The following is a 57,671-nucleotide window of genomic DNA, read 5'->3' as shown; positions in this document are numbered from 1 at the left end:
CGGTGCCCTCAAGGGCGTGATCGAGCTGGTCCCGGTGGCCAATCCGATCGGTCTCGGCCAGTTGCTGCAAGGTAATCATCAAGGCCGTTTCGAGTACGGCAGCGGCAAGAACTTCAATCGCGATTTTGTCCAGTTGACCGAGCCGGTCAGCGCCCTGGTGAAAGACCGTCTGGGCGATGATCCGCATGCCAACATCCGACTGATTCGCCAGGCCATGCTTGAGGTGCTGGCTTCGTTGCCGGCGGCGACCAGTCAGTTGCAAGGCATGCAGCGGGTGCTGCTGAGCCACGCCTGCGATGCCGACCTGGTGCTCGACCTGCATTGCGATTGTGAAGCCGCGTTGCACATGTACACCTTTCCCCAGCACTGGCCGCAGTGGCGTTCCCTGGCGGCGCACCTCAAGGTTCGTGTCGGGCTGCTGGCGGAAGAGTCGGGCGGCACCTCGTTCGACGAGGCCTGTTCGTTGCCGTGGTTGCGCCTGTCCCGGGAGTTTCCGGACGCGCAGATTCCGCTGGCGTGCATGGCCACCACCATTGAACTGGGTGGCCAGGCCGATACCGGTCGCGAGCAGGCCGAGGCCCAGGCCGAAGGGATTCTGGCGTTTCTCGCGGAGCAGGGCCTGATCGATGGCGAATGGCCCGCCGCGCAACAGGAACCTTGCGAAGGCATGCCGTTCGAAGGCACCGAGCTGCTCTATGCACCGCACCCCGGCGTGTTGAGTTTCCTGGTGCCGGTGGGCAGTTGGGTGGAAACCGGCGACCCGCTGTTCGAAGTGATCGATCCGTTATCCGACCGGGTCAGCACCGTGTGTGCCGGCACGAGCGGTGTGTTGTACGCCGTGGAGCGGCTGCGTTACGCCCAACCCTCGATCTGGCTGGCCAAGGTGGCGGGGCGCGTACCGCTTCGCCACGGACGCCTGCTCAGCGACTGACCTGACTGTTTTTGTGAGAACCGACCGCATGTACAAGCTTGAAGTCCAAGACCTGCATAAACGCTATGGCAGTCACGAAGTGCTCAAGGGCGTGTCCCTGGAAGCCGCCGCCGGCGATGTGATCAGCATCATCGGCTCCAGTGGCTCCGGCAAAAGTACTTTCCTGCGCTGCATCAACCTGCTGGAACAGCCCTATGCCGGGCGCATCCTGCTGAACAATGAAGAGTTGAAGCTGGTGGCCGGCAAGGACGGCGCGCTGAAGGCCGCCGACCCGAAACAGTTGCAGCGCATGCGTTCGCGGCTGTCGATGGTGTTCCAGCATTTCAACCTGTGGTCGCATATGACCGCGTTGGAAAACATTATCGAGGCACCGATTCACGTCCTCGGCATGTCGAAGAAAGAGGCGCTGGAAAAGGCCGAGTACTACCTGGCGAAAGTCGGCGTGGCGCATCGCAAGGACGCCTACCCGGGCCATATGTCCGGCGGCGAGCAGCAGCGCGTGGCGATTGCCCGGGCGCTGGCGGTGGAGCCGGAAGTGATGCTGTTCGACGAGCCGACCTCGGCCCTCGACCCCGAGCTGGTGGGCGACGTGCTGAAGGTGATGCAGGCCCTGGCCCAGGAAGGCCGGACCATGGTGGTGGTGACCCACGAGATGGGCTTTGCCCGTGAAGTCTCCAACCAGCTGGTGTTCCTGCACCAAGGCGTGGTCGAAGAACGCGGTAATCCGCGCGAGGTGTTGTCCAACCCGCAGTCCGAGCGTCTGCAGCAATTCCTCTCCGGCAGTCTGAAATAGTCGTCGCTTTTTATGCTGCCGTTGCGCACCCAAATAGGTCATGCTGCGCGCCGAGCGCGGCGTGGTCTACTTTGAGTTGGTTGCCCTCGGCTTTTCACTCTGTTCTGTTTTCGGATTGCCTGCCATGACTGCCCATCGAATTGGTTTCCTGATTTGGCCCAGCACCCAAGCCTTGACGCTGGCGCTGGCCGAGGAGGCCTTGCGTGTCGCACAGCGGGTGCATCCGGAAGTCGTCTACGAATTGTCTTTCCTGCAGGCCGAAGTGCCTGGCGAGGCCTTGGCCGGTGGTGGCTGGCAACTGCCGGGCGAGCCCTGGGCCGGCAAGCTGGAAGGCTTCCAGAAACTCTTCCTGCTGGCCGACGAGCCGCCCACCAGCCTGGCGCCGGCCTTGAGCAGTGCCCTCAAGCAACTGGTTCGTGCCGGTTGCGTGGTGGCCGGTTTGTCCGCCGGGGTCTACCCGCTGGCCCAACTCGGTTTGCTCGACGGGTATCGTGCAGCGGTGCACTGGCGCTGGCAGGATGATTTCGCCGAACGTTTTCCCAAGGTGATCGCCACCAGTCATCTGTTCGACTGGGACCGTGATCGCCTGACCGCCTGTGGCGGCTTGTCGGTGCTGGACCTGTTGCTGGCGGTACTCGCCCGTGACCACGGTGCCGAGTTGGCCGGCGCGGTTTCCGAGGAGCTGGTGGTCGAGCGCATCCGCGAAGGCGGCGAGCGCCAGCGTATTCCATTGCAGAACCGCCTGGGCTCCAGCCATCCGAAGCTGACCCAGGCCGTGCTGCTGATGGAGGCCAATATCGAGGAACCGCTGACCACCGACGAGATTGCCCAGCATGTCTGTGTGTCGCGGCGCCAGTTGGAGCGGATCTTCAAGCAGTACCTCAACCGCGTGCCGAGCCAGTATTACCTGGAACTGCGCCTGAACAAGGCCCGGCAGATGCTGATGCAGACCAGCAAGTCGATCATCCAGATCGGCCTGTCCTGCGGTTTCTCCTCGGGGCCGCACTTCTCCAGCGCCTATCGCAACTTCTTTGGCGCCACACCCCGTGAAGATCGCAACCAGCGGCGCAGCAGCAGTCCGTTCGAGTTGTCGTCTGTGCCTTCGGAACGCGGCTAAGGCTTATTCTTCGCGGGGCGTGGGCGGCGTTATGGGGGATGCCGCCGGCGGAACACTGCCGCCATTGTCGCTGTCGCTTTCACTCTCTTCGCCGCTGCTCACATCGTCGCCGATCAGGATTCTGACCTGCTGCACACCGCCGTTCAGCTCCCTGTAGCTGCGGACTCTTTGCAGGCTGGCCTCGCTCAGGGGATTGTTCCTGAAGTCATAGGTCACCGCTTGCGAGGTCGGGACTTCGAACAGGCTTTCCGGTATGTCTCGGATCTGGTTGTCGCGCAAGTCGGCAATCCCCAGCACACGGAGTCCGAACAGTCCCTCGGGTATCTGTTCGAGGCCGCTGTCGCTCAGGTCGAGCACTCTCAGGTCGGTCATCCGTGCGATGTTCGGTGTCAGCAGCATGCCCTCGGTGCGCGGCGGGTCCGGTTGCAGCGGGTTGCCGGACAGATCAAGCATCTGCAGGCCGGTCATGTCCGCGAGCTGCTGGTGCGTGGTGTCGCTCAGTTGGATCTGGCCATAGGGCAGATCCAGGTTTCTCAAGTGCGGCATATCGAAAATCGCGGCGGGAAAATCCCGGTCGATAAAACTGGAGGCATACAGCGCGCGTAGATGGGGGAAACTGTGGAGGAAGCCATCGAGCCCGTCGCTGGCGCCGTAACCATGGAGCTCCAGGCGGGCGATATGACTGAAGTCGGCTGAAAGCGCGGGCAGTCTGCCGGTGATCCTCTGGGTGAAAGAGAAGCTATACAAGCGTGTGCCGTCGGGCAGTATTTCTTCGCTCTGGCGTTGCCAGCTCCGTTGCAGTTGTTGGGCAAAGTCGTCTCGGTTCAGACTTTCCAGTGCCAACTCGACCGGACTCAATGGCTCCTGCGTTTGCGGGTGATGCGTGGGGACATCGCCGCTCCAGGCCTGCAGATCGGCGCGCAGTTGGCGGTATTGGGCTTCCAGTCGGCTCAACTGGTTCAAGGAGTCCTCGAGGACTCGCGGTTGAGCCCGGATGAAACTCTCCAGCTGTTCGCCATTCAGGCCCGGATAGAGCGCCTGGATACGTGTTCGCTCGGCCAGGGACTGAACGCCGAGCGAGTGGCCGGTTCTGCGGTAATAGTCCCGGGCGCGTTGCAGGCTGGTCTCGGACAGCGGGTTGCCGTTCAGCTCCAGGCCGGAACCGAGCTCGCCGGAGATCTCGTTGAGCGTCTGCGGCAGGTCGCTGATGGCGTTGTCGTTGAGCAGGGCGGCTTCCAATCGCGGCAGTTCGAACAGTCCATCGGGAATCGCGTTGATCCCGGTGTGACTCAGGTCGACGACCGCCAGTGCAAGCAGTTGACGCAGGTCTGGGACCAGGCCGAGGGGGTTGCGGCTGAGGTCGAGAATCTCCAGGGCTCGCATGCCGGTGAGTGCTTGTCTCGTCTGGACGTTCAGGCGCAGATTGCAGTTGATCAGGCTCAACTCGGTCAGCGGCCCGCGTGTGATCGATTCGGGCAGGCTGTTGAGTTGGAAGCCGCGTATGGAGAGCCGGCGCAGATTGGGAAAGTGTTCCATGAACTGGCCCAGCTCCCGGGCCGGGGAGTCGGCCACCAGGTTCAGGTAGCGGACGTGGTTGAAGTCGACGGACAGTTCGGGCAGTTCCCCCAGCAGGCCATTGGCGCTGAGGGTGTAGCCGTGCTCATCGGGATTGTTGGAGTAGAACAGGTCGGGTTCACGGCGCCAGCAACGCCGGATGGCTTCGGCGAACTGGGCGCGGGTGCGTTGCTGGTTGAGGCGCTGCATCAGGCTCAGGCGTTCCCCGCTGACCGGGTGAGAGGAGGAGGTGATGAACGACCATAGCTCCAGTTCTTCCGTCAGTTGTTCGTAGGCCTGCTCCAGCTGCCGTATTTCATCAAAGACCCGCATGCTGTTCAGGCTGCCGATAAATTGCCGGATCTGCTCATCGGAAAAGCTCGGGAACAGCCGGGCTACCCGATCTTCGAGGGCCCAGCGACTGCCCGCCTGGGGCGCTCCGCGACCGCTGAGTTGATAACCGGGGCGCCTCTTGGCCAAGGCCATGGGCGATGGTTCACTGGGGATGGCGGGTGGCATATCCAGCAACTGGCGGATTTCATCAGGCCCCGGCAGGCGGCTGTTCTGCACGGCTTGCTGGAGTTGGGCACTCTGCTTGGGATTGGGGTAGCCCAGTTCACTGCGCTGGGTGTCTGGCAGGGCATGCAGCAGCGATGCGTAGAGATCGTCGGAATCGTGCAGTTCCTGGTCCAGGGCATCGCGGGCCTGGTACAGGTCGTTTTCCTTGATCAGCACTTTGCGGATCGGCGCGTTGCTGGCACCGATACTGTCGAGCAACGGCCCGGTCGAGGATTGCGCGCGTATCTCGATGCGCACTTGCGTGGACCAGCCCGGGAGGCGTTGCACGCTGTGCAGGATCAGTTTTTCGCTGTCGGCATTGCCGCTCGACGCCAGGTACAGCCCCTCGCGGGCGCGGGCCAGGCGCACTTGCTGCTGATACAAGGCGGCTTCGTCGGCGATGCCCGGGGCGATTTGGGCGGACTCGCGCAAGGCTTGCAGTTGTGCGCCGCTGGCCTGTTCGGCGAGCTCTTCGAGCACGGCCACGGGCAGCTCGGGAAACGCCTTTTGCAGAACACCCACCGAGGGATCCTGTGATTGAGTGCGAAACCGGTATTGCGATTCGAACAGGGCTTTTCGGCGCAGGTGGGCATGGCGGGCGATTTGCTTGCGAAAGTTCAGCAGCCGCGTTTCCGGCTTTTCGGCGGGGGTGGCGAAATTCTGGCTTTCCCCCAGCAGTCCGCGGATATCGCTTTCATCGAGGTCGGGCGAGTTCAGCACGGTCTTGAGCAGATCACCGTTGTGCAATGGGTCGAGCGAGATGACCACCCGTTGTCCCTGGGCCGTGCCGCTGCGCACGGTCTCCATGACCACTTGTCCCTGATCGTCCACAAACCGTAGTGCCTTGGGTTGCGATTGCCAGAAGTCGAGCAGGATCTGCTCCTGCATGCTCTCGTCAGGCGTGGCCTCGCCGCGGGCCATCTGCTCGATAAAACGCTGGATATCGCGGTCGAGGCGAAAGCGCAGCAGGCTGTCCTTGAGCAGTGCCGGGGGCCGCTGGCTATCGAAATGCACCCGGCGCAGCAGGGCTTCGTCGGTGTCGCTGACGGCCATGATCCGCGCTGCGTCGAGGTCGGAAAAGGCTTCGCCGGCCAGGCTCAGGCGGTGCATCAACTGCGGGCCTTGCCACTGCAAGGGGTTCTCCAGTTCGTGAAACCAGGCACCGGCACCGTTATGCCTGAAGGTTGGTGAGTATTGGTTGGGGCGGCGGGGGTGTTTGATCCGGCCACGATTGCCCAGCGGGTTCAGTTCGACTTTATAGGCCTTGTCACCTTGTTTGAGGTATTGGTGGTCGTTGACTTCATATAGGCCGCTGGCGTTCGGTTGTGCGTTTTCGGGCAGTATCGATGATTGCTCGTAGGGTGTCAGGTCGGGTTTCCACAGGGTGCTTTCGCCAGTGGGCAGGGTTACCTGTTTCAGATCCTTGACCAGTCCGGCCCCGGCGAAGCGGTGGGCGACCACGGTGATGCCGCCAATCAGCGCCAGGTTCAGGGTGACGCCGATAAGCCCCTGGAGGCCTTGCTCGCGCTCGTCGTGACGCCAGTCCTCAATGCCGTTGTAGATCTGGCTGAACATTTGTGCACCGGCCACCGCCAGCATCGCTTCGCCCAGGCCGGGGACGAACAGGGCGGCGACGTTCAGCAGGTTCAGGCCGATATTGCCCAGCGATTGCAGGTAGTCCCGGTGGTCATGGCGGTCGATATCGGCCACTGGCACGGCGCTGAAATTGCCATCGTCCAGCAGCTTGACCAGGTGCTGGGTATGGAGCTCGCGTAGCGGGTGGCCGATTAGCGGAAAACGTTTGAGTTGCAGGTCGGTCGTCGTGCCTGAGGTGTCAAGGTGGCGTTCGAGGGCGCTGAGAAAAGCCGATTGGGTACGCTGGTTGATGTAGCGGTTGAAGAAGCTCCGGTAGTCGATGCGGCCCAGGCGGTGGCCCAGTTCCTGTTCGAACGCCTCGAAGCTGACGTATTGCTTGAGCGCCTGCTCCGGATCGCCGCTCAAATAGACGATGCAGGGACGGTTGCGCGCGACCAGGGCGTCCTGGTGTTCAATCAGCAGGGCGCCTTTGAGCGTGACGCCGGTCGAACTGCTGAGAGGCGTTTTGAAGTTGAACATTTGCAGTTCGCAGCAGCTCACGGGCTTGCCGTCCCAGTAGGGCAAGCGATCCTGTTGGCTGGCGGCCAGCAGAAACTGGTGGGTCGAGCGGCTGATATTGCCTTTCATCAGGGCAATATGGGTCTGGGTGATCAGTTCGTAGCGTTCGCTGAGTTCAAATTGATCGCGAAAGCGGTTGTCAGCTTCGCCGGAGGGCTTTTTCGGCAGCAGTACCGCGCTCATGTGGCGGTCGTACTGGCCACCGATATCCAGTTCCCGGCACAGCTCGACGAATGCTCGGAGCGTGAAGGTCTGGATGGGCCGGTTCTGTCTGGCGTTGACCCGGCGGTACAGACTGGATTCATTATAAAAAACCAGGTTCTCATGCCGGGGCGCGATGAAGTTCTTCAGGGCCGCCTCCAGCAGGCTCATATCGACGACGGAGACCTTGCGCGGCGTCGAGAGTGTCGCGGCGGTGATCAGTCGCACGCCGTTGATCCGGTCGCGTTGCGGGTCCAGTACGTGTCCGAAGCGTGTTTTCATGGCGTTGGACAGGATCGGCACGGCAAAGGCCTCAAGGCCCTGCAAGGCTTGCAGGTACTCGGCCAGCCTGGCCTTGTGGGTGTGGGTCAGCATCAGGCTGTCGCCATGGGCTTGAAGCAGGGTGCGGGGGGCGTTTTTCAGCCAATCCGGCAGTTTGTTTTTGATCAGTTCGAAATTATCGGGGGAGTGCGGCAGGTCTGTTTCGGCGGGCGTCGGCATGGCGCGGTTTCTCGTGCGGCGGATAAAGCTGCGAGGCTATCCAGCGCCCGGGGACAGCCGTGCCTAAATAGATACCAAAACCCGGGCCAGCGTTTAAACTGCGCCTTTGCGACGCAATTTGTCGCATTGCCGACAACCTCGGCAAAACCCGGTTTGGCGCTATAAGAAGTTGTCGCTTGGCGGCAAGGCCTGACCTAAAACTGTCCTTACAATCCCCCCATCGCTCGCCAGTTCCAGGCAGGCGTTCCTCTTCAGGAGACTCCGATGTCCGTTGAGCAAGCTCCGGTGCACCGCGCCGATTTCGACCAGGTCATGGTTCCCAACTACGCACCTGCGGCTTTTATTCCTGTGCGCGGCGCGGGTTCCCGAGTATGGGACCAGGCGGGCCGGGAGCTGATCGATTTCGCCGGCGGTATCGCGGTTAACGTCTTGGGCCACGCGCACCCGGCGCTGGTCGGTGCGCTGACCGAGCAGGCGAACAACCTGTGGCACGTATCCAACGTCTTCACCAACGAGCCGGCCCTGCGCCTGGCCAAGAAGCTGGTGGACGCGACCTTCGCCGAGCGCGTGTTCTTCTGCAACTCCGGCGCCGAAGCCAACGAGGCCGCCTTCAAGCTGGCCCGTCGTGTCGCGTTCGACCGCTTCGGTTCGGAAAAATACGAGATCATCGCCGCACTGAACAGCTTCCACGGTCGCACCCTGTTCACCGTGAACGTGGGTGGCCAGTCGAAGTATTCCGACGGCTTCGGTCCGAAGATCACCGGCATCACCCATGTGCCGTTCAATGACCTCGACGCGCTGAAAGCCGCTATCTCGGACAAGACCTGTGCCGTGGTGCTGGAACCGATCCAGGGCGAGGGTGGCGTGCTGCCGGCCGAGCTGGCCTACCTGCAAGGCGCCCGCGAGCTGTGCAACCAGCACGACGCGCTGCTGGTGTTCGACGAAGTACAGACCGGCATGGGCCGTAGCGGCTCGCTGTTCGCCTATATGGAATACGGCGTGACCCCGGACATCCTCACCAGCGCCAAGAGCCTGGGCGGCGGTTTCCCGATTGCCGCGATGCTCACCACCGAAGCGCTGGCCAAGCATCTGGTGGTCGGCACCCACGGCACCACCTACGGTGGTAACCCGCTGGCGTGTGCGGTCGGCAACGCGGTGATCGACGTGATCAACACCCCGCAGGTGTTGAGCGGCGTGAAAGCCAAGCACGACCTGTTCAAGACCCGCCTGGAGCAGATCGGCGCCAAATACGGCCTGTTTACCCAGGTCCGTGGCATGGGCCTGTTGCTCGGCTGCGTGTTGGCCGATGCCTGGAAGGGCAAGGCCAAGGACGTGTTCAACGCCGCGGAAAAAGAAAACCTGATGATCCTGCAAGCCGGCCCGGACGTGATTCGTTTCGCCCCGAGCCTGGTGGTTGAAGACGCGGACATCAATGAAGGCCTGGATCGCTTCGAGCGCGCCGTGGCCAAGCTGACGCAAGCCTGATGGACCTCCCGCTGGTGGCCCGGGATGGCTGCCAGCGGGCCAAATTTCCTGTACCTGTAGGAGCGAGCTTGCTCGCGATGATCGTCAACGATAACGCGGGGCATCCGATACCCCGTGGTGCCTGGGCCACCATCGCGAGCAAGCTCGCTCCTACCCCGGTATTTTTTTCTGTCGGTACACACCGACCTGTTCTGGATTGAAGGAGTGACACCATGCTGGTGATGCGCCCCGCGCAAATGGCTGACCTGGACGAGGTACGGCGCCTGGCCGCGGACAGCCCGATCGGTGTCACTTCCCTGCCGGACGACGAAGGTCGCCTGCGCGACAAGATCGCGGCAAGCGAAGCCTCGTTTGCCGCCGAAGTCAGCTTCAATGGCGAAGAAAGCTATTTCTTCGTGCTCGAAGACACGGCCACCGGCAAGTTGGCGGGCTGCTCGGCGATTGTTGCCTCGGCCGGTTACTCGGAGCCGTTCTACAGCTTCCGTAACGAGACCTTCGTGCATGCGTCCCGCGAGCTGAAGATCCACAACAAGATCCATGTGCTTTCGCAGTGCCATGACCTGACCGGCAACAGCCTGCTGACCAGCTTCTACGTGGTCCCGGAGTTGGTCGGTTCGACCTGGTCGGAACTCAATTCCCGTGGGCGCCTGCTGTTCGTCGCCAGCCATCCGGAGCGCTTCGCCGATTCGGTGGTGACCGAGATCGTCGGTTACAGCGACGAACACGGTGACTCGCCGTTCTGGGACGCCATCGGTCGCAACTTCTTCGACCTGAACTACGCGGCGGCCGAGCGCCTGTGTGGCCTGAAAAGCCGGACCTTCCTCGCCGAACTGATGCCGCATTACCCGATCTACGTGCCGTTGCTGCCGGACGCCGCCCAGGAGGCGATGGGCCAGGTGCACCCGCGTGCGCAGATCACCTTCGACATCCTGATGCGCGAAGGCTTCGAAACCGATCATTACATCGACATCTTCGACGGCGGCCCGACCCTGCATGCGCGGGTCAGCGGGATTCGCTCCATCGCCCAGAGCCGGGTGGTGCCGGTGAAGATCGGTGACGCCTACAAGGGCGGCGGACGCCAGTACCTGGTGTCCAACGCGCTGCTGCAGGATTACCGCGCGGTGTTGCTGGAGCTCGATTATGCGCCGGGCAAACCGGTCACCCTGGACCTGCAAGCCGCCGAAGCCTTGGGCGTCGGCGAAGGTGCCAGCGTGCGCCTGGTAGCGGTTTAAGGCCGGTATCGAAAGCAGCCTTACAGCGAGTTTCGCGGGCACCCGTCAGCCGGTGCCCGTTTGAGGAGATAGCATGATCGTTCGTCCCGTACGCAGCAGCGATTTACCCGCTCTGATCGACCTGGCCCGTAGCACGGGCACCGGCCTGACCACCTTGCCGGCCAACGAAGAGCGCCTGGCCCATCGGGTCGGTTGGGCGGAGAAAACCTTCACTGGCGAGGCCGGTCGCGGCGACGCGGACTATCTGTTCGTGCTCGAAAACGATGAGGGCCGCGTGGTCGGTATCAGCGCCATTGCCGGTGCCGTCGGCCTGCGTGAGCCCTGGTACAACTTCCGGGTCGGCCTGACGGTCAGCGCCTCCCAGGAACTGAAGATCTACCGCGAGATTCCGACGCTGTTCCTGGCCAACGACCTGACCGGCAACTCCGAGCTGTGCTCGCTGTTCCTGCACGCCGATTATCGCAGTGGCCTCAATGGCCGCATGCTGGCCAAGGCGCGGATGCTGTTTATCGCCGAGTTCCCGGAACTGTTTGGCAACAAGATCATTGCCGAAATGCGCGGCATGTCCGACGAAGCCGGGCGCTCGCCGTTCTGGGAAAGCCTGGGTCGGCACTTCTTCAAGATGGAGTTCAGCCAGGCCGATTACCTGACCGGCGTCGGCAACAAGGCTTTTATCGCCGAACTGATGCCCAAGTTCCCGCTGTACACCTGCTTCCTCTCCGAAGAGGCGCGCGCGGTGATCGGCAAGGTCCATACCGACACCGAGCCGGCACTGGCGATGCTTAAAAGCGAAGGTTTCAGCTACCAGGGTTATGTCGACATCTTCGACGCGGGCCCGGCGGTGGAATGCGAAACCAGCAAGATCCGCGCGGTGCGTGACAGCCAGGCGCTGGTGCTGGCGGTCGGCACCCCGGGTGATGATGCCACGCCGTACCTGATCCACAACCGCAAGCGCGAGGACTGCCGCATCACCGCGGCTCCGGCGCGCCTGGCGGCGGGCACCCTGGTGGTCGATCCGCTGACCGCCAAACGTCTTCAACTCAGTGCCGGCGATCAGGTTCGCGCGGTACCGCTGTCTGCTTCCAGGGAGTCGAAATAATGAGCACGCTTTACATCGCCGGTGCCTGGCAGGAAGGCCAGGGCGAAGCCTTCGAATCGTTGAACCCGGTGACCCAGCAAGTGCTGTGGTCCGGCAAGGGCGCCAGTGCCGCGCAGGTCGAAGCCGCCGTGCAAGCCGCGCGCCAGGCGTTTCCGGCCTGGGCCAAGCGTTCCCTCGACGAGCGTATTGTCGTACTCGAAAGTTTTGCCGCGCATCTGAAAAGCCGTGCCGACGAGTTGGTCCGCTGCATCGGTGAAGAGACCGGCAAGCCCTTGTGGGAGGCGGCGACCGAAGTGACCAGCATGGTCAACAAGATCGCCATCTCGGTGCAGAGCTACCGTGAACGTACCGGCGAGAAGAGCGGCCCGCTGGGCGACGCCACCGCCGTGTTGCGCCACAAGCCCCACGGTGTGGTGGCGGTGTTCGGGCCTTACAACTTCCCGGGCCACCTGCCCAATGGACATATCGTGCCGGCTTTGCTGGCCGGTAACAGCGTGCTGTTCAAGCCGAGCGAGCTGACTCCGAAGGTTGCCGAGCTGACCGTGCAGTGCTGGATCGAAGCCGGTCTGCCGGCTGGTGTGTTGAATCTGTTGCAAGGCGCGCGGGAAACCGGGATCGCCCTGGCGGCCAATGCGGGAATCGACGGTCTGTTCTTCACCGGTTCGAGCCGCACCGGCAACCATCTGCACCAGCAATTCGCCGGGCGTCCGGACAAGATCCTGGCCCTGGAAATGGGTGGCAATAATCCGCTGGTGGTCGATCAGGTCCAGGACCTGGACGCGGCGGTGTACACCATTATCCAGTCGGCCTTTATCTCGGCAGGTCAGCGTTGCACCTGTGCCCGTCGCCTGCTGGTGCCTGAAGGGGCCTGGGGCGACAAGCTGCTGGAACGTCTGGTTGAGGTCAGCGCGACCATTGAGGTCGGTGCGTTCGACCAGCAGCCAGCGCCGTTCATGGGTTCGGTGGTATCTCTCGGTGCCGCGCGTGCCTTGATGGATGCCCAGGCGCATCTGCTGGGGCATGGCGCGCTGGCGTTGCTGGAAATGACTCAACCGCAAGCCAATGCGGCGTTGCTGACCCCGGGGATTCTCGATGTGACGGCCGTGGCCGATCGCCCTGACGAGGAATTGTTCGGGCCCTTGCTGCAAGTGATTCGCTACGCTGATTTCGACGCGGCGATTGCCGAGGCCAACAACACGCAGTACGGCTTGGCGGCAGGCCTGTTGTCGGATTCCGAGTCGCGTTACCAGCAGTTCTGGCTGGAAAGCCGGGCCGGGATCGTCAACTGGAACAAACAACTGACGGGTGCTGCCAGCAGTGCACCGTTCGGCGGGGTCGGGGCCTCGGGCAACCATCGCGCCAGTGCCTATTACGCGGCGGATTATTGCGCGTACCCGGTGGCGTCCCTGGAAACGCCTAGTCTGACAGTGCCGGCGACTTTGACGCCGGGTGTTCGGCTCTCCTGAGCCGTCATACGCAGATGATTTGTGCTTATAAAAACAGATTCGTGGAGCCTCGCCGATGAAATCCTTTGAAGTCAATTTTGACGGTCTTGTAGGCCCGACCCATAACTACGGCGGCCTGTCCTACGGCAACGTCGCTTCCCAGAGCAACAGCCAGCAGGCTTCCAACCCCAAGGAAGCGGCGCTGCAAGGCCTGGCGAAAATGAAAGCGCTGATGGACATGGGGTTTGTCCAGGGCGTGCTGGCCCCGCAGGAGCGCCCGGATGTGGCCGCCCTGCGCAGCCTCGGTTTCGCCGGCAGCGATGCGCAGGTGATCGAACAGGCCGCCAAACAGGCGATGCCGCTGCTGGTCGCCAGCTGCTCGGCGTCGAGCATGTGGGTGGCCAACGCCGGCACTGTCAGCCCGAGTGCCGATACCGCCGACGGTCGCGTGCATTTCACCGCCGCCAACCTCAACTGCAAATATCACCGCAGCATCGAACACCCGACCACCAGCCGTGTGCTGGGGGCGATGTTCGCCGATGCCAAGCACTTCGCCCATCACGCGGCACTGCCCGCCGTCGCCCAGTTCGGCGACGAAGGCGCGGCCAACCACACGCGTTTCTGCCGTGAGTACGGCGAAGCCGGTGTCGAGTTCTTCGTCTTCGGCCGCAGCGCCTTCGACACCCGCTACCCGGCCCCGCAGAAATACCCGGCGCGCCAGACCCTCGAAGCCTCCCAGGCGGTCGCCCGGCTGCACGGCCTGAGCGATGACGGCGTGGTCTATGCTCAACAGAACCCGGCGGTGATCGACCAGGGTGTGTTCCACAACGACGTGATCGCGGTGGGTAACGGCGAGGTGTTGTTCTATCACGAGGACGCCTTCCAGGGCACCGAGCAGATGCTCGCCGAGTTGCACGGCAAGCTGGCCAAGCGTGGCGGTAACTTCCAGTCGATCTGCGTGCCGCGCTCGAAAGTGGCGGTGGAAGACGCGGTGCGTTCCTACCTGTTCAACAGCCAGCTGCTGAACCGTGCCGACGGCGGCATGCTGCTGATCGTACCGGAAGAGTGCCGCGCCAATCCGCGGGTCTGGGCTTACTTGCAGGAACTGACCAGCTCTGGCAGTGCGGTTCGCGAGGTCAAGGTCTTCGACCTCAAGCAGAGCATGCAGAACGGCGGTGGCCCGGCGTGCCTGCGCTTGCGCGTGGCGCTGAAGGAAAACGAACTGGCGGCGGTCAATCCTGGGGTTATCATGACGGCGCCGTTGTATGGCACGCTGACCCAGTGGGTCGACAAGCACTACCGCGACAGCCTGCGTGAAAGCGACCTGGCTGACCCGCAATTGTTGCTTGAGTGCCGAGCGGCATTGGATGAACTGACGCAAATCCTTAAACTGGGCTCGGTTTACCCATTCCAGATCAATTGAAGGCCGCCGCTTGGTCTTTGCGCGCGGCGTTTTACTTCCAGACGAGAGCCTAAAACATGAGCGATACCCTGCAGCTGATCCTTGAAGACACCGATGGCACTCAACTGGAAACCTCCTGCACCCGCGTCGCGGTGATCTGGCAGGGCAAGGAATTGTGGATTCAGCACGACGGCCGCGGCCAACTGCTGATCGGTGTCGATGTCGAGGAAGGCGACGCCGAATACGCCAACCTGCTGTTGCGCCCGCTGGCGACCAACCTGGTCAGCCTGCAACTGGAGATGGAGCCGGCCGAAATCGGCGAGGACGACCATGTCCACGGCCCCGACTGCGATCACCATCACTGATTAAGGAATAGCGCATGCTCGCCCTCGGCAAACTGCTTGAACTGACCCTTGCCGGTCATGAACCGGCGGAGAAGACGCAACTGACGGTCGAAGGTGTGCGCATGCGCTGGCTGAGTGAGGGCGCACTCGAAGTGCGACCTCCCGAGGCCCGGGACAATGGGCTGGACCTGCTGTTGTCCGCTGGTATCCACGGTAATGAAACAGCGCCGATCGAGTTGCTCGATCGGCTGTTGCACGACATTGCCCGGGGCGACCTCAAGCCCCGGGCCCGTATTCTGTTCCTGTTCGGCAACCCGGAAGCGATGCGTCGCGGCGAGCGCTTTGTCGAGCAGGACGTCAACCGGCTGTTCAATGGCCGGCATGAGCTGAGCAGTGGCAGTGAAGCCTTGCGCGCTTGCGAGCTGGAACGCCTGGCGGCGAGTTTCTTCAGCCTGCCGGATCGCCAGCGCCTGCACTATGACTTGCACACCGCCATTCGCGGCTCGAAAATCGAACAGTTCGCGCTCTATCCCTACAAGGAAGGGCGCGCCCATTCCCGCCGCGAGCTGGCCCGCCTGCGCGCGGCCGGGATGACGGCGGTGTTGTTGCAGAACAAGCCCTCCATCGTCTTCAGCAGCTACACCTACGACAAGCTGGGCGCCGAGTCCTTTACCCTTGAGCTGGGCAAGGCCCGGCCATTCGGGCAGAACGAGGGCGTGGATGTCTCTCGCCTGGAGTTGCGTCTCAAGCAGATCATCGAAGGCCGCGAGCCGGTCACCGATGAAACGCTGGAAGGTTTGCAACTGTTCAGCGTGGCGCGGGAAATCATCAAGCACAGCGACAGCTTCCTGATGCACTTGCCGGTGGATATCGAGAACTTCTCGGAACTGCCCAAGGGTTACCTGCTGGCCGAGGACCTGGCGAACAGCCGCTGGGTCGTGGAAGAGCAGGGCGCCCGGATCATTTTCCCCAACCCGAAGGTGAAAAATGGCCTGCGGGCGGGGATCCTGGTGGTGCCGTCCAGCAATGAGACGCTGGTTTAGCGCGGTTTTACCCAGGCTCGCGGTGCCAATCCCAACTCTTCACGCAAGCCGTTTTCGGTGAAGGGGGGCGGGTTGGTATCCAAGGGTGGAGTGCTTGGGTCTGCATCGAAATCGAAGGGCCTGACTTCAGCCGGCAGGCCTATGGCTTGGAGCTCTTCATTCGGCACTCTGCGTGTGGACTTGTCGTCACGCGGACCGTCGAAGCCATCCCCGGGGAAAGAGGTTCCGGTCACTCTGTTATAGACATGGCAGAGTTCGTGGTAAAGCAATACGACCCCGGGGGTTGCGTCGATTTCAATGGCGGGGTTGTAGTGAATGCTTCCCCCTGGGAGTCCATCTCCCGCGCGGGTATCCCGGATGTAGGGATCGCCTGTGGTCCGGGCATCGACCAGAAACAGCGCATTCCTCTCATACTCCAACGGGTTGATCGCGACGGTGATGCCATGCTTCTTGGCCGTTTTATTCAACACCGATAGCAGCTGGCTGCCCCGGGGAGAGCCGCCGATAAGCCTCAGGTCGTCATTGACCCGGTCCTGGAACGCGGGGGAGCCGTTGACCACGATACCGGTCTGCTCCAGGCTCAGGTTGTTGAGCAGGATGATCCGAAAACCTTCGGCAGACGAGGCGTGAACACGTAATTCCTCGGAATCGGCGGGTGGCTGGGGGGCGGCCTGGAACAACTGGTCGTGGCTATCGTTGCTGAAGACCTGATCCGTCGGCTTGATCAACATGACCGTGTCCCGGCCTGCTCCGGTGTAGATCGTGTTGCTCCCGACGCCTGCCAGGATCGAGTCGTCGCCGTCGTTGCCACTGAGGATGCTGTGTCCCCGACCGCCGATCAGCAGATCGTTGCCTTGACCGCCGTTGAGCAGATGACGGCTGTCGTCAAGGCTTGCGGTGGCACTGATATGATCGTTGCCGGCGCCGCCGTAGACGGTCGCGTCACCTTCGACAAAAATCATGTCGTTGCCTTCTCCGGCCTCTATATAGGCCTTGCCCCCGCCGGTGGTGATGAAGTCATCGCCCGGGCCGGCATGGACCTGGGTGTCGCTGCCTTCGCTGTGGATCACATCGTCGCCGTCGGCTGTTTCGACGACCACCTGGATTTTTACCTGTTCGTCGACCGTCACCCGATCCGGACCAGCGCCGGTGCGAATGATCAGCCTCTGCTCGGAAGAGGCCGGGTTGATCAGGTAACGCTCATGGTTGATGTCGACTATCAATTGCTCCTGCGGGCAGTGGACCCTGATGGTGTCAGCACTGTCGCCGGTGGTGAAGATCAGGTAATCCAGCGGCGGGTATCCTGGCCTGTAGGGGGTCGAAACGATCTTTCGCTCTATCAGGACCGGGTCATTCTCTGCCGAGAGTCGGTAGATTGAGGTCGGTTTGTAGTCGTCCTGGTATTCCTGGACGATCTGGTAGTGTTCATCAATGGAACGAGCACTACCGTCTATCAGGCGCTCGGACCTGGCCGGCGGGATGTCGGGAAAATGGTTCATGAAGGCTCCGTTAAAGTCGGGTGCGGATGGAAGGCGAATCCGTTTACTCTTCCCGGTATTGCTTGCGCGGCGGAATACCGAACTCCAGGCGCAGCCCGTTTTCGGTAAAGGCCTCGGGGTTGGTGGTCAGGGGCGGTGTCGCGGGATTGGCGTCGAAGTCGAAGGGCGGGGCGTGAGCCGCCAACCCGACGGCCTGGAGCTCCGCGTTGGGGACCGAGTCGCGAGGCTTGCCCGCGTCCACACCGTCTGCCCCCCAGCCGGGAAAAATCGTCCCTGTCACGTGGTTATAGGCATGGCACAGCTCGTGGTAGAGATGAACGATGCTGGTGACTTCTCCCTTGAGAAACGAGGGGTCGTAATACACCGTACAACCGAGGGCCGGAGCTCCGGCCTTGCCATCGTGGATAAACGGGTCGCCCTGCTGCGCGCGTCCCGGGAAGCACATACCGTTTTCTTCCTCGGTCAACTCCTTGATCAGCACGGGCACGCCGCTCTTGCGCGCGATCTGACCCAGGGCACCCAGTAGTTGCTGGCCGTTATCGGAGCCCAGCAGCAGTCTGAGGTCGTCATTGACCCGTTCCCGGAACCGGGGCGTGCCATCGACGATCACGCCGCAACTGTCCAGTCCCTTGGCGGCGATGATGACGCCAAGATCATCGGGAATCGTCGAAGGCGTTGGTTCGGAGGCGGAGTAGGCATTGAACAATTGGACGTCGGGTCTCAGGTGGGCGACGAAGTCCGTGCCTGTTCCGGTGTAAATGGTCGTGCGGCCGGGACCGGGGGTGATCTGATCGTCGCCGTCGCCTCCGCTGAGCACGTTGTGGCCTTTGCCGCCTGATAGCACATCGTCGCCCTGGCCACCGTCGATGAAACAACTGCCTTCGCCTGCGCTCAAGGTGTCATGGCCCCGGCCTCCATAGACGGTCATGGGGCCTTTGCCATGGGCGCTGACAATATCGTCGCCGTCTCCGGCTTCGATATAGCTGGCGCCGGAGCGCGTGAAAATCCGATCGTCGCCAGGTCCCGCATCGACCTTGGTGAAGCCTCCCCCGCAAAACAATCGGTCGTTTCCCGCTCCTGAATGGATGAACACCGCGATCCGTACCTTGTCGTCCACCCTGATATCGTCATCGCCACCTTGTGTGTCCAGCACGATGACCTGCCCGGAGGAGACGGTTGTCAGGTGATAACGCCAGCCATTGATATCCAGCACCAGATGATCGGACTGGTACAGATGCACGCGGTTGTCGCGGCCACCGATGGTGAAGCGCAGATGATCGGCCGGTCCCCGGTAGTCGGGCGGGGCCTTGAGTTGCTGGCGTTCCACCCGGACGTTTTTATCCAGGTGGAGCCGGTGGGTGTGCAGGATCCTCTGGTCGTCCGGGTACTGGTTCAAGGGCTCGACAAGGGGATGCGCGGTTTCGATGGTGCCGTCGATCCAGTGTTCCTGGTGAGGCATGATCGGCTGGCTTGGGCCAAGTCTGGAGAAGTCGTTCACGTTGAGGTGTCTCCGCAGGCGGTGGTTCTCGAAAGCCCTGGTAGGGCGAAATGTCGAGTTCACTTAACTGCAAAGACGAAGCGGGGAGAGCGTAGATAGTTATGCGTTGGCAATGACCTGCCGGCCCGGGCCGGCAGGTGCGGGGCAGTCAGACCGCCAGTTTCTGCGCTGCCGGGCGCGGCAGCGCACGCAGTTTGTTCAGGGTGTCGGCGCAGGTTTTCGCCGCTTCCTGGCCCTTGTGCACGAAGTGATCGAAGAAGAACTTCTGGTGCTCTTCACCTGCGTGGAAGTGGTGCGGGGTCAAGACCACCGAAAACACCGGCACTTCGGTGTCCAGCTGGACCTGCATCAGGCCGTCGATCACCGCGGTGGCGACGAAGTCGTGGCGATAGATCCCGCCGTCGACCACCAGGCCCGCGGCGACCACGCCGGCATAACGCCCGGATTTGGCCAGCAGCTTGGCATGCAGGGGGATTTCGAAGGCGCCGCCGACTTCAAAGAAATCGATATCGCTTTCCTGATAACCCAGCTTGGCGATTTCCGAGACAAAGCCGTGGCGTGCCTGGTCGACAATGTCTTTGTGCCAGCAGGCCTGGATAAAGGCGATACGTTGGTTGTGATGAATGGTGGTGGGTTGCATCTGTTCTGACTCCTGTTTGTGTGAAAAACAGGGCGATATGAATCGAATGGGATTCAAGGGTACGTTCAGCGTCGCCGTGGGATGCTCGCAGGCCTCTACGGATTCAGCGGACGGCCCCTGGGTGTCAATCCCGTTCTCTCTTCATCCGGACTATGACCGTCGGCCCCGGGATCACACCGGGTCTGCTGACCTTGTCGACCGACGGCCAAGGCCGTGGAAATCGTCAAGCGCTCGCGGGCTAGACGCATTGCGCGCCATTACCGCCGGTGGGGAGTTGCACCCCGCCCTGAGAACGTTGCCGCCAGACTTTCTGGCGGCGCTGAGTTTTTAACATATATTTTCAGGGGGTGCATGTCGTCGTTTCGATAATGACTATCGAAATTCTTCAGTAAACGCCGGCCCGGCCTGTCGTCGAACAGGCTGAAACGACCCGGGGTACAGGGACGCCGAATGTACGCAAGTTGAACAAGTTGTTGCGGTATTGGCCGAATTTGGCCGTGAATGAGGCAGCAGGCCGTCCAATTGACGGTTTCTATCGTATAAACACGCTGTACCCAAGGCGCAGGGCCGATATAATGCGGCCCTTTGCAAGTCGCAAACCCTTTTGGATGTGATGCACTTGCGTTTGGCCGCAGACTCCGTGGAAGAACCTATGAAAAGCGCAGAAATCCGTGAAGCCTTCCTTCGCTTCTTCGAACAGCAAGGCCACACCCGTGTAGCCTCCAGCTCTTTGATTCCGGGCAACGACCCGACCCTGCTGTTCACCAACGCGGGGATGAACCAGTTCAAGGACTGCTTCCTGGGTCAGGAAAAGCGCGCCTATACCCGCGCGGTCAGCAGTCAGAAATGCGTGCGCGCCGGCGGCAAGCACAACGACCTGGAAAACGTCGGTTACACCGCCCGTCACCACACCTTTTTTGAAATGCTCGGCAACTTCAGCTTTGGCGACTATTTCAAGCGTGATGCGATCACCTTCGCCTGGACCTTCCTGACTTCCGACAAGTGGCTGAACCTGCCGAAGGAAAAGCTCTGGGTCACGGTCTACGCGACCGACGACGAAGCCTACGATATCTGGACCAAGGAAGTCGGCGTGCCGGCCGAGCGTATGGTCCGTATCGGTGACAACAAGGGCGCCCCTTACGCCTCCGACAACTTCTGGACCATGGGCGATACCGGCCCGTGCGGCCCTTGCACCGAGATTTTCTACGATCACGGCGCCGATATCTGGGGCGGCCCACCCGGCTCGCCGGAAGAAGACGGCGACCGCTACATCGAAATCTGGAACAACGTGTTCATGCAGTTCAACCGCACCGCCGATGGCGTGTTGCATCCGCTACCAGCGCCGTCGGTGGATACCGGCATGGGCCTGGAGCGGATCAGTGCGGTGTTGCAGCACGTTCATTCCAACTATGAAATCGACCTGTTCCAGAGCCTGCTGAGCGCTTCGGCCCAGGCCATCGGTTGCACCAACGACAACCAGGCATCCCTGAAAGTCGTCGCCGACCATATTCGCTCCTGCGGCTTCCTGATTGCCGATGGCGTGCTGCCATCCAACGAAGGTCGTGGCTACGTGCTGCGTCGGATCATTCGCCGCGCTTGCCGTCACGGCAACAAGCTGGGTGCCAAGGGCAGCTTCTTCTACCAGATCGTTGCGGCCCTGGTCGCCGAGATGGGCGAAGCCTTCCCTGAGCTGAAATCCCAGCAGGCGCATATCGAGCGCGTGCTCAAGGCTGAAGAAGAGCAGTTCGCCAAGACCCTGGAGCAAGGCCTGAAGATCCTCGAGCAGGACCTGGCCGAACTCAAGGGAGCGGTCGTCCCGGGTGACGTGGTGTTCAAGCTCTACGACACCTACGGTTTCCCGATGGACCTGACCGGTGACATCGCCCGCGAACGCAACCTGACCCTCGACGAGGTCGGTTTCGAGCGTGAGATGGAAGCCCAGCGCGTGCGTGCCCGTTCGGCCAGTTCCTTCGGCATGGACTACAACAGCCTGGTCAAGGTCGACGTCGCCACCGAGTTCACCGGCTACAGCGCTACCAGCGGTTCGGCGAAAGTCGTGGCGCTCTATAAAGAAGGGCAGTCGGTCGACGTCTTGAATGAAGGCGAAGAGGGTGTTGTCGTCCTGGACCAGACGCCGTTCTATGCCGAGTCGGGCGGCCAGATAGGTGATTGCGGTTATCTCAAGGCGGCTGCCGGTCGCTTTGATGTACGCGACACCACCAAGACCGGCGGCGCGTTCCTGCACCACGGTGTCCTGGCGCAAGGCAGTTTGCTGGTCGGTGCCCAGGTTGAAACCCAGGTGGCCGCTGATGTGCGTCACGCCACTTCCCTGAACCACTCGGCCACGCACCTGCTGCACGCCGCGTTGCGCCAGGTGTTGGGCGAGCACGTCCAGCAGAAGGGTTCGTTGGTCGACAGTCAGCGCCTGCGCTTCGACTTCAGCCACTTCGAAGCCATCAAGCCTGAGCAGCTCAAGGCCCTGGAAGACATTGTCAACGCCGAGATCCGCAAGAACTCGGCGGTGGAAACCGAAGAAACCGATATCGACACCGCCAAGAAAAAAGGCGCCATGGCGCTGTTCGGCGAGAAGTACGGTGACAGCGTTCGGGTACTGAGCATGGGCGGCGATTTCTCCGTTGAGCTGTGCGGCGGTATCCACGCCAACCGCACCGGCGATATCGGCCTGCTGAAAATTACCAGCGAAGGCGGCGTCGCCTCGGGCGTACGGCGTATCGAAGCGGTCACGGGGGCTGCGGCACTGGCCTACCTGAACGCCGCGGAAGAGCAACTCAAGGAAGCCGCGAACCTGATCAAGGGCAGTCGCGACAACCTGATCGACAAGCTGTCGGCGGTGCTGGAACGCAACCGCCTGCTGGAAAAGCAGCTGGAGCAATTGCAGGCCAAGGCCGCCAGTGCGGCGGGCGACGACCTGTCGGCTGCGGCCCTGGACGTCAAGGGCGTCAAGGTCCTGGCCGTGCGTCTGGACGGGCAGGATGGCAAGGCGCTGCTGGCGCTGGTCGATCAACTGAAAAACAAACTCGGTCGCGCAGTGATCCTGCTCGGCAGTGTCCATGAGGAAAAGGTCGTTCTGGTCGCAGGCGTGACCAAGGACCTGACTGGCCAACTCAAAGCCGGTGATCTGATGAAACAAGCCGCTGCGGCAGTGGGCGGGAAGGGCGGCGGTCGTCCGGACATGGCGCAAGGCGGCGGTATCGACGCTGCGCAACTGGATGCCGCACTGGCCCTGACCGTGCCGTTTGTCGAACAGGGCGTTTAAAGGCCGCGACGGGTGCCTGTTGTCTAGTGGCAGGCACCGCAGCTGTGAAGTTGAATGATTAATGGGCGCCCCTTTACGGGCTGAGGCGGCTTAGAAATGGCTTTGATCGTACAGAAATTCGGAGGTACCTCGGTCGGCTCCGTCGAGAGAATCGAGCAGGTAGCCGACAAGGTTAAGAAGTTCCGTGAAGCCGGCGATGACCTGGTGGTTGTACTGTCCGCGATGAGCGGCGAGACCAACCGCCTGATCGAACTGGCCAAGCAGATCAGTGGCGATCAGCAACCGGTTCCCCGTGAACTGGATGTGATCGTTTCCACCGGCGAGCAGGTGACCATCGCCTTGCTGGCCATGGCACTGATCAAGCGTGGTGTGCCGGCGGTCTCGTACACCGGTAACCAGGTGCGAATCCTGACCGACAGCGCGCACAATAAGGCGCGCATCCTGCAGATCGACGATCAGAAGATTCGTGGCGATCTGAAGGCCGGTCGCGTGGTAGTGGTCGCCGGTTTCCAGGGCGTCGACGAGCACGGCAATATCACCACCCTCGGGCGTGGCGGTTCCGACACCACCGGCGTGGCCCTGGCGGCGGCCTTGAAGGCTGACGAATGCCAGATCTACACCGACGTCGATGGCGTCTACACCACCGATCCGCGCGTCGTCGCCCAGGCCCAGCGCCTGGACAAGATCACCTTCGAAGAGATGCTGGAAATGGCCAGCCTCGGTTCCAAGGTGTTGCAGATCCGTGCGGTCGAGTTCGCCGGCAAGTACAACGTTCCGCTGCGCGTCCTGCACAGCTTCAAAGAGGGTCCGGGTACCCTCATTACTATTGATGAAGAGGAATCCATGGAACAGCCGATCATTTCCGGCATCGCCTTCAACCGCGATGAAGCCAAGCTGACCATCCGTGGCGTGCCAGACACCCCCGGCGTGGCCTTCAAGATTCTCGGCCCGATCAGTGCCGCGAACATCGAAGTCGACATGATCGTGCAGAACGTTGCGCACGATAACACCACCGACTTCACCTTCACCGTGCACCGCAATGACTACCAGGCCGCGCAAACCGTCCTGGAAAACACCGCGCGTGAGATCGGTGCCCGTGAAGTGATCGGCGACACCAAGATCGCCAAGGTGTCGATCGTCGGTGTCGGCATGCGTTCCCACGCTGGCGTGGCCAGCCGGATGTTCGAGGCCCTGGCCAAGGAAAGCATCAATATCCAGATGATCTCGACCTCGGAGATCAAGGTCTCCGTGGTGATCGGAGAGAAGTACCTGGAGTTGGCGGTACGGGCGCTGCACACGGCTTTTGAGCTCGATGCCCCGGCCCGACAGGGCGAGTAACGCCTAGTCCCCAAGGGCGCGGTTGAACCGCGCCCTTTGTTTTTCTTGATAGGCGTGGGTGGGTGCTGTTCTTTTGCCTGCGCTGGTCAATACTCAGGGGTGTAGGGCGATGGCTATATAGCCTGTAAGCCGAAGCCCTTTTTGCAGACTGTTGTCCCTGAACTGAAGTGCGTGTAGGAGAAAGGTATGCTGATTCTGACTCGTCGGTGCGCAGAGAGCCTGATCATCGGTGACGGTGAAATCACTGTGACCGTGCTTGGCGTCAAAGGAAATCAAGTACGAATTGGGGTCAATGCCCCCAAGGAAGTGGCCGTACACCGTGAGGAAATCTACCTGCGGATCAAGAAAGAGAAGGACGAAGAACCAAGCCATTAATTTTATTTGATTTTTTGCTTTGCAAACGGGGAAAAGGTTGGTTATTATACGCCCCGTGTTGCGGAGAGGTGGCCGAGTGGCCGAAGGCGCTCCCCTGCTAAGGGAGTACACCTCAAAAGGGTGTCGGGGGTTCGAATCCCCCCTTCTCCGCCATTATTTGTGTAGTACGTGTAGATCTGGCTTCTTCGGTAAGTTGTTGAAATTACTAGAAAAAAGCGCTTTACAAAAAGATTTCACGGCCTATAATGCGCGGCATCAAATGCACTCGTAGCTCAGCTGGATAGAGTACTCGGCTACGAACCGAGCGGTCACAGGTTCGAATCCTGTCGAGTGCACCATTTAAGCGTTGTTGGTAGTGATACGAATAACGTGGCTTCAACCAGTTGTGATCTGGTCTAAAAACACACCTGCACTCGTAGCTCAGCTGGATAGAGTACTCGGCTACGAACCGAGCGGTCACAGGTTCGAATCCTGTCGAGTGCACCATACACCAAGAAGCCCGCACTGGTTGCGGGCTTTTTGCTGTCTGGCGTTTGAGTATGTGACGTCGGCTAGCCTTTGACACATCCTTTCTCATCCAGCACCACCAGACTGCTGCGGCCCCGTTTCAGGTTGTAGTGATAACGCGTTGCGGTGTTGCTCGTGCTGATCCGATCCGGCCTGCCCAGGGCGCTTTCCACTTCCAGTCGACTCATGCCGGGGCGAACCTGCTGGTTGATGATTGCCCGGCGTTTTTCCTGTGGGCTTAATCGATTGGCGCAGCCGTCATCGTGCTCGCCAACGATGACCAGGGGCTGCGGGCTGGGTGGGGCGGCCGAGGTTGGCGTTTTCGCGCGAGGGGGCGATGTCGCCCGGCTTCCGAGCGAGGGGTTGTGTGCTCGCTGGGGTTGCAGCGTTTCGTTTGATGCACATCCCAGCGTAGTAAAGGTGATATGGCCGCTGTCGCTTTCACAGCGATGGACGATGGCGGCGTCGGCCGGGAAGGGCAGGCAGAGTGCGAGCAATAGCGATAGATGGCTTCTGGGCAGCATCGGACGTCCTCCTTGACGATCATTCACTCAGCCTAGCCGTGGGCTTTCGCCTGGGGCGTGTGTTTTCTTTTCAGGATGAGTCGTCGTAAGGGAAAGGCTGGCGCCAAAGCGCTCGGCTGCGTATTGCAAGCGCTTGTTCTTGCCAAGATTTTTGGTCTTGAGGGCGTGGCGACGGTGTATGATTGCGCCCGTCAGCCCCGCCGGGGTTTTTGGAATACTTCCATGGACTTACCCAGTAGTTACTTAATCTCTCGTTGTGCCAATCACGAATTGACTGATTGATCCTTCCGGCGTGCCCCGCTGCTGGGAGTGGAGTTCGCCTATGACCGAAGTTGAAGTAAAGAAAAGCCAGGATAGCCTGCAGGATCGTCTTGCCCAGGTTGTCGACCTGCTGCAGCGCCAGCGGGTGGTCGAAGACCTGACGCATCGTCAGGAAGGCCCTCATCACGACCGGGTGGAAAATCTGGTTCACCGGCAGAACCTCGTCGAGCTGCAGCGCAAGCTCGATGACCTGCACTCCGCCGACGTCGCCTATATTCTCGAAGCCTTGCCCCTGGATGATCGCCTGACCGTCTGGCAGTTGGTCAAGGCCGAGCGCGACGGCGATATCCTGCTTGAAGTGTCCGACTCCGTCCGTGAAACCCTGATCGCCGACATGGACGATCAGGAGCTCCTGGCCGCCGCCAAGGAAATGGACGCCGACGAACTCGCTGACCTGGCTCCCGAGCTGCCGCGAGACGTTGTCCACGAACTGATGGAAACCCTCGATGGCCAGCAGCGTGAGCGCGTTCGCTCCGCGTTGTCCTATGACGAGGAGCAGGTCGGTGCGCTGATGGACTTCGAGATGGTCACCATCCGCGAAGACGTCAGCCTGGAGGTGGTACTGCGCTACCTGCGTCGGCTCAAGGAGCTGCCGGGCCATACCGACAAACTGTTCGTGGTCGATTACGACGGCGTGCTCAAGGGCGTGCTGCCGATCAAGCGGCTGCTGGTCAACGATCCCGAGAAACAGGTCGCCGATGTCATGGCCGGCGACCCGGTGACCTTTCACCCGGACGAAGACGCCTATGATGCGGCCCAGGCCTTCGAACGTTATGACCTGATTTCCGCGCCCGTGGTGGACAAGAACGGCAAGTTGATCGGCCGTCTGACCATCGACGAAATGGTCGACCTGATCCGTGAGGAAAGCGAAAGTGAAGTCCTCAACATGGCCGGTCTGCGCGAAGAAGAGGATATCTTTGCCTCGGTCTGGAAATCCCTGCGCAACCGTTGGGCGTGGCTGGCAATCAACCTGATCACGGCCTTTGTCGCTTCGCGGGTGATCGGGCTGTTCGAGGGCTCCATCGAGAAGCTGGTGGCCCTGGCTGCGCTGATGCCGATCGTTGCGGGCATCGGCGGCAACTCGGGCAACCAGACCATCACCATGATCGTACGGGCCATGGCGCTCGACCAGGTCAGCACCGGCAATACCTCGCGGCTGATGCGCAAGGAGCTGGCGGTGGGGTTGATCAACGGCCTAGTGTGGGGTGGGGTGATCGGCGTAGTCGCCTACCTGCTGTACGGCAGTTGGTCGCTGGGTGTGGTGATGACTGCGGCCATGACCCTCAACCTCCTGCTGGCAGCCTTGATGGGGGTGCTGATCCCCATGACCCTGGCGCGCCTGGGGCGCGACCCGGCGATGGGGGCGAGCGTGATGATCACCGCCATGACCGACAGTGGCGGTTTCTTCATCTTCCTGGGGCTGGCGACCATCTTCCTGCTCTAGGCGGTTCCCCGCCAAATCCCGGGCAAAAAAAAGCCAGCACACCGCTGGCTTGAGCTTTCAGGGATGAATCAGCTGGCGTCCGCCATTTCGGCGTCATGGGCGATCAGCGACACGAGTGCATTCTGCTGGCGATGGGAAAGCTGGCGGAAACGCTGGAGCAATTCTCGCTCATGCAGAGAGAGCTCAGGGCTGTCCAGCCGCATGCTCAACTCGTCGCCCAGTGCACCTTCCTGAATAAGGCTTTGCTCCAGGCGTGCAATGATCTCGGAATTCATGCTGCGGTGATGGTTACGAGCCACCTCGGCGATGCGTTCACGCATTCCATCGGGCAGACGCACGACGAACTTGTCAGCCGTACGGCTGGAATAAATTGCCTGTTTCAATGGGCGCATAGTTTTAAACCGGTTAGTTCAGGGGAGCGGTTCTCGGAATTGGCCGCAGGATGTCAGTAGGACAGCATGCTTGGCCAAATGTTCAACCTGAATTGAAATGAGGCCCGCATCATGCCTCATATTTGCCAGATCCTTGGCGTCAATTCTGTGACAAATATTGAACTGGACAAAGGCAATATGCCAGCACCAATTATCAGAAATGCGTACTGGTTTGAAAGTTTCACCCAGTCGCGGCCCTCTGATCGGCCATCCCGGGCCTGTCAGGAAGCGTCTGGCCAGCACGGCGCGGATTTTAACCGCTGGCCTGACCTTTTGCTTCTAATGTTAAAGCGTAGTGGCAATTTGCTGGTTTTCTAGTCTTCGGAGGTGCGCAAGACCGGATCGAAGCGGATTTTCCGACCAGCGAACAAGGCCAGGACGAAAAAGCCGCCAAACAGACAGCTGGCGACGACCAACGGTAGGGTGAAGGCGTCGGCGGGTGCCATCCACAGGGCGGTGCTGGCGAGCAGGGTCAGGATCAGGAAGATGATGGCGTATCTGGACATGGGAATTCCTTGGTGGAGTGGGCTCAGAACGTCAGCCGGACCGTTTCTCCGGTGGCGACGGTTGCCTGGCGTTGTTCGCCCAGGGCGCTGCTGTAGGTCAGGTGATCGCTCATGACTGCCCGTTGTGCGGCTTGTCGCGGGTCTGCATGGGTGTAGGGCAGGGACTCTGGCGCCGGTTGAAAGTGGAAAGCGGTCAGTGCGATCAATGCCAAGGCATTCAATGTCAAAAGAACGGGCGTATTCATCGAAAGGCTCTCCATGGCTGATGCTGAATCAGGCGGTTTTCCGTGGAGAGAGTCAGAGCAGGCTGCATGCCAAGCTTTTTATCAGAAAAAATTCTTTTAAAACAATAGTTTGGCTTTTGTTTTGGGCGTGTGGAGCGTGCACTTTGCAATGATGGCGTTTTGTAATAATGCAAAATGCCCGATGAGGTGCCTGACAGTCGTTACCCCAGGGCGCTAGAGGTTTCTCAACACGGGTCGGGCTGCGCCCGCAGAAGGTGGCCTACGGTTAAAAAGCCCAGGGACGACATGACAAACGACGGCATGCCCGTTAACATGCACGCCGTCCTTCGCGCCGCCTGTCCTGGTGGCCGAGCGTTGTCCCAGTAGCTCAATTGGATAGAGCATCCCCCTCCTAAGGGGAAGGTTGGCAGTTCGAACCTGCCCTGGGACACCAATAAAATCAGAAGCTTACGCAGTTTTCAGGCGTAGGCTTTTTTTGTTTCTGGGCTAGGTAAACATTTGCGTGCCGTTTTGCGTGCCGTATCTCGTCATCGTGACTGATCGAAAGGTATCCCTCATTCCTTTCTGGAAAATAAGCATTAAGAAACAATTTGTTACATTTTATAGAATGGTCAATATAACCAATGGGTTACGAAAATTATGCTATTCCGTAGCAATTGCGATGGTATAGCAAGCCATTGATTTTAAAGGGTTTTATATTTGACGTAACGAACTGTCACGAGAAGAATCGGGGGCAACTGGTTGGCCATATGAAAAAGCCTCGACCGTGGGGGTCGAGGCTTTTGTTCGGGGAAGGAGGCTTGTAAGGCGTCCTTCTGAGCTGGCGAACCAGGACAATCCCGAGATGAAGCGTTGAAAGGGCTTCAGGGGGGACAGTACCGCTCGTTAGCGTATGCGTCAACGCTACACGGTAGGTCTCCTGGCTCGGTTTCCAGCTTGATAGTAAGGAAACCTGTATGAGTGGCAAAAGCGATAAGTTCGACCTCCCAGTTCCAGGCACACTGGCCACGACGGCTCAGCTCTGCAACTTGTATCAAATCAGCCGAATGACGCTTTGGCGTTGGCGGCAGGAGCCTGGATTTCCTAAACCAGTGCGTTTTTCGCGTGGTGTCCGATTCGACCCTCAAGCTGTAGCCATCTACTGGGCTAGGCGAGCTAATTAGATGAAGTCGACCAGCACCCACCCTAACCAAGTGGGTAGAGTCGAGAATTATCCAACTCATATGCTTGGAACCGAGGTAACTTCATCTGAACGACGCGCTGCAAAACATAACGTTACCAAATCCAACGATCTGGTGAGAGCGGCATATAGGCTGACTTTGAACGAGCAACGTCTGTTATTGGCTGCTATCTCGCAGATCGATCCGCGGAAGCTTATGCCACGTCCAATCACGATCACTGCCTATGATTTCTCTGAACACTTTGGAATACCGATCAAGCAGGCCTATGAAGCGCTCAAGGAGGCAGCTGGTTCTCTTTACGAGCGGGATATCAAAACTTTCGATGGGCGCTATAAGAGTCGATTTCGGTGGGTGGATCGAGTGGACTACCAAAGCGGTTGGGCAGAGGCAAAAATTTGGTTCACTATTCATGTTGAGCCTTACCTAGCCATGCTAAACACGGAGTTTACCAAGTACGATCTGAAGCGAGTTGCAGGCCTCTCATCCATACACTCAATCCGACTTTTCGAGTTGCTACAGGGGTTTAAAAAAACAGGTATGTATACAGTACGAGTCGATGAGTTTCGTGCGCTTCTTGAATTAGGGCCATCCTACACCCGCTATAGCAATCTCAAGTCCAAGGTGATTGATCCTGCAATTGAAGAGCTTCGGAGAAAAAGCGGCCTTCTCATCGAGCTGAAAGCAACCAAAAGCCGGAGGTCGATAGACCGGTTGACTTTTAAATTTCATGACGATCAGCAGACGCAGCTAGCTCTAGCCGATGACCTGTGAATAACACCCGGAATCTTTAGTCTGTTCGCCCGGAATTTTTAGCTGGTTACCCGGAACTTTTAGTCGTTATCCCGGAGTTTTTAGCTACTCAACCCGGAATCTTTAGCTTGCAAGTCGCTGAAAGCCTTATCGTCTGGGGCTTTCAGAGCCTTTAAAAACAAGTTTAAAAACAAGGATAAAGCTTTAAAAGGCAAAGTCCAAAAAACATCAAAATCCCCAAAAGGGGAAGAGGATGGGAGGAATGCACAAAATCATCGGTGAAGCACCGAAGGCCAGGTAAAGGATGCGGGCGGTCTCGTTTTTTGCCGCAGTCATTGGGATTTTTTTCATTAGTTTGAAATCGCTTGAGCTTAAAAATTACATTTAAATGAATTTTAAGTGCTTGGAAATGGAGGTGGAATGAAATTTAAATTGCATAACAACACAGGTTTTTTGGTTTTTGAGGTTGATGTTATTTCTTCATTGCCTGAAGTTATGTTGCTTTTATCCATTGCGAGAAAAGAGGAGAGTGTTGTCATGTCCAAGGGAGTAAATGATAAAACAGGTGCGCGTTCAGTAAGTATTAGCTTGCCTCCTGCTCTTATAGAAAAGTTGGAGGATCAGGCATTATCTAATAAACGAAGTGGGGGTGGCCCGGCCACAGTGAGTGGGATTGTCAGGGCAGCGTTGGAGGCTGCTGAGAACCAGGCCAGTCCAAGAGCCACAAAGAATGCATGATACGTGTGCTGCTACCGATATTGAGAGCTTACGTGCAATCCGAGATCCAGCAGTAGACCTAGTGAAGTGGTTCGCCATATTCACTATGTGTATTGACCATTTGCGTATTGTCTGGCCTGCGCTCGGCGGCTTGGGAGCGCCAGGGAGGCTATCATTTCCCTTATTTTGTCTGGTTATTGCAGCGAACGTCTATAGGACTAGGAAGGGGGAGCTTCTGACGCGGAGCAACCTCCGTTATGCCTTGATGATTGTAGTTTTCTCATCTCTGAGTCAGGCTCCTTATCTACGATTTTTCGGGGCGTCTGCATTTGGGTTGAATGTTTTACCTACTCTTGGATTAGGCCTGGTTGTAGCTTGGGGGCTTCATCATCGAACATATCTCGCCTGGGGGCTTGCGCTTATTGCAGTGGCTGTAGCGTTGAAATATAAAACCATGCTTATGTATGGGCTTTTTGGTGTGTCCTTGCCTGCCGTACTGCTGGCAGCTTTGCGATCGGATAACTTCTTTGTTTGGTACCTTTCAGGTGTAACGGCTTTAATGGCGAACGGGAGTGTCTCTATATTTATAATGGAGTTAGATGCATATGATAACTTGAGGCTGGGGGTTTCCTTTGTTGCGCCAATATTTGGTTTGTGGTTGTTGCGTCAGCGGATCGAATTTAATGTTCCGGCTATAGGTATTTGGGGGTATGGTTTTTATCCTGTGCATATGATGTTGTTTGCGCTAATAAACCAGTCGGCTATTTGATTTGCCTGTTTTGGTTTTATTCGGTTGTTATGTGTTTTTTTAATGGTTTGTACTTTATTAATAATTATTTATTTGTTGATGGTGTGTGGTCTCTGGTTCATGATGGTACTTAGTATGAGGTAATTCCTAGGAGTGGGAGAATGAAGGTCATAAAAGCGCAGAAGTTGGAGCGATCTAAAGCATTAAATCGTCTTGTGGTCGGTGGTTGGCTTTCTAATATTGATGTGTTAGGTGTTTGCGCTGTTTTGCATTTTGGCCGTCGTGCGAAAAATGGCAGGCTGGTTGGTTAGGTGGTGGTGAAATCTGAAGTTTTAATGAAAGATTAATTTGGCGAGGTTTTATATATGGCCCCAGCAAAGCAGACGCCTTCTCTAATTAAAATTCCACTCTGGCGTCGAGTGATGTTTCCAGCAGCTACTGCTATTTGTCGTAGGGGAAAGGCACTTTTGCCGGGGCTTGGAGATCAGACCCTAGGCGGTTATCTACAATTGATCATCGGCTTAAATGCCCCGGGTGTTATCTGGTATAAACGTAGTTTCTTCCTTGCGCTGGTGGCACTGTGGTGGAGTGTTTTGTCGGATGTAGTTCATGACGTCGTGTTAGAGGCACGGTGTTGTATCGGCGATTTTTGGGCTTTCATCCTTACACCTGCAATATTTTTTTGCATGCTGGTCGCAGTAACAGGGCTAGTGCTTTCGCCGTTTTTAGCGTTGTCCTGGTTGTTCATTCCAGTGTATTTTTGGTGGCTGGTGGTGAGTATCCAACCACTGGACTTTCAAATGGTTGCCCTTGCTGGGAGCATTGGTAGCCTGGCTCTAATCGGGATCACTCAGATTGGGATTTTAGCTGCGGGTCTCTTGTTTAGAGTAATGCCGATTGAGGTTGAGTCTAGGGCACTGACTAGGCAATTCTTGCGCGTCGGTTAGGTTCTGTATAAAAAGTACTACAGTAGGCGGTTTGGCGCACAGGGCAGTGTAGCCAGCTAGGCCCAGCGCTGGACGTGGATATCAACGGGCTCGCCGCCGCTGTATTGGTAGCCCTTCGGCGGGTTTGGTACATATCCGCTCACGTTGAGCTTTCTTGTTCGTCCTTGGGAAATCCCGGCCTGAGGCTGGGTCAGCATGACGCTACCGGGAAGCTCAAGCGCTGGCGGTAGGACATGTCCTAATTGCCATGCTTCAATTTCCTGTGTCCATGTCGTTGCTGAATGCAAAGGATAACTGATGTGTAAGCAGAGGCGGACGCTCGCGAAAGACATCTGCCGAACCGAAGCGAGAATTCACCAGCGATCTGGGTAGACAGCCCCCGTACTACGCCCACTTTGCGATCCGACGTTCGACGGCTGTTTACGGCGTCCGGCTACTCTCGGCGTTACCCAATTCGCCCAAGCAGTCGCATCCATATTGAAGTCTCTTCGTCCTGGCCATGTCCCTGCGCGACGGCGCGATGACACAGTTCCAAGGTCGAACAGATGATCACCTTGTAGCCGACTCAACCATCGTGTTTACTGTGCCAGTATCAGCGCCATCATGGTGCTAGCGCCGCTTTGACCAACATAAAGAGCCCAGGGAATCATGGCCGAGACGATAAACATCGCGAAGATGGCGGAAAAGCTGTCGAAGGGAATTTTCAACGAGTTTCTCTGGGGGCGCATGGAGCACACCAACATCAATTGGCCGTGCGAGAACCAGGAGGTACACGAGGTCAAGACCCATCCCTCCGATGTCGTCTTTTGGTACAACGAGCCGTACTCCCAGTCCCGCACCTATGTAAACTGCGACCTCAAGAGCTACGCTAAGGGCACCATAAAAACACAGGCCATCCGGGAGGCGATCGAGAGTCTAGCCAAGAGCCTCCGATGCGCCGAGATCAGCCAGGAATTCAGCGACACATACATCCATCCAGATGTGTCGGCGAATATCCAGGGGCTGCTTTTCGTCTATAACCACGATAACGAGTACGACAAGGACTTCGCCAAGATCCTTGAAAAGGTGAAATGCGACGATCTGGACATCCCGAAGGGCTCCAAGATCGTTGTGATGGGCCCTGAGGATATCTACTGGCTGAACAACGTTCACCACGAGGTCATCCACCTGCGCGGAGGTACAGGTCTACTGCCGGAGCGGGATTACTGCAAGTTCTACTACCCTCATCTCGTGCGTAAGAAGAACGTCCAGCTCGAACACGCCAAGGCTGCGACGCTGGATATGCTGACCGCGCCTTGGATCATCTTGTCCTACGTGAACCCAAAGAAAGGGAGCAAGCAGGGCTTCGTGATCTTCATGCGCAAGCGAGGAATCACGACCGACGAGTTTCTGTACCTCATCGAGTACTTGATGCACTACCAGGTAATCAAGGCCGAAACGGAGGTCACGATCCGCTTGGTCGACCCGCACCACAACGCTTCGGCCAATTTCGCCAAAGCCAAAGACCAGTATATCGCTGACTACCAGGGCGGGGACGATCTTCGGCAGATCCTGGACGCCATTGACTTCGGCAAGCTTGAACACGTACGCACCACCTTCTGTGAACTGGAGCTGTCCCGGCAATGAGCAAAAACGCGCTTCAGTACTGTGCGACGGACAAGGAAATCCACGACGCCTTGATGTCGGCCAAGCAGAAAATCAACGAAAAGGTTCTGCTTGAGCTCGCAAAGGACAGGGGGATCTTCTACTCCGCGAAGGACAGCCGGGATGACCTGGTCAGTGCCATCTCGATCCTCCCGCACGACTATCATGATCTGAACACGCTACTGGAACAGCGGGAGCACTCCGGCCGGCAGGAAAAGCTCACCTCGGTGACGCTGCCGACCGCGCTGACCGTGGAAGGGATCCGGGAGGTGCTCCGGGAATACATTGAGGAGTCTCCTGAAGACGAGAGGGTGACTCAGCAGATCAAGGACGGCAACCAAGTTGTCGCCAACATCAAGTACTCGGACGTCGACTACGGCAAGACGCGTTTAGTCCAGCGTACGCCCAAAGAAGCCTCGATTGAGTTCCACGTTTCGGCAGACAAGACGGTCATTCGGATGCCTGCCAACGACCGTGTTAAGTCCATCTACTCCAAGCTCAAGGATAAGCTGGACACCAAGGCCAAAGCTGAAATCCCCGCCATCCGCATCGAGCTCGGCGAGTTCCAATCCCCCGCCCTGCGCACAGGGTTCTTTACGTCCCTGATTAGCAATCTCCCGGGCTTCACGTTGAAGAACGTCACCAGCGTGAAGGTTGAGCGCTTGCCCCAGGAACCTGAGGAAGACGAGCTCGACCTGGACGATGATCAGGAAGCTGAAGTGGCCAAAGAAGAGGCATTGGCGCTGGTCAAGAACGTCGCGCTGAAAGGCGAGACGCTGCTGGCGTCCGAGGAGTACCAGAGTCTGACCCGGAAGGGCTTCTTCATCACGTCGATCATCTGGCGTTCGGGGCTGAACAAGGCGCCACAACCGATGGTGGAATTTGAGGCCGCCTTTGAGGATCCAGTACAAGGGAAAGGCTTCAAATACTTCGTCCGTGGCGCCTACCGGTTCGTCGACCTTGAGTATACCAAGACGATCCGACCAGTCAGCGCCGAAGACAAAGAAACCTATCTGGGCCTTATCGAAGAAACCGCTGCGAAGGTAATCAGGGAACTCAGAGCGCAAGCTAAAGCGAGTGCTGAGTTGCAAGGAGAACCTGCATGAACAGGGTGAGATGGCTGAATGCCCAATGGCCCTCATCGATTCGAACGGTAGGGAAAAGACTCATCGACATGCCATTCACGGAGGAGAGAATGGATGGCTTCGCTATCGAGCGAATCCGGGATGGCTTCATCGAGGGACGTTATATCGAGAAGTACAATTACCAAGAGGTGATCTCGACTCCTTTTGGTAGTGAAGAAGTTCTTGATCGGATTGGGTACCGGACGACGGAGTTCACCCTTTTCGATTCGCCGCCCCACATCGAGCTCAGAAATTACCAGCGCAGTATCAAGGAGCTGATCAGCCGCCTGCTTGAAGCCTGCAGTTTCAACTTGGTGGTAACGCCTCCTACGGTCAACCTGATCGAGTGGGTATCGGCTCTGCAAAATGCAGTAGATCAGGAAATCACCGTCGATTCGCTCCAGGTCTCGGCCGTCGAAATAGACGAAGGAGTAACGGGGAAAATCTTGCTCAAAGGGGTAAAAGATGTGCGCGACGCCACTGATATCCTGCTGGCCGGCCGGAAGCATGTTCTGGAAAAAGTCCAAGTGAAATTCACCGACCTTAACAAGACCGTCGCCATCCAGCTGTCCAATAAAGGCACAGCGAAGCTCCCTGCGGTGCTACCGAGCGATCTTCTGCGTCATTTACGCGTGTCTTTTCCGCGCGATATCAGCTGACAACCGTTCTGCCAGGTGGTGCTATCGCTTGAAGCGGCTGCTTGGTAGCGGTTGGTAACTACTCCTGAGAGTAGGGATGCGGGCCCGATGGTGGATCGGTGCGCACTGTCCAGGCAAACGGCGGATGTGGTCGAGCGGCTGCTTTGGGCTGTGGATTCAACCGGTCGATCCGTCCAAACTGCCCGAATATTGACCGGTGAAATTGCTTTTTTTTGCACGCTGCTACGTGAAATCTGAGCCCGGGAAACCGCTGCCAATAGTAAGGATTTCAATCTCAGACGCGTACTTTTTTGCCGTGGAAACTATCGTAACCACGACATTGTTGATCAAGGAAATATTCTTGCGCCATGGTGTCAATCACCTTGGGCCCTTCCATTTTCCTTCGGAGAGCGATTCAGCAGGCTTCCCAAGGTATGCCTTACAGCGTGGTTAGCTGGCGTCAGAACCATCCCTCGCGCAGCTCCAGTAATTCCACCCATCACCCCCGAGCTTACATTTTCGTAAGGGCTGAGTCCGGGTTCGGAGAATGAAACCATGTTCAGTACCGACCTAGGGAAGCTGGTAATGAGCTGAGCGGCGGTCATGCAAAGTGACCAGGCCATGAAGCCAAATATCCCTACCATTAGGACGCCACCGACCAACATGCCGGCAGCGGCCTCACCCCAGCCTCCCGACGCACTGCTGTCAAACATGCCCCAGATTCCGGACATGAAAAGGTTGAGTAGGGGAAGCCCAATACCGGTAATCACGACGGAGGCTGCCAGCCCCCCAACAGCAAGAAGTGGATAGAGGGTGATAAATATCAAAACGTTCCAACCCTTGGCTGCCATGTGCGATGAATGCTCTTCCCCTTTTGGGGCTGCTTGAGCGGCTGACCAAAGATTGATGCCGAAGAAGCTACTGACCAGGAATGTCAGCCAGGAGATGACGCCCATAAAACCGAATACTGCGTAGACCACCGGTAAAATATATCCGGTGAAGGCACCGACGATTAGTAAAACAAGTCCCATCAGAAAGAGAGCAGCTCCCAGCTTACCGAAGAGTAGCTCTGTAGCTTTGCCCATCAACCCTGATGGTGTCGGAGATTTCCCGAGTTTGTCAGCGATCATTCCGCCGGCTTTTGCGACGGATCCTGCAGCGAGGAAACCCATACCTGTTCCCGAGACGCCGCGCCCCCAAGATGTAACTGTTCCCAGGTTAGTTTTGCTTGGGTCGGCGGCGAGCAGCATGTCTAAGTGAAGAACGTCGTTAATAATTGTGGATTTTGCATTGGCCCAGAATCCGTCTTCCTCGGCCTGGGTAGCATTGCTGATTGCTTGGTTCTGTACTATTAGCGCGAGGTCATCACCAGGTGTGAGCGCTGCCAGTGACCCCGTCGGAACTAGCTGCGCAGTTGCACCTTCAGCGTAGGATTGAGCCCGACCAAAATCATTCGCTGCACGTAGTACGAAGGTTCCGCCGGCCATCCAGCCCCATTCGCCGAGTTTTTCGTAATATTTAGCCGCGGATGCAGTTCTTTCCGTAGTCAATTCTTCACGTATCAGTCGATGCACCTCGCCGGCATACCATGTGGCCATTTTTTGAATGAAAAGCTGGTTCTGCTTATCAAACTCAGCGTTTAATTGAGGCGTAACGCCGTCATAGCTCTGCCATGCTCGGGCTCTTACGGCTTCGACTAAACCTGTCCAAACGATACGTTGAGCCTTGGTAATTCCACGATCAATTGCGGAGCTTGAGCGCTGCTTAAGCGAAAGATACTCGTCGGTACACGACCATCTACCTGCGAATTCGAAACTACTATTTTGCGTTGCTTGGCACACCCAGTCTTGACCGCTGAGTTGGCGTTCCACTGCTGTTCCGTCAATTAGGCCGCTGTGACCAGTTTTGCTATCAGTATTTTGGACAGCGATGCCTTCAGGAATAATCACCGGCACATTAGCGGTTCTCGATACATTGATTAACCATGGATCAACCTGTGAATCATTTGAGGGTCTCGCGCTGGCCCATCGTGCACGAAGAGTCTCCTCTGCAAGCTGTGCCGCTGGCATCTCGCGATACTGGCCCGTCGGATCCTTGTACTGAACTGTCGCGGCTACCTGTGCTGCACTAACATACCAGGAGCTCACCTGCGCGACGGCGGCAGCGTTCGACACTGGTATGTCCAAGTCTGGGTCGTGTAGGAGATCGTAGTCATGCATGAGTTTGAATGAGTACATCTGCGCAGCATCACCAGCGGCGCTAGCTGTTTTTGCAAGGCCAACAATGAGTGCGTGGCCTGGCGTTAATGTTATCGACTGACTTGCAATTGAGGCTACCTGGATAACTGGCGCACAAAGCATCATTCCCATCACCATGCGCAGCGGGTAAAAGAACGCTTCGTTTTTATCCTTTGCTCCGAAGAAATTTGCATTTGCTCGTAGCCGAAAAATCCCCAAAAATACTGACCAGCCGATTAGCACTCCGATCAATAGCAACCCGAAGGTGGTGAAGTAGGATGCGAAGATCACAATAGGGGTAACGGCGTTGGCCCCTGTCGCAATCCCATCTGATAGTTCGGAAAATCCCCAGGTGCCAAATAGCCAGATCAAAACAGTCGTCGATAATGATTTCATATTATTTGACACCGGCTTTAATGGTCGGAGGCTCGGGGAAATCAGGAATTACAACTGATTTTGACTGGCGCTCATACTCAGCGGTTATAGCTTCGTATTTTGCTTTGTTTCTTGCTGTTAAATTAGCATCGTCTTTTTTGATATGATTCATAATAAGTGCGATGCAGGCTAGCAGTCCGGCAGCGTTAATGATAGTGATAATCTTAGGGTTGCTACGTGCCATAGCGAAACTCTCTTATTGGGATGATGTTACCTATTGTTCGGTGCGGATGCTGACTGCATTTGTACTCGTGTCCCCAAGCGTAATGACTTCTGGTGAGCGTTTCTGCCTTCCAGCGGTATTTTCCAACTTCCTCTACGCGAGAGTACACGTCGATCAATGTAAGGTTGAATTGCTGTCGCAGCTCCTCAACGTTGAAGTAAATTTGAGCGATGAGTCTCGTCGCTGATTTTGCATAGAATACTGAGCCAGGGTTCGTCGCTTTTCGAACGCTTCGATCTAAGGCGTGTATTGCGGACTCAAGGATCTCAGACACAAAACCTCCGGATGATTTTGTTGTGAAATTGTATCGCGTTGATAAGTTGGTGTTGGTTCTTTTTTTGTGTTTTCAGTGTTCAGTAACTTTGTGTTTTTGTTGGTGATTTTTAGTTTTTTATTCTGCTGTTATTGCACTGGTATAGCACCGTTCGTCCGGTTTTGGTTGTCAGGAATCGACTTAGATTTTTTGATGAGCTATGCGACATTGACGTGAGCATATCCGAATGCACCAGAACGCTGGGGCGTATAGCCCGTAGGGCAGGTGCTCGTGAAACATGGGGCGCCAATATGATCGCGGCTATAACAACAAATAATTGAAATTTATATAGGGAGCATCTGTAAATTTTATAGATTAAGAGCTCCGGTGATATATAAAATTATGGTGGTTATGCCTGCTGTGGTGCTTGCGTTTAGTAACAAGTTGGTGCAGCGTAGGATTGTGCGGGGAATACGTTCATTGTTTGACTGTTGATATCGATGTGCCCTGGCTTCAGCCGCGTCGGCTTTGGCGTTAGCATTGTCGAGCTGTATTTGTATGTCGATCAGTCGTTTGTTTGTCTCCGCTAAACTTTTGTGGAGGGCAGCAACGGTCGCCTGTGAATAGGTTGATTGAATGGCCAGGTCCAAGTCTGAATAGACATTTTCGAGCATTTGAGCCGCTACCAGTTTGAGCTCCTCCGAGGACAACTCCAGAGCAAGCTTCTTGATCAACTGATCACACTTTCCTGCTATGACTTCACCTAATGCTCGGTCGCTCAAAGCCTCCGCAATAATCTGCGCCAGGTTGTGGATTGCTCCATTGACGCCGCTGATCTGCTGAGTGATCAGATCAGCGGAATGGCGTTGTTCAGCTAGAGCCTCTGAACATGCCCTAATTGAATTTGATGCCTCCTCCGTCCGTACCAAAAGCCCAGGTTGGTTAGTGGTACCGCGTAGAACACGAGTCATAAGTGATAGTTGTTCTACGGCCTGCAGCAGGGTTTCCACTTCACTTCGGCCTGCGATCGGTCGAATTTCTGGAGAGTCATCATGCGACATGGCTCTCACCCTCAACTGGCATCAGAATCTCATCAAGCCGATTATGGACAAGCTCGATCATCTTTCGGACACCTCGAGAGCGGCGAACAACGACTGCCATACGGTTCATTTGCATGGCTTCATCAAATTTTCCAGCGTCTTCGAGCCTCATTACCTTGTCGGCGAATAACGTTTCCAGTTCTGCTGCTTCCTCGGCCAATTCAAAGATCGTTTTGCCGATTCGGCGACTGCGCCCGTAGCGTTCGATTCGGGGCATCACCAGGAGGTGCAGATGGAACTCATGCGCCAGGTCAAACACCTCAGCAAAATCCTCAAGCAGGCGCGGGTCTTCAAGCGATTGGGTCTGTAGGCTAATGTCGTTAAGGAATAGCGCTATGCGGCATTCAGGATCTGCATCCAATAGCAGTTGGATCGTGCGCCGAGCGTTTTCGCAGTCTTGACCTTCATCACGTAGTGGAATCAGGATCAAATCAAAACGACTAAGAAGGCCTGCCTCTCCAAGGCTGGAAAGGGTGCTTTCGGCAGTGCGGTTACCGCCAACGTCTAACACAAAGCTGTTGCGGCCCTGGCCGAACATAACCGCTTCGACTGCACGCATGGCGTCATCGCCTACCGGCTGCTGGGTTGTTTTTACCGCACTGTCGTTCATCCAGGCAGAGTCGAGGTTTAGATCATCCAACTCGATCAAGTTAGCTTGGCCTAACCGTGATAACAGATAGGTTGCAGCTACTTGCTGTGAAAGCGTGGACTTCCCTACGCCCCCTTTTGTACTGACGGTCATGAGTCGGATCTGTCGCTTTCTATTCACGTTTTATTCCCTCTTTGTTTGGCTTACTGCCGGTGTATTTCGTAAAAAAATCGTCTGCTTTATCAGCGGTCGCGTTTGTTCTGCTCTCCGACGCAGAAGAGGTTCTAGTCGCCTCTTGGGGGGGCGCTAAATCATGTTCAACAGTTTCGGTCTGTGAAGCATCCCCCGATGCTCTCGACGGCTTTTCAGTGCGCGCATTAGCGAGATGCTCGTAGTAAGCGGTTGGTAGCTCACGGATGAAATAATTCCGTAACCCGAGGTAACTCACTTCGATTGCGGCATCAGCAAGCATTCGGTGTATTTCTCGCATCGACATGCCCATCGCTGCTGAGTCGGTCAGCAACTGCATGTGAGGTCGTAAAACTCGAGTCACGTATCCGCGACCCTTTTCTCCCGGTACCCCGGCCGCTGCTGCCTTCTTTCGTGCCTCGAACGCAGCCCGTAGGGCTCGTGCTTTTTCTTCGGCCTCCAGCATTTCTTGTCTTGCCCTCTCGAATTCCTCCGCATCGTTCCGCTCGTTAATTTCGCGTTCAGCTTGGGTTTTACGATCCCACATAGGTTTGCCTCATTTGGGTGCAGTTAGCTTAAAACTGCATAAATTCTGCCAAACCTTGGCTAAACAATACATCAATAATCAGCTTCGTCAAGAAAAAAGCATTAAAACATTTGTTGATAGGCTTAATACAGGATAAGTTTATGCTATAAAATTGCCAGACAAAGGCAAAAACAGGTAACACGGCTGCACTCCCTTCGGGGGTGGAAAGCGGCGTAAGCCCGACAGGGCGGGGGGCTTCTAGGAGCCGAAGGTCACTTCATTTGAGGTAGGCGGGGTAACAAGAGATGAAGAAATCGCTCATCGAAAGGAAAAGCCACACTCAGAATGTGGTTACGGCAGAAGCTCAGCAGGCGTTCGAGCGCTTGGCGCGGGACCTGAAAATCCCGAAATCGAGCATTTTGGAAAGGATTCTGTCGACGGTGCCTGCCGATAGCCTAATTGGGCTGATCACCGGGCGGCTCAGCTTTTCCAGTGCAAAAACGGTGAGCCTGGACGCGGCGTCTACCTTGGCAATAAGGTCAGAGATCGCGAGTTCCTTATCACTGTTAGGTCCTCGTGCAGTTGAGGCTGCGCGGCTTGGAGCCCGCCAGGGCATCACTGACCTGATCGATCGGGATCAATGACGATGGCGATTTTTACTGTAGATAAGTTCGCCGGCGGCGATATCCAGAGTCGAGCCGACTACTTCGAAAAGGGAGAGGGAGAAATCGTCGATGATGATCATGCTCCGGCTCGAACAGGGCAGGAGGATTATTACTTTAAGGTAGACGGTGACACGCTTCTCGCCGAGTTTGTTGGGGCCGGCGCTGCTTATCTTGGCCTTGGTGTTTGTCCCCAACCTGGTGATTACACGGCATTGATGAGCGGTATCAATCCTAGGTCAGGCGCGTCCTTCGTCTCCAACGTTCGTCGTGGCCAATTGGATAAAGGAGCCGGTGTAGCGGGGTACTCGACAAGCTTTAATGCAGACAAATCCATTTCACTTCTCTACGCCTCCTTGCCTCTTGATCAGCAAGTGCTGATTGAACGAGCATTGATGGAGGCGGCCCGCAGAACTTTGCTGGATTTTGAGCAGCAAGGGTACTTCAGCTATCGCACAGGTGGCGGTGGCACAGAAAGTCACCCCGGCAATGTAGTTGTGGCCTGCTACCAACACTTCACCAACCGCAACCAGGAGCCGCACCTTCACATTCATGCTGAAATTCCGAATCTCATCCTGGGAAAGGACGGTAAATGGCGAACACTGGATGGTGGCGAGATTTATAAGAGGCAAGGTGAAGCGGCTGCCCTTTTTGACTGTTACCTGGCCGAGGCCTTGAAGCGTGATTTACCGGACGTAGGGCAACTGCTGGAGAGTGACCCTGAGCTGTCTGGTTTGCGCGTGGCGGGTATTACACGGGAAACGATTCTGCAGTTCTCAACTCGTCGCATCGAAATTCTTAAAGGATTAGCTGAAATGGGGGAGACGGGTGCAAATGCTGCCCGGGCAGCTGCGAAGCGCACTCGGGAAGGAAAGAAGGAGTTCGATGGGGATGAACTTCGGGCGGAGTGGAAATCGCAGCTCTCTGACCTCCATCGTCAGCTAAAGGTGGGGGATGTTTCCCCATCCACTAAGCTTGTCGCAGAGGCACTGATTTTTCGAAATGCGAGCGTTTTCTGTGGGCACGATCTAGATAGGGCAGCAGCACAACTCGCAATTTGTCATGGTGGCTCAGCAACCATCCCGGTGATTAAGACTGCCCTGGTGGAGCAGTTGGGCGTGATCGAATTACCGTTGGAGGAAGGTAAACCTCAACTCTACACGACCGAGGATTACCGGCAGCTTGAAGTTGACCTCCTTCGCTTCGGCCTGGCAACACAGGTGCCCTCGGAACGCTTCGCACTTAATGAGTCGCAGATCCAGCAGGCTATTGAGTCTTTCGAGTCTGTAAAAGGCTTCTGTTTGCGTGGTGAGCAAAACGAGGCAGTCATTCGTGCTGCCGGTGGTGAGCGGCTTACCATCATCCAGGGGGCTGCCGGTACTGGTAAGTCTGCATCCTTGAGCGCATTGCGCGAGGCGTACACCCGCTCGGGGCACCGAGTAATTGGCTTAGCCCCATCCGGGGCCGCGGCTGCTGAGTTGGAAAATAGCTCAGGTATCCCTTCGCGGACCGTTCACTCGTTACTGATGCGTCTAGAAAATGACAATCCAGATTACCGTGAGCAATTGAGCGCGGGCGATGTGCTTATCCTCGATGAAGCAGGTATGGCTGATACCCGGACGCTGCATAAGCTGTCTGGATTTGTTGAAAGGGCCGGAGCAAAACTGGTTCTAGTTGGCGATAGCAAGCAACTAGAAGCTGTGGGCTCTGCTTCGGCTCTTTCCATGCTGACTGAGCATGTCGGGAGTGCTGACCTAATTCAGATCGCTCGGCAGCATAGGGCCGATGATAGGGAGATCAGTCAAGCTTGGTTCGGTGCCGCAAAGAATGGGCATGGTTCTGACGCGCCCGACTTGATGCTGTCCCGTGGCCTCATACGGTCTCCGGGGAAAGACGATCCGCCGGCGATTCGACTGATGCTGCGAGAAGCAGCCAGTGCCCATGCCGCTGGTACAGGTTGGAATGACCTGCTCTTGTTGGCCGATCGAAACTCCCAGGTGCGGGAGCTCAACAATCAGGTTCGGGCTTTGAGAAAGGAGTTGGGTGAATTAGTCAGCAGTGACGAGATACGAATTACCGTCGAACAGGGAAAAGGAGATTACGGCGACCTTGATCTTTGCCCTGGCGATCGTGTGATGCTGCGTCGTAACCAGAAGTTAGGCAGTGCGCAGGTATTCAACGGCGATCGAGCGACTATCGAAGGATTGCAGAGAGTTCCGGCTGGTGTGAGTCATGATGGTGGATTGATCTCTGAGATTCTGATTTCAGCGCGACTGGATCGAACCGGCGAAGTCGTGACCTGGAAGTTGAGTGATTACGCGAGTCTTGATCACAGTTATGCGATGACGGTCCATAAGTCTCAGGGACTGACCGTCGAGCGTGCTTTCTACCTGGCAAGTGAGTCTACGGATCGGCGAATGGCCTATGTTGCGTTCACCCGATCGAGGCATGCTTGCCCGTTCTATTTGGTTAATGATCAGGACGTGCATGACTCCTTCTACCGGCGTACTGCGGAGTTCAGCACGAAATCGACAGCATTAGATGCTGATCCAATTACCAAGCGCTTGATACTTACCGCAGACCATCGTGAGCTGGAGCACCAGCGAGCAATTGAAACTCATCAGCCAGTTACGAAAGTTCTCCTGGAGAAGGCTGGAGATCGATTTATCTATCCGGCAGAGGAACCGCGTGTAGCGAAAGATACACCTCGCATGATCGTTGTGCCGACGACGCTTGCTGATAGGCAGGTGGCTCAGTCATTCGGCAATGAGATTATCAATCTCATCGACAAGCCTGCTGACACTCGAAGAAAGCCCGGGAAGCCATATATGCTGCCTGATGGAGTGGAAAGGGTTGCCCTACTTGCTGAGCCGATGGAGGCCATCCGTCTTTATACGGAAACACCTCAGCAGGAATCATCAGTTTCTACCTCGAAGTCCTCGAAATTGCGCTTTGCCCAGCAAGATCGCGCATCCCAGCGTTATGAGTCAGGGCAGATAAAGTCGAAGCTAGATTTGATCGAACACGCCGAGTCTCTTGGGTACGAGCGATTTGATCGTAAGGGAAAGGGCAAGTCATACACCTGGCTGCGTGGTCCTGGTGACGATGTCATTGGCATTAGGCGGGCGGACAGCGGGGATCAGCTCTGGGTCAGAACGAATGGGGAGGGCGGCGATATTTTTGATTTGCACCGGCAGGTCACGAGCCGCTCTTTCCGTGAGGTGAAGGACGACCTGCGTCGCAAGGCGTTTGGTGAGGGGCATGCGGCACTTCGAGCGGATCCAGAAAGCGTTGCTCGACAACAGGTCCAGCGCACCCAGCGTGAGGCTGAAGCCGTTGAGCGGGCTGAAGATCGGCGTCGAGCGGCCTATCTGCAGTTCAAACAAGCTAGTCGAGCACCGAATCAGTTTCTTGCCGCACGTGGCATTGACCTACAGACCTTGGCCAGCACCAATTGGAAAACGGACAAACGAGGAAATGCCGTTTTTCCGCACATCGGTGCCGATGGTCGTTACGTTGGTCATGAAAGAAAGAACGCCGGCTTTGGACTGTACACGGAGACAGCCGAGCGAGGGATATACGTTGTGAACCCCCACTCGACCGGCCCAGGCACGCGCTCTGAAATTAGACTGAGTGAGGGAGGGCTCGATGCCTTGAGTGCTTACCAGATGGCCACAGCAGCTGAGCGTGAGTCGATTCTATTTGTTAGCTCAGGCGGTTCACCAGGGAAAGACACTGCGCGTGCTTTGCTCGGCCTTGCCGAGCGTCACCAAGTCAACCGTATTTCGATGCTATATGACAACGATAAAGCTGGTGATGAGCACAGTCTGAGGTTGGCTGGACTCCTGAACCAAGACGATGCACCGAGCATTCAGGTGCAAGACATTCGAGCAGAGATCGGTCTGCTGCGAGAAGAGGATCCCAATGACACTCTTGTTCGTCGGCAGCAAGAGGATGAGCTCAGGGGGCAAACCGCTGCTGAATACTCTTTTGAGTTCGGTATGGAGCTAGGCCGCTGATGGACTTTCGAAACTGCCAGTGTGGAGGGCGTATGGGCAGCCGCAGTTTTCTGATCACCTCGATATGCCAAAAGGCTGAATGGCTCAACATCTCTTGTGATGAGGCTAAGAAAATTCAAGGTGACATTCGCTTTACCGGTTGGATATGTCGCTTTGGTTGTCAGCGTGTCGCTGGAAAAATCTATGACCAAGATCGAACCGTTCTACGAAGCCTCAATTTGAAGTGAGCAGAGTTTTATGAATCTCGTACTTAATAGCAATGATTTCGACGCACTGCTGCGTCTCATTGAACGTCGTGATGAACTAGCGGTATATTTGAATCCAACGGATGCGCGTGAGCAGGTTCGACTGATGTCTGCTTTGGAGGCCTTGGGGGAAGCCATGCTTAAGGAACGTTCCAATAACAGTAGTAGGGCGTGAAATGATCAAGCTGAAAATTGTAAAGTCATCCTGTTCGACGCGATCGTTCTCAAATCAACTCGCAGTTGGTAATAATAGACTGACTGAGCCAGTGTTAGATTTTTGCCTGAAGTGCATGAGGGTTTCGAGGCTGGAGCCGATTGACTTGACCCTTGCAGGATCACTTGATGCGTGTTTGTGGCGCTGCTTAATATGCGGTGCGACTAAAATAGGTGCGCGCCCTTGAAGGAGTTTCGATAGATGGTTTAATAAAAATATGAAAATTTATTCTTAACAAAGACACTCTAGGATTAGTTGGTGGAATAGAAAGTTTAACTTCAATCACCCTAGGGGTAAATGAGAAATCCTTTTTCTTGAGGGAAGCCGGCCTGATCGGCCTCGGATTGCGGCTTTGATTTTTTCTGCGGCAAGGTCTAATTGAATTTTGTCTGCCGCGTAAATCGCTTGCAATCGCTCGACTCGTGCACGATTTTTCCGAGCCAAGATTTTTTCATAGCTTTGGTCTAGGCCACAAATGATATCGAGTTCCATTTTCGCTAGCCTCGTTTGTGCACCTAGTATAAGGGACCTACAGAGTTCGGAAAAAATCGTACGCTAACCCCTGCGCCGGCGGATATCTTGGAACAAGGTGTTGACGTCCTCGATATCTTGCAGGAGTTCGGCTGGTTGCGTTACAGGACGCTGCTGGCCGGCCGCATGTGAATGCGCTCGCACGTTGCGGCAGCATTTGTCATGTAAACGCTGCACTTCCCGGTAATCAGCCTCCTGCACAATCATCACACCATCTAGCCGGCCGACCGAGATGCCGTCGCGGAACCGCACCACGGTTTCATTGAGTATTGTGTCCTCGATACCTACCTCTATCGTGACGCGAAGATCATCGTAAGCATTGCGCATCGCAAGTCGCTCATTATCCCCAGGCGGGTTATTGAAGTTAGTGGCAATTCGCTGATGATCAGCACGATGGTATGCAATGCGCTCGCGGTGTCTGCGCATGTCATAAGGCAAACCGGCATCGATGTAGCCAGGCCCTTCAGCCCGGTAGGTGATCGACCTCACTTCTGGAACCAACTGGGCATCTTGGCAAAGAGTGATCAGCTCTCCGAAGAACACTGCATCGTGAGTAAACACAATGACCTGTCGTTGGGCGGACTCCTGAACAATCCGTCGCGCGACGGCGGTTCGATGGCTGTGATCAAGGCTGGAAACCGGATCGTCGAACACGATCCCAGAAGAGGAACCCGACTGTTGGAGCTCCGCGAAGAAGTACGCGAGCGCACACATGCGCTGCTCCGCCTCGCTTAGGACTAAATGGGGATCAAGCTGGCATTCCAGGAGTTGGATTCCTAGCCGTACCGCCCCCGCATCACCGCTTGAGCTGACTCCGGCCCGAATGTGATATAGATCCAGCCTGTTGAGCTCATCGTTCATCGTGCCGGCCAACGCCTCACTGACGTATGTCCTGGCCAACTGGCCCGCGAGCATGCTGATAGCGCGCGTGTTACCGATATCATCCTGGCAGCGCTGGAGCTTTGCCTTGTGAGCGAGATTCTCACTCACTCTCTCGATGGCTTCGATATTTTCGGAAAGTATCCGTCGTGCCTCCAACTCCTTCAGACGCAGCCTCTTGGCTGCTAAGGCCGCCGCATCAAGGTTGGCGCGCAATCGAGCCGCTTCGGCGCGGAGGGCATCGGCGATTTGGTGGAGTGAAGCCGTTGGGTTTGCACCACGATACGCTGGGCGATTCTGCCATTCACCGCTGAGAATGGCAGCTCTGAGCCACTGAAGTCGAGTGGTCAGGTCTTCCTGGAAGAACCGGATCTCGTCCGGCAGCGTTGCTACGCGCGCGCCTAAGCTCTCCAACATGTTTGGAGGAGCAGTAAAGGCAACGTTCGCCTGCCCGACACTGCGTACGATCTGCTTCCAAGCATTACGCGCAACCTGGGCGGCTTCTGCCGCCTTGTCCCGAATGTAGCGATCAAACCGCTCCAGGCGATCCTTCGCTTCCGGCGTCAGCTCCTGCTGGCAAAGCACGCAGACAGCTCCTTCACCGGTAACCGGGAAGGTCTGCCCAGGATATGCCGTGTTGGTCGAATACTCGCGCGCGGTGTTGAACAGCAACGCCCAGGGGCCTTGCCCCGTTCCGGCGAGCAACTGCGTGGCATCTTCCGCCTGCAGCAATTCAGAGGCTGCGCGCTCCGCAGCTTCTGCTTCTACCAGATTTCGATGCGCCGACTGCCTGGCATCCAGCGCATCATCAGACACGATGTTGGCTACTGCGGTGATGTTGTTGGTCAGCTCATCGACTCTCGTTGCAGCGTTGTCGAGGTTTACTGCCTTGGCAGTGGGGTCTGCTTCGCTGATCTCCTGCGGCAGTCGCGCGAGCTCTGCTTGCTCATCCAGAGTGAGCGTGGCTAATGCACGTGCCCGCGTCAGATCGGTAGTTGGACCAATCGGATGCACTACCTGGCCGGCCTCGGTATCGGCGGGGATGACATTGAACGGCGTAACGTCTGTAGCGAGACCAGCGATCTCTGCCTGAAGCCGTGGACGCAGGGCCTGATTGAGACCATTGGCCAGTTGCTGGAGATAGGTCAGAGCGCGCGGCTGAAAGGTGGCGCTCTCTCTCGACTGGAGGTAGTGGCGTGCGCAATCGCCATCGAAGACGGAGATGCCCCTGAGTTCAGGCCGCGAAACATGACCGCGTTGACCACTCCAGATTGTCTGCTCTGGGGCGCCGTTCAGCTCGAAGCCGATAGTGGCGCTCGGTGTGAGCTGTTGATAGTCCTCGGCATAGGCATTGGCGTAGACGGTGCCTGGGCTCCTGGCTCTGCACGCCTGCTTCAGCACTCGCGCATAGCCGGACTTTCCGGTGCCGTTGCCCCCGTACACGATGGTGAGACCCTGCGCCTGAAACTCCAAAGCTTGGTCGCTCGGGATTTTTCCCACATTGGTCAGCGTATGCAAGGACCTGAGAACAACGGCCTGATCCTGATTAGCTTCGGCGGGAAAGTGTTCTGTAGCGAACCTGATTGGCTGTGTAGCAGGTTCAAATGTACTGGCAATTCCATGATGCTGCTTGGCGAGGTCAAGAATTTCTATGAGATTCTCTTCGCTCCAACCGCCCTGAACGCATAAGCGACGCAGGGCGTCGTGGCGCCACGGCGGCAGCCTATCCGCCCACGCCAATACTTCCTCGTAAATGGCCATATCCATGCTCCGTATCCCCAAAGGGGAATAGCACAAGAACTATCACCGCGCCATCAATGGGCTACTGCAGGTGACGGTCTAGCTCTCAGAGGTGTACGGAGCGAATGCTCGCCGGTGACTGCGTTTGGCGTTAGGTGCCACATAAAAAACGCCATATCAAGGCGTGCTTTCAGATGTCTCCAGGGGAGGCTACCTTTGTCAGGCTGGGCAGGATCCGCTGACAACCCCTTAAAACGGGCGGATTGATCAAATTTGATCAACCAACAGGGCCGTGTTAACATTGACCTCAAGAATAGCCCCCACGCCTCGGGCAGGTCTACGACCTGTACTGCGCACCAGGGGGTTAGTTATTTCTGCCCCCCAAAAATGCCCCGCAGGATGCCTTGGCGTGCCGCATGCCCCCATCAATTTCCACAAGCCTGCCAAATCGCCCAATGCCCTGCTGCGTCACCTGCAACTCAAAGGCTTAGGCACCCGGAAACAGAAAGCCCAAGCCCTGCAGGCCCTGGAGTTCATCGGCTATCACCGGCTGCTCATCTATATGCGACCGTTGCAGGATCCGCAGAAGCGTTTCTTTGCCACCATCCAGTTCGACGACATCCTGCAGCTGTATGACTTCGACCGGCGCCTGCGCCTAGTGTTCCTGGATGCGATTGACCGCATCGAGGTCGCGTTCCGTTCGGCTATCATCAACACCCTGGCCCTGGACAAGGCATGCGGCCCGCATTTTTACCTAGACTCCATTCATTTCAAAGATGGCTCGGCTCACCGCGACCTCCTAAAGCAGGTGCTAGGCCTTCGTGAAAAAGGAAATGCTTCGGTCAAGCACTATTACGGTACATACAACACACCGGCGTTGCCGCCGGTGTGGACCGTGCTCGAAGCAATGACCATTGGCCAGCTGTCCTGCCTGTTCAGCGATCTGCACCTGGATCATCGCAAAACCGTCGCGACTAAATTTGGCTACGATGAATCCGTGCTGGTCACCTGGCTGAAAACTCTGACCCTCCTGCGCAATGTCTGCGCCCATCATGGCCGGCTGTGGAACGCGTCGATTACCGCTGATGCGCCGAAGTACGCCAATGCCATAAAGGCCGAGTTTCCCTCCCACCATGACCGCGGTCGGATCTTTGCCCGGGCGGTGGTGGTCCAGGCCCTGCTCGCAAAGATCGATCCTACCTCCGATTGGAAATCGCGTTTCAAGCACCTGTTGACGACTCTGCCCACGGCGGTGCTGGCCAAGGCTGGCTTAACCACGGCAGAGCTCGGTCTGGTCCCGGGCTGGGAAGCCCGCCCTTTCTGGTCCTGACCCATCCTTCACCAGCTACCCAACTGAAGCAAAAGGGTCGGGTCCTGGATGTGTGTACAGCGTCACTCTGTTCATTCTTTTTTCGCGCTCACTGGGATCGTCCACAGTGGCAGCAGGCGCTCGCTTGCCGCAAAAGTAATGGACGCAACCGGCGACGTTGAGACATTGCAGGCCATTCTTGGGCACGCCTCGATCACAGCAAGCCTTATCTAACCGTGGATATAGAGGTAATCCGGCGTGTGTTTGAGCTTGTGCTGGCATAGTGATATCGAGGATTCTTCGCTATGTCATTGGTCTCGCTATATGCGGCACTAGGTCAGCCGAGGCATCGGGAAGGCCGGTAAGCCAGGTTGCCTCCAACTCAGAAGGTCGAGGGAAAATTGATGAGTAAGCCGTTGCCAACTGTTCCCCAAAGGGATGATGTCCGATTCTTGGAGTTTTGTGAGTTTCTGCGTCAAGCGCCCGTTCGCCCGGCAGCCAGGTTGGTTCACTGTAGCTATGAGCCTCATCTGTCTGTTCTTGAGGTTCCGGTTGTCCCACAACCCAATTGCGAGATTTCCTATTGCTGGTTCAACTGTCTAGATCTTCAGCATTTACACGGAGGGGAGGTTGTATACGGCTGGTCGCTATGGCGGGACAGAGATGCTTATGTTGCCCAGCACCACGCTGTCTGGCGCAGCGAAAAAGGCGAACTTATAGATCCGACACCAAATGAAGGTTTTGCTGGAAAAGCTCTGTTCATGCCGGATGGTCGTGCACCGTTCGACATCTTGGAACTGAGGGCTCCATCGAGTCTGTACTGGTGGGCAAGTGGCAAGTACGAATGGTTTTTTTCGCATGTCCGTAGCCAGTCCTTTTTCATTGGGAGGATGGACCCAAAGGCAGACCAAGAAACCCGAGTTAATTGCACTCGACGGCGCTATCTGGACTTGGCATGAGAAAACACTGCCACAACTTCCCGCCTAGTACGGGCTTTGGCAGTCCCCGCGGTAATAGATAGGAAAAAATATGACTACTCCCCGGATGCATCATTACGTACCTGAATCATACCAGTGCGGTTTCTTAACTTCGGATAGTAAAAATATTGCGTTTTTTGATATGCGCACCGGAAAATCTAGCCGGACAAGTCCGTTAAATATGGTTAAAGAGCGGGATCTTTATACAATGGAAGATCCGCCTGAGGGTAAGAAGGCAACGTTCATTGAGAATCCTATTCTTTCAGGCGTGGACGGTACGTATGCTAGCCTACTTGAGAGTGTTCTCGATAAAAGTATTTCAGGTGAGGGTCGTAAGGATCTGTCAGTATTTTTGGGGTATTTGCGCAGTCGGACGCCAAGTTACTTTAAGGTCATTGAAGGCATGAGTAGGAGTTTTCTTGCTAAGGAGATTTATGAAAAGATCCTGAGAGATCCTTTAAAGCTTCGGGCGGCTTTAGAGGCGAATTTCGATATAAGCTCTGTTGAAGAATTTACAGCCCAGGCAGGAGAGTTACTATCAATCGAGAAAGACGGAGTGTTAAAGATTTTTCTGGTAGCAGCTGAAAGCACGGCGCAACTCATATTGGAGTCGGGATGGGAGATTTTAATTGCTGACTCAGGCGCCTTCATTACCTCTGATCATCCATTCTGCCCTATTGAGGATGAATATGTGTTTATCGGGCAAGGTAGGAGCGAGAAGAAACGATATTTTATGGTGCCGCTTTCGTCCAAGCTTGCTCTAAGAATAAGTGACTCTCAGCAGGAGATAACATTCACCAATATGTCGGAGGACGGAGTTGCAGAGATTAATGAGGCAATTGCGTACTGCGCAGACAGATGGTTGCTTGGTGAGTCTGAGGAAAATCTTATGGCAGCCCACGAGAGAGCAGTCAAGCTAAAGTATGACGAGAATAGAATGGCTCAAGCAATCAAGGTTGTCGAAGCAATGACCAGCCGCCCACAACCAAAAAATTAGTTAGAGGAATTAAATCATGGCAACTGAAACGATTGAAAAGTGCATCAACCCTCCATGTCAGAAAAAATTCAAGCTAGTCGAAACTGGCGGGGGGCATGCTTGGGTTGAAAAGGCTAGCTATGAATGCCCATATTGCGGGCACCGTATTAAGTCTCACACCAGTGGCTGCTTTGAGACTCTGCCAATCAAGGCGGACGACTAGGAAAACGCATGAAAGCAATTCTATTCGCAGTAGTTACCACCCTGACCGCCAGTGTCTCGGCTGCCGATTTAATCTATGTAAACACTGAGCTGGCTCGTAACGGTGAGACTGTCGATAATTTTGTCGCCGTCACCGCTAACGGGTTCACGCAGCCACATCGCAATGTCCAGCTCATCAAGTACAGAAAGTCCGTCGCCAACGGTAAGGTTGAAATCGCAGATTTGGAAGTCGGTACCACTGCATCCATCACTCCAGTTATTACCAGCGGAGGAAGTATCCGTCTGCGCTTTGATGTGAGCTACGTTCGATTGATGAAGATGGATACGGCCAAAGTCGGGAACACCTACATCGACCTGCCTCGGACCGAAGGCTTCAAGTTCTCTTCCACGGACGTAGTCCCGAACGGAGAGAGGCGCGAATACAGATCTTCCCAGGACGGTGTCGAGTATATTTATACCGTCGCGGCCACTAAGCGGTGATCGCTTATTGCCGCCGATAATCCACAGTTGTTGGCTCTGATGCTGTTTTGACCCAGGTTTCCGGAGTTCATTGACTCACCCAAACACTCAGCAAACGATGGTTTGCGCGGGATTTCAGAGGCGGCATCTGGGTCAGTTAAAATCAGCAGCGGGTCAAAATCGCATCAGCGCTAACAGCTCAGTGGCTCAGTGGAGCTTGGAGGCTGCTCAAACGTTTGCGACTGAGCAGGATGACCTTGCCCGAGCTCCACGCTTTTTTTGTATGTAAGCAATCTAAATATTTTCCCCACAACTCCAAGGCTGAACGTTTCTCTGGAAGGTAGCTATAACGATCATAGTGAACTGACTGAACATCATTACGTCCATGCGACAAAAGCCAACTACGAGTCTCCTTCGTAATTCCGATAGCGGCCATCAACGTTTCGGCTGTTACCCTCACATTTGCATAGCTGAAATATCGTGTTGCCCCTGAAACGCTCAGTGCCTTGCCAGCGTCGCTAAAGCGCTTGCCGGCAGTATCTGGGCGGATACAGCGCCGACCAATGCAAAAAGGGCCAGGTCCGATCTTGTCGTTAAATAGTGGTTGCAAGATTTGCTTGATCCGATCGGTGATGGGAAGTAGGTGATCCCATGCTTTACTTTTTTGGCCCTTGCCATCAGTCAGGTGCAGAAGGTCATCGGAGATTTCCTCCCAGGTCACTCTCAGCAGTTGTTCCATTCGTTGACCACCGAGATAGATCAACCCCTTGCAGATGGCTGCCTCCCTAGCGGAGAGGGTGTCCAGGTGGCGGAGTAAAGAGCCAAGCTCTTCAGGAGTCATTGACTCGGTATTTCCACCGCGGACGTTGGCAAGCGTCGGAACCTTTGTGGCTGGATTGTTGCTGATGTCGAAAATTTTCGACTCGCTAACATCGCGGTCTAATGAAAGGTGAGCTTTGCTGCCATAGTTGAAGGCGGCCTTCAGGTAGCGGTGTACGCTTGCGGCAGTCGTTCTCATGTTATTTGAAGCGCTGGCCTTACCCTTGTTGCCAATTCCCCTCCCTTTCGGTTTGCGGGAGAGGAGGGTGGTCATGACTCGGTGGATGTCCTCACCCGTAATGTCGCAGGCCAAGAGTGCAGTAAGATCAGGATGGTGCTCGATGATGTGCGTCTGAAACAGACGTTTCACTTCTTTGGCTTTGACCTTGCCACGAGCTTCCAGGTCGGCGACGTACGCATCAAGTAGCTCCTTAAAGGAGCCGCGCCTAGCTGCAAGCACGGTTTGCCGCTGGACCTCTACAAGTTGGCGCTCGCGCTCAAGGCGTTCAGCAGTAGCTTTGGCTTCCGATTCTGCTCGGTACAGTTTCAGGTCGCCGTGTTCAAGTGCTTGTCGTGCAAGCTCCTGTGCCTTGCCTCTGAGTGCTGCAAGTGTGAAGCCGGATGCCTGGGCACTGTAGATGCCCATTTTGATTTTCTGCGCTTTACCCTGAAGCCGCTGGCGATAGTAAGCCTCCACTGCTCCAGAAGCGCGGCACTCGAAGTAGATTGAGCCAGTACCCCGCCCCGGGAGGGATTCAGTTGCGGTTTCACCTGGTGATAGGGCTCGGAGTTCAGCGTCAGTGACGAACTTCCTTTTTGAGTCCTTTTTCTGCGTGCCATTAGCCATTGAGTGCGTGCCGTTTTGCGTGCCGTTTGGTCTGTTACTCAACGATACTGGCAGGGACATCACGATACAATACGGCGCAGCTTCTATTTGATTCTGCTGATTTTGAAGGCTTTTCGTTACATCCTGATCTTCTGTGAGACGTTGAAACGAACGCCTCCTAAGGGGAAGGTTGGCCGTTCGAACCGGCCCTGGGACACCATCTAATTCCAAACGTCCTGTCACAACACCTCATGGGAGATTTTCCGCTTGTGGTGCGCAATGACGCCCCTTATAAGAGGAGTCTTTTTACTCTCGACAATGGATGGAAGGATGCAAGCCATGAGTGAAGCTTGGAGTGAAGGCTATTTCACGGACGAAGGTTACACCTACGGGTATAGCCGGGAAATCAATCCAGTATTCCAGCGCTACTGCTTGTTGTTGCGTGGTTTTGCAAGTCTGGAGAGCGCGAGCGCCTATCACTGCGAATTGGGTTTTGGCCAAGGTGTTTCGGTCAATATCCACGCGGCGGCCAACCCGGGCAGCTACGTCGGTACGGACTTCCACCCCGGCCAGGCGGCTCATGCCAACGCGTTGGCAGCCAGCTGCGGCAGCAATGCCCAACTCCATGACGACAGCTTCGAACAATTGCTGGCCCGTGATGATTTGCCACAATTTGACAGCATCAGCTTGCATGGCATCTGGACCTGGGTCAGTCGAGATAACCAAAAACTGATTGTCGAATTCGCTCGTCGATATCTCAAACCCGGTGGCTTGCTATATATCAGCTACAACTGCTTTCCCGGCTGGTCACCTTCCGCGCCGCTGCGTCAGTTGTTCAGCCTGCACGACCGCTTTGCCTCCCACGCTTCCATGCGCCCGACCGAACGTATCGATGCAGCGCTGCAATTTTCCGAGGCGCTCCTGGCGACGAACCCCCAATACGCCAACGCGGCCCCGAACATCGGCGCCAAACTGCAGAGTATCAAGGGGCAGAATCGCCAATACGTTGCCCATGAGTATTTCAATCGCGACTGGAACTGCATGTACTTCACTGACGTGGTGGATGCTCTCTCTGCCGCCAAGCTCGACTATGTCACGACGGCCGCGCCGCTGGATTCGGTGGACCCGCTCAACCTGAGCGTCGAAGGTATGGCGTTTCTGGAGGGTATCGAGCACCCGATCATGCGTGAGCAGGCGCGTGACTACTTCGTCAATCAGCATTTCCGTCGAGATCTGTACCTGCGCGGCGCCAGCAGGCTGTCGGCTGCGGAACAGCGCGAGAGCATGCTCAATACCCGTTTTGTCTTGCTGCAGGCGGCAGAAAGCGTACCGGGCGTTGTCAGCGGTCCGGCAGGGGAAGCCTCGCTGCAAGCCGAGATATACGCCCCGGTACTTGAAGCCTTGGCGGCCAAGGCCTATGTGCCGAAAACCTTGCGGCAGTTGTTGGCGGCTACGCCACTGGCTTATGGCGACCTGGAACAGGCTATTAATGTGCTGGTCGGTATGGGCGTAGCGGCGCCCTGCCAGAGCGAAGCGGCTGAGAAGTTGGTGCTGGCGCGTTGCAGTGCCCTCAACCTGCATTTGTGTAAGCGTTCGTTGTTCAACAACCAGATCCAGACCTTGGCCAGTCCGGTGACCGGGGGTGGTGTGCCGGTCAGTCGCTTCCAGCAATTGTTCCTGATATCGATCAAGCAAGGTAAAAAGCACCCGGCTGAATGGGCGCAACTGGCGTGGGGCATCATCAGCGAACAAGGTGAGGGTATCGTCAAGGACGGTAAGGCCCTGAGCACGGCCGAAGAAAATATGGCCGAGTTGTTGACGCAGGCTGAAGCATTTGAAGAGAAATCGTTGGCCGTTCACAAGGCGTTGAAAATCGTTTGATCGTCGATAGATCCGCGTTGTGGCCAGGTATCAGGCGGGAGGGGGCAGCCTGAAGCGGGAATAGGGTCTGATTACCGCTATTGCTCTATATAGAAGAAGGCCGATCCCTTGGGGTCGGCCTTCTGCATTTTCGGGCCTTTTTGACGC

Annotated in this window: 45 protein-coding genes, 4 tRNA genes and 1 riboswitch (1 of these 50 running past the window's edge); of the genes, 34 read left to right on the top strand and 15 right to left on the bottom strand. The window is 56.7% G+C overall.

What is annotated here, in order from left to right; translation table 11 throughout:
• The 3 genes from M5B42_RS30165 to M5B42_RS30155 all read left to right on the top strand — a co-directional run.
• Positions 1–931, top strand: the 3' portion of a protein-coding gene (locus M5B42_RS30165; RefSeq protein ID WP_103496549.1) for a succinylglutamate desuccinylase/aspartoacylase family protein. Its footprint begins 182 nt before the window's first position; only the last 931 of its 1,113 coding nucleotides appear in the window; the start codon falls outside the window, past its left edge; its stop codon occupies positions 929–931.
• 28 nt (positions 932–959) lie between these two features.
• The gene (locus M5B42_RS30160; RefSeq protein ID WP_103496548.1) at positions 960–1,724 is read left to right on the top strand and encodes an ATP-binding cassette domain-containing protein; all 765 of its coding nucleotides are present in this window, start codon (positions 960–962) and stop codon (positions 1,722–1,724) included.
• A 124-nt stretch (positions 1,725–1,848) separates the two neighbouring features.
• Complete coding sequence (locus M5B42_RS30155; protein WP_103496552.1) at positions 1,849–2,841, top strand: GlxA family transcriptional regulator; 993 nt, start codon at positions 1,849–1,851, stop codon at positions 2,839–2,841.
• Between the two features lie 3 nt (positions 2,842–2,844).
• Here M5B42_RS30155 and M5B42_RS30150 read toward each other — a convergent pair whose 3' ends face one another.
• Positions 2,845–7,809: a DUF6543 domain-containing protein gene (locus tag M5B42_RS30150; RefSeq protein ID WP_248747882.1), complete on the bottom strand. Its 4,965-nt coding sequence runs from the start codon at positions 7,807–7,809 to the stop codon at positions 2,845–2,847.
• Positions 7,810–8,073: 264 nt separating this feature from the next.
• On the opposite strand from M5B42_RS30150, the gene M5B42_RS30145 reads away from it, so the two are divergent.
• The 7 genes from M5B42_RS30145 (at position 8,074) to astE (ending at position 15,859) form a co-directional block, all read left to right on the top strand.
• On the top strand, positions 8,074–9,294 hold the full coding sequence (locus M5B42_RS30145; RefSeq protein ID WP_100944745.1) for an aspartate aminotransferase family protein: 1,221 nt from the start codon (positions 8,074–8,076) through the stop codon (positions 9,292–9,294).
• Positions 9,295–9,506: 212 nt separating this feature from the next.
• Positions 9,507–10,526, top strand: coding sequence for an arginine/ornithine succinyltransferase subunit alpha (gene aruF, locus M5B42_RS30140; protein ID WP_100944744.1), 1,020 nt, complete (start codon positions 9,507–9,509; stop codon positions 10,524–10,526).
• A 73-nt stretch (positions 10,527–10,599) separates the two neighbouring features.
• Positions 10,600–11,625, top strand: coding sequence for an arginine N-succinyltransferase (gene astA, locus M5B42_RS30135; protein ID WP_103496545.1), 1,026 nt, complete (start codon positions 10,600–10,602; stop codon positions 11,623–11,625).
• Complete coding sequence (astD, locus tag M5B42_RS30130; protein ID WP_248747887.1) at positions 11,622–13,091, top strand: succinylglutamate-semialdehyde dehydrogenase; 1,470 nt, start codon at positions 11,622–11,624, stop codon at positions 13,089–13,091. The genes astA and astD overlap by 4 nt, the downstream gene beginning before the upstream one ends.
• A 55-nt stretch (positions 13,092–13,146) precedes the next feature.
• The gene (gene astB, locus M5B42_RS30125; RefSeq protein WP_248747881.1) at positions 13,147–14,493 is read left to right on the top strand and encodes an N-succinylarginine dihydrolase; all 1,347 of its coding nucleotides are present in this window, start codon (positions 13,147–13,149) and stop codon (positions 14,491–14,493) included.
• Positions 14,494–14,549: 56 nt separating this feature from the next.
• Positions 14,550–14,837, top strand: coding sequence for a topoisomerase II (locus M5B42_RS30120; protein WP_103496542.1), 288 nt, complete (start codon positions 14,550–14,552; stop codon positions 14,835–14,837).
• Between the two features lie 14 nt (positions 14,838–14,851).
• On the top strand, positions 14,852–15,859 hold the full coding sequence (gene astE / locus M5B42_RS30115; protein ID WP_103496541.1) for a succinylglutamate desuccinylase: 1,008 nt from the start codon (positions 14,852–14,854) through the stop codon (positions 15,857–15,859).
• On the opposite strand, the gene M5B42_RS30110 is transcribed toward astE, so the two are convergent.
• From M5B42_RS30110 to M5B42_RS30100, 3 genes are all read right to left on the bottom strand, one after another.
• Complete coding sequence (locus M5B42_RS30110; RefSeq protein ID WP_248747880.1) at positions 15,856–17,358, bottom strand: M91 family zinc metallopeptidase; 1,503 nt, start codon at positions 17,356–17,358, stop codon at positions 15,856–15,858. The two genes, astE and M5B42_RS30110, sit on opposite strands and share 4 nt — an antisense overlap.
• A 43-nt stretch (positions 17,359–17,401) precedes the next feature.
• A complete protein-coding gene (locus tag M5B42_RS30105) occupies positions 17,402–18,856 on the bottom strand; it encodes a M91 family zinc metallopeptidase (RefSeq protein WP_248747879.1) in 1,455 nt (484 codons plus the stop codon).
• 148 nt (positions 18,857–19,004) lie between these two features.
• Positions 19,005–19,496 carry a 6,7-dimethyl-8-ribityllumazine synthase gene (locus tag M5B42_RS30100; protein WP_152742385.1) on the bottom strand — a complete coding sequence of 164 codons (492 nt, stop codon included), beginning with the start codon at positions 19,494–19,496 and terminating at the stop codon, positions 19,005–19,007.
• Positions 19,497–19,624: 128 nt separating this feature from the next.
• A riboswitch (FMN riboswitch) is annotated at positions 19,625–19,794 on the bottom strand.
• Between the two features lie 354 nt (positions 19,795–20,148).
• Between M5B42_RS30100 and alaS the strand changes: the two genes are divergently transcribed.
• The 6 genes from alaS to M5B42_RS30070 all read left to right on the top strand — a co-directional run bounded on the left by alaS (position 20,149) and on the right by M5B42_RS30070 (position 24,972).
• On the top strand, positions 20,149–22,773 hold the full coding sequence (alaS, locus tag M5B42_RS30095; protein WP_248747878.1) for an alanine--tRNA ligase: 2,625 nt from the start codon (positions 20,149–20,151) through the stop codon (positions 22,771–22,773).
• Positions 22,774–22,869: 96 nt separating this feature from the next.
• Positions 22,870–24,111, top strand: coding sequence for an aspartate kinase (locus tag M5B42_RS30090; RefSeq protein WP_103496536.1), 1,242 nt, complete (start codon positions 22,870–22,872; stop codon positions 24,109–24,111).
• A gap of 186 nt (positions 24,112–24,297) precedes the next feature.
• Positions 24,298–24,486 carry a carbon storage regulator CsrA gene (csrA, locus tag M5B42_RS30085; RefSeq protein ID WP_002554426.1) on the top strand — a complete coding sequence of 63 codons (189 nt, stop codon included), beginning with the start codon at positions 24,298–24,300 and terminating at the stop codon, positions 24,484–24,486.
• A gap of 62 nt (positions 24,487–24,548) precedes the next feature.
• A tRNA-Ser gene (locus M5B42_RS30080) sits at positions 24,549–24,639 on the top strand.
• 108 nt (positions 24,640–24,747) lie between these two features.
• Positions 24,748–24,824 (top strand) — tRNA-Arg (locus M5B42_RS30075).
• Positions 24,825–24,895: 71 nt separating this feature from the next.
• Positions 24,896–24,972: transfer RNA gene (locus M5B42_RS30070), tRNA-Arg, on the top strand.
• Between the two features lie 65 nt (positions 24,973–25,037).
• On the opposite strand, the gene M5B42_RS30065 is transcribed toward M5B42_RS30070, so the two are convergent.
• Entirely contained in the window at positions 25,038–25,517 is a 480-nt protein-coding gene (locus M5B42_RS30065) for a cell envelope protein SmpA (RefSeq protein ID WP_177103763.1), read from the bottom strand.
• Positions 25,518–25,839: 322 nt separating this feature from the next.
• Here M5B42_RS30065 and mgtE point away from each other — a divergent pair, with 322 nt between their 5' ends.
• A complete protein-coding gene (gene mgtE / locus M5B42_RS30060; RefSeq protein ID WP_152742387.1) occupies positions 25,840–27,282 on the top strand; it encodes a magnesium transporter in 1,443 nt (480 codons plus the stop codon).
• A 68-nt stretch (positions 27,283–27,350) separates the two neighbouring features.
• Here mgtE and M5B42_RS30055 read toward each other — a convergent pair whose 3' ends face one another.
• The 3 genes from M5B42_RS30055 to M5B42_RS30045 all read right to left on the bottom strand — a co-directional run bounded on the left by M5B42_RS30055 (position 27,351) and on the right by M5B42_RS30045 (position 28,464).
• On the bottom strand, positions 27,351–27,674 hold the full coding sequence (locus M5B42_RS30055) for an Arc family DNA-binding protein (protein WP_103497682.1): 324 nt from the start codon (positions 27,672–27,674) through the stop codon (positions 27,351–27,353).
• Positions 27,675–28,027: 353 nt separating this feature from the next.
• A complete protein-coding gene (locus M5B42_RS30050; RefSeq protein WP_248747877.1) occupies positions 28,028–28,219 on the bottom strand; it encodes a PA3371 family protein in 192 nt (63 codons plus the stop codon).
• Positions 28,220–28,242: 23 nt separating this feature from the next.
• The gene (locus M5B42_RS30045; RefSeq protein ID WP_177103769.1) at positions 28,243–28,464 is read right to left on the bottom strand and encodes a hypothetical protein; all 222 of its coding nucleotides are present in this window, start codon (positions 28,462–28,464) and stop codon (positions 28,243–28,245) included.
• 356 nt (positions 28,465–28,820) lie between these two features.
• On the opposite strand from M5B42_RS30045, the gene M5B42_RS30040 reads away from it, so the two are divergent.
• From M5B42_RS30040 to M5B42_RS30000, 9 genes are all read left to right on the top strand, one after another.
• Positions 28,821–28,897 (top strand) — tRNA-Arg (locus M5B42_RS30040).
• 730 nt (positions 28,898–29,627) lie between these two features.
• Positions 29,628–30,416: a replication initiation protein gene (locus M5B42_RS30035; protein ID WP_248747876.1), complete on the top strand. Its 789-nt coding sequence runs from the start codon at positions 29,628–29,630 to the stop codon at positions 30,414–30,416.
• Positions 30,417–30,815: 399 nt separating this feature from the next.
• A complete protein-coding gene (locus M5B42_RS30030; RefSeq protein WP_248747875.1) occupies positions 30,816–31,133 on the top strand; it encodes a hypothetical protein in 318 nt (105 codons plus the stop codon).
• Complete coding sequence (locus M5B42_RS30025; RefSeq protein ID WP_283099869.1) at positions 31,126–31,881, top strand: TraX family protein; 756 nt, start codon at positions 31,126–31,128, stop codon at positions 31,879–31,881. The genes M5B42_RS30030 and M5B42_RS30025 overlap by 8 nt, the downstream gene beginning before the upstream one ends.
• 140 nt (positions 31,882–32,021) lie before the next feature.
• On the top strand, positions 32,022–32,171 hold the full coding sequence (locus M5B42_RS30020) for a hypothetical protein (protein WP_248747874.1): 150 nt from the start codon (positions 32,022–32,024) through the stop codon (positions 32,169–32,171).
• 54 nt (positions 32,172–32,225) lie between these two features.
• Positions 32,226–32,807 (top strand): hypothetical protein, encoded by a 582-nt coding sequence (locus M5B42_RS30015; RefSeq protein ID WP_248747873.1) that lies wholly within the window; start codon positions 32,226–32,228, stop codon positions 32,805–32,807.
• Between the two features lie 648 nt (positions 32,808–33,455).
• The gene (locus M5B42_RS30010; protein ID WP_248747872.1) at positions 33,456–34,433 is read left to right on the top strand and encodes a hypothetical protein; all 978 of its coding nucleotides are present in this window, start codon (positions 33,456–33,458) and stop codon (positions 34,431–34,433) included.
• Positions 34,430–35,557, top strand: a complete 1,128-nt coding sequence (locus tag M5B42_RS30005) for a hypothetical protein (protein ID WP_248747871.1) — start codon at positions 34,430–34,432, stop codon at positions 35,555–35,557. Before M5B42_RS30010 ends, M5B42_RS30005 begins: the two co-directional genes overlap by 4 nt.
• A gap of 89 nt (positions 35,558–35,646) precedes the next feature.
• On the top strand, positions 35,647–36,234 hold the full coding sequence (locus M5B42_RS30000) for a hypothetical protein (protein WP_248747870.1): 588 nt from the start codon (positions 35,647–35,649) through the stop codon (positions 36,232–36,234).
• A 353-nt stretch (positions 36,235–36,587) separates the two neighbouring features.
• Here M5B42_RS30000 and M5B42_RS29995 read toward each other — a convergent pair whose 3' ends face one another.
• The 5 genes from M5B42_RS29995 to M5B42_RS29975 all read right to left on the bottom strand — a co-directional run bounded on the left by M5B42_RS29995 (position 36,588) and on the right by M5B42_RS29975 (position 41,786).
• Entirely contained in the window at positions 36,588–38,846 is a 2,259-nt protein-coding gene (locus tag M5B42_RS29995; protein WP_248747869.1) for a hypothetical protein, read from the bottom strand.
• Between the two features lies 1 nt (position 38,847).
• On the bottom strand, positions 38,848–39,069 hold the full coding sequence (locus tag M5B42_RS29990; RefSeq protein ID WP_248747868.1) for a hypothetical protein: 222 nt from the start codon (positions 39,067–39,069) through the stop codon (positions 38,848–38,850).
• 660 nt (positions 39,070–39,729) lie between these two features.
• Complete coding sequence (locus M5B42_RS29985; protein WP_248747867.1) at positions 39,730–40,422, bottom strand: hypothetical protein; 693 nt, start codon at positions 40,420–40,422, stop codon at positions 39,730–39,732.
• Positions 40,412–41,203, bottom strand: a complete 792-nt coding sequence (locus tag M5B42_RS29980; protein ID WP_248747866.1) for a hypothetical protein — start codon at positions 41,201–41,203, stop codon at positions 40,412–40,414. Before M5B42_RS29980 ends, M5B42_RS29985 begins: the two co-directional genes overlap by 11 nt.
• Before the next feature lie 19 nt (positions 41,204–41,222).
• The gene (locus M5B42_RS29975; protein WP_248747865.1) at positions 41,223–41,786 is read right to left on the bottom strand and encodes a hypothetical protein; all 564 of its coding nucleotides are present in this window, start codon (positions 41,784–41,786) and stop codon (positions 41,223–41,225) included.
• Between the two features lie 284 nt (positions 41,787–42,070).
• On the opposite strand from M5B42_RS29975, the gene M5B42_RS29970 reads away from it, so the two are divergent.
• From M5B42_RS29970 to M5B42_RS29955, 4 genes are read left to right on the top strand one after another with little or no spacing between them, the layout of a single operon-like run.
• Positions 42,071–42,409 carry a hypothetical protein gene (locus tag M5B42_RS29970; protein ID WP_248747864.1) on the top strand — a complete coding sequence of 113 codons (339 nt, stop codon included), beginning with the start codon at positions 42,071–42,073 and terminating at the stop codon, positions 42,407–42,409.
• Positions 42,410–42,411: 2 nt separating this feature from the next.
• Positions 42,412–46,446, top strand: coding sequence for a MobF family relaxase (gene mobF / locus M5B42_RS29965; RefSeq protein WP_248747863.1), 4,035 nt, complete (start codon positions 42,412–42,414; stop codon positions 46,444–46,446).
• Positions 46,447–46,478: 32 nt separating this feature from the next.
• Entirely contained in the window at positions 46,479–46,673 is a 195-nt protein-coding gene (locus M5B42_RS29960) for a hypothetical protein (protein ID WP_248747862.1), read from the top strand.
• A gap of 10 nt (positions 46,674–46,683) precedes the next feature.
• A complete protein-coding gene (locus tag M5B42_RS29955; RefSeq protein ID WP_248747861.1) occupies positions 46,684–46,866 on the top strand; it encodes a hypothetical protein in 183 nt (60 codons plus the stop codon).
• A 594-nt stretch (positions 46,867–47,460) separates the two neighbouring features.
• On the opposite strand, the gene M5B42_RS29950 is transcribed toward M5B42_RS29955, so the two are convergent.
• Complete coding sequence (locus tag M5B42_RS29950) at positions 47,461–50,076, bottom strand: AAA family ATPase (RefSeq protein ID WP_248747860.1); 2,616 nt, start codon at positions 50,074–50,076, stop codon at positions 47,461–47,463.
• Positions 50,077–50,464: 388 nt separating this feature from the next.
• Between M5B42_RS29950 and M5B42_RS29945 the strand changes: the two genes are divergently transcribed.
• The 3 genes from M5B42_RS29945 (at position 50,465) to M5B42_RS29935 (ending at position 54,019) form a co-directional block, all read left to right on the top strand.
• Positions 50,465–51,385 carry an Abi family protein gene (locus M5B42_RS29945; RefSeq protein WP_248747859.1) on the top strand — a complete coding sequence of 307 codons (921 nt, stop codon included), beginning with the start codon at positions 50,465–50,467 and terminating at the stop codon, positions 51,383–51,385.
• A 1,008-nt stretch (positions 51,386–52,393) separates the two neighbouring features.
• Complete coding sequence (locus tag M5B42_RS29940) at positions 52,394–53,338, top strand: DUF4238 domain-containing protein (RefSeq protein ID WP_248747858.1); 945 nt, start codon at positions 52,394–52,396, stop codon at positions 53,336–53,338.
• 210 nt (positions 53,339–53,548) lie between these two features.
• Positions 53,549–54,019, top strand: a complete 471-nt coding sequence (locus M5B42_RS29935; RefSeq protein ID WP_248747857.1) for a hypothetical protein — start codon at positions 53,549–53,551, stop codon at positions 54,017–54,019.
• Positions 54,020–54,197: 178 nt separating this feature from the next.
• Here M5B42_RS29935 and M5B42_RS29930 read toward each other — a convergent pair whose 3' ends face one another.
• The gene (locus M5B42_RS29930; RefSeq protein ID WP_248747856.1) at positions 54,198–55,724 is read right to left on the bottom strand and encodes an integrase; all 1,527 of its coding nucleotides are present in this window, start codon (positions 55,722–55,724) and stop codon (positions 54,198–54,200) included.
• A gap of 258 nt (positions 55,725–55,982) precedes the next feature.
• On the opposite strand from M5B42_RS29930, the gene M5B42_RS29925 reads away from it, so the two are divergent.
• Entirely contained in the window at positions 55,983–57,524 is a 1,542-nt protein-coding gene (locus M5B42_RS29925) for a class I SAM-dependent methyltransferase (RefSeq protein WP_248747855.1), read from the top strand.
• The last annotated feature ends 147 nt before the right edge of the window (positions 57,525–57,671 follow it).

Origin of the sequence: Pseudomonas sp. MWU12-2037 (genome assembly GCF_023242345.1) — a bacterium.
GTDB classification, from domain to species: Bacteria; Pseudomonadota; Gammaproteobacteria; order Pseudomonadales; family Pseudomonadaceae; genus Aquipseudomonas; species Aquipseudomonas gingeri_D.
This window is presented reverse-complemented; position numbering and strand designations above follow the sequence as displayed.

What these genes read in the sequence shown, in the direction of transcription:
- mobF (WP_248747863.1), top strand. Translation starts at nt 42,412, where the DNA reads ATGGCGATTTTTACTGTAGATAAGTTCGCCGGCGGCGATATCCAGAGT.
- M5B42_RS30055 (WP_103497682.1), bottom strand. Translation starts at nt 27,674, where the DNA reads ATGCGCCCATTGAAACAGGCAATTTATTCCAGCCGTACGGCTGACAAG.
- M5B42_RS29975 (WP_248747865.1), bottom strand. Translation starts at nt 41,786, where the DNA reads ATGTGGGATCGTAAAACCCAAGCTGAACGCGAAATTAACGAGCGGAAC.
- M5B42_RS30160 (WP_103496548.1), top strand. Translation starts at nt 960, where the DNA reads ATGTACAAGCTTGAAGTCCAAGACCTGCATAAACGCTATGGCAGTCAC.
- M5B42_RS30010 (WP_248747872.1), top strand. Translation starts at nt 33,456, where the DNA reads ATGGCCGAGACGATAAACATCGCGAAGATGGCGGAAAAGCTGTCGAAG.
- alaS (WP_248747878.1), top strand. Translation starts at nt 20,149, where the DNA reads ATGAAAAGCGCAGAAATCCGTGAAGCCTTCCTTCGCTTCTTCGAACAG.
- M5B42_RS30015 (WP_248747873.1), top strand. Translation starts at nt 32,226, where the DNA reads ATGGCCCCAGCAAAGCAGACGCCTTCTCTAATTAAAATTCCACTCTGG.
- M5B42_RS29940 (WP_248747858.1), top strand. Translation starts at nt 52,394, where the DNA reads ATGACTACTCCCCGGATGCATCATTACGTACCTGAATCATACCAGTGC.
- mgtE (WP_152742387.1), top strand. Translation starts at nt 25,840, where the DNA reads ATGACCGAAGTTGAAGTAAAGAAAAGCCAGGATAGCCTGCAGGATCGT.
- M5B42_RS30000 (WP_248747870.1), top strand. Translation starts at nt 35,647, where the DNA reads ATGGATGGCTTCGCTATCGAGCGAATCCGGGATGGCTTCATCGAGGGA.
- M5B42_RS30120 (WP_103496542.1), top strand. Translation starts at nt 14,550, where the DNA reads ATGAGCGATACCCTGCAGCTGATCCTTGAAGACACCGATGGCACTCAA.
- M5B42_RS30035 (WP_248747876.1), top strand. Translation starts at nt 29,628, where the DNA reads ATGAAGTCGACCAGCACCCACCCTAACCAAGTGGGTAGAGTCGAGAAT.
- M5B42_RS30030 (WP_248747875.1), top strand. Translation starts at nt 30,816, where the DNA reads ATGAAATTTAAATTGCATAACAACACAGGTTTTTTGGTTTTTGAGGTT.
- M5B42_RS29925 (WP_248747855.1), top strand. Translation starts at nt 55,983, where the DNA reads ATGAGTGAAGCTTGGAGTGAAGGCTATTTCACGGACGAAGGTTACACC.
- M5B42_RS29930 (WP_248747856.1), bottom strand. Translation starts at nt 55,724, where the DNA reads ATGTCCCTGCCAGTATCGTTGAGTAACAGACCAAACGGCACGCAAAAC.
- M5B42_RS30150 (WP_248747882.1), bottom strand. Translation starts at nt 7,809, where the DNA reads ATGCCGACGCCCGCCGAAACAGACCTGCCGCACTCCCCCGATAATTTC.
- M5B42_RS30145 (WP_100944745.1), top strand. Translation starts at nt 8,074, where the DNA reads ATGTCCGTTGAGCAAGCTCCGGTGCACCGCGCCGATTTCGACCAGGTC.
- M5B42_RS30005 (WP_248747871.1), top strand. Translation starts at nt 34,430, where the DNA reads ATGAGCAAAAACGCGCTTCAGTACTGTGCGACGGACAAGGAAATCCAC.
- M5B42_RS30155 (WP_103496552.1), top strand. Translation starts at nt 1,849, where the DNA reads ATGACTGCCCATCGAATTGGTTTCCTGATTTGGCCCAGCACCCAAGCC.
- M5B42_RS30065 (WP_177103763.1), bottom strand. Translation starts at nt 25,517, where the DNA reads ATGCTGCCCAGAAGCCATCTATCGCTATTGCTCGCACTCTGCCTGCCC.
- aruF (WP_100944744.1), top strand. Translation starts at nt 9,507, where the DNA reads ATGCTGGTGATGCGCCCCGCGCAAATGGCTGACCTGGACGAGGTACGG.
- M5B42_RS29995 (WP_248747869.1), bottom strand. Translation starts at nt 38,846, where the DNA reads ATGAAATCATTATCGACGACTGTTTTGATCTGGCTATTTGGCACCTGG.
- M5B42_RS29980 (WP_248747866.1), bottom strand. Translation starts at nt 41,203, where the DNA reads ATGACCGTCAGTACAAAAGGGGGCGTAGGGAAGTCCACGCTTTCACAG.
- M5B42_RS30025 (WP_283099869.1), top strand. Translation starts at nt 31,126, where the DNA reads ATGCATGATACGTGTGCTGCTACCGATATTGAGAGCTTACGTGCAATC.
- M5B42_RS30045 (WP_177103769.1), bottom strand. Translation starts at nt 28,464, where the DNA reads ATGAATACGCCCGTTCTTTTGACATTGAATGCCTTGGCATTGATCGCA.
- M5B42_RS30020 (WP_248747874.1), top strand. Translation starts at nt 32,022, where the DNA reads ATGAAGGTCATAAAAGCGCAGAAGTTGGAGCGATCTAAAGCATTAAAT.
- astB (WP_248747881.1), top strand. Translation starts at nt 13,147, where the DNA reads ATGAAATCCTTTGAAGTCAATTTTGACGGTCTTGTAGGCCCGACCCAT.
- M5B42_RS29950 (WP_248747860.1), bottom strand. Translation starts at nt 50,076, where the DNA reads ATGGCCATTTACGAGGAAGTATTGGCGTGGGCGGATAGGCTGCCGCCG.
- M5B42_RS29935 (WP_248747857.1), top strand. Translation starts at nt 53,549, where the DNA reads ATGAAAGCAATTCTATTCGCAGTAGTTACCACCCTGACCGCCAGTGTC.
- M5B42_RS29990 (WP_248747868.1), bottom strand. Translation starts at nt 39,069, where the DNA reads ATGGCACGTAGCAACCCTAAGATTATCACTATCATTAACGCTGCCGGA.
- M5B42_RS30050 (WP_248747877.1), bottom strand. Translation starts at nt 28,219, where the DNA reads ATGTCCAGATACGCCATCATCTTCCTGATCCTGACCCTGCTCGCCAGC.
- M5B42_RS30110 (WP_248747880.1), bottom strand. Translation starts at nt 17,358, where the DNA reads ATGAACCATTTTCCCGACATCCCGCCGGCCAGGTCCGAGCGCCTGATA.
- csrA (WP_002554426.1), top strand. Translation starts at nt 24,298, where the DNA reads ATGCTGATTCTGACTCGTCGGTGCGCAGAGAGCCTGATCATCGGTGAC.
- M5B42_RS30090 (WP_103496536.1), top strand. Translation starts at nt 22,870, where the DNA reads ATGGCTTTGATCGTACAGAAATTCGGAGGTACCTCGGTCGGCTCCGTC.
- M5B42_RS30100 (WP_152742385.1), bottom strand. Translation starts at nt 19,496, where the DNA reads ATGCAACCCACCACCATTCATCACAACCAACGTATCGCCTTTATCCAG.
- astA (WP_103496545.1), top strand. Translation starts at nt 10,600, where the DNA reads ATGATCGTTCGTCCCGTACGCAGCAGCGATTTACCCGCTCTGATCGAC.
- astE (WP_103496541.1), top strand. Translation starts at nt 14,852, where the DNA reads ATGCTCGCCCTCGGCAAACTGCTTGAACTGACCCTTGCCGGTCATGAA.
- M5B42_RS29960 (WP_248747862.1), top strand. Translation starts at nt 46,479, where the DNA reads ATGGGCAGCCGCAGTTTTCTGATCACCTCGATATGCCAAAAGGCTGAA.
- M5B42_RS29985 (WP_248747867.1), bottom strand. Translation starts at nt 40,422, where the DNA reads ATGTCGCATGATGACTCTCCAGAAATTCGACCGATCGCAGGCCGAAGT.
- M5B42_RS29955 (WP_248747861.1), top strand. Translation starts at nt 46,684, where the DNA reads ATGAATCTCGTACTTAATAGCAATGATTTCGACGCACTGCTGCGTCTC.
- M5B42_RS29970 (WP_248747864.1), top strand. Translation starts at nt 42,071, where the DNA reads ATGAAGAAATCGCTCATCGAAAGGAAAAGCCACACTCAGAATGTGGTT.